Genomic DNA, 57,671 nt, shown 5'->3' with positions numbered 1-57,671 from the left:
ATTAGGCAGGAATGGTAAAATAAAAAGTAGTGCCTTTTCCTTCAACCGATTCTAACCAAATACGGCCACCATGAGCCTCTACAATTTTTTTGCAGTGAGCTAAACCAATTCCTGTACCTTCATATTCTTCTCTGGAGTGCAGTCTCTGGAAAATGGAAAAAATACGCTCTTTATGTTTTTCTGGAATACCAATGCCATTATCTTTAATTGAGAATTGCCAGTACTCGCCCAAATTTTTATCTGTTGTTTCATTACAATCTATCGTTATAACAGGTTTAGTTTCTTTTTTTGTGAATTTTATACCGTTGCTAATAAGGTTTTGGAACAATAACCTTAGTTCTAAAGCTGCACCGCTAACTACAGGTAGAGAATTAACAATAATTTTAGTATTGGTTCTATCTATAACGTGTTTTAAATCGTGTTGTAAGGTATCTATAATTGTATTGCAGTTTACCGCTTCAATATTTTTACTTTTCCCTAGTCGCGAATATTGAAGAATGGCATCTATTAATTTTTGCATTCTATTACTGGACTCCTGAATGTAACTTAAAGTCGTTTTCCCTTCCTCATCAAACGTTTTTTCGTACTCTTCAACAAGTAATTCAATAAGACTTGAGATGGTAATTAATGGCTCTTTTAAATCGTGGCTTGCGATATATGCAAATTGCTCCAATTCATTATTCTTGGCCTCTAAGGTTACCGCCTGAAGTTGCATAGCAGTATTGGTGTTTTTTAAACTTTTACTTAATTTTTTCTTTTGTATATAACTTAAGTATAGGAATAGCGCTCCTAATACAATAAGACTAATTAAACTAATTAATAAAATATTTACCGTTCTTTGGGTTGATAACTGAGATTTTTTTTCGTCGAGGATAGATTGCTTTTTCTCAATTTCTATGTTTTGATTTTTAATGAAGTTTTGCTGTCTTTCAATTTCAACCTTACTTAAAATTATTTTGTTTTCCTGAGATTTTATAAAGTCAATTTGTTGTTGGATGTTTTCTTCTAAGGCGCGTTCAATTCTAACTTTATCCTCAAATTTCTGCTCTTGTATTTTTGTTTTATCCGATAATTTTTTTATCCAATCATCCTTTATTAACACCGAATTTAAAACCGTATCAAGTGTTTTTTTAGTGCTGCTTATTGCTTTTTTTTGAGATGAAATGAGCGTATCTCTATCTTTAATTTTTAATTGCTGCAGGATTTCATTTTCTTTAGATTTGTTCAAAGACGCTTCTGCAGTTTTGTAAAGGTTTTTCCACTTTTCTGAAGAACTTATGGCATATTGCTTTAACGAGTTGGCAACTATGAAATTTTCTTTTTCAATAATTTTAGTGTTAATCTCATATTTAAAAGAGTCGCCAACATTAACGATGTTAATCATCGACGTATTAAAATTATAGTCTTCTGAAACTAACAGAATATTTTTTCCTTCAATTTTATTTAATATATAATCGATGTCGAAATTGTAATTTTTATTAACATAAAGTAAGTGTATATCCCTAATGTCTTTTACAGCATTAAATTGCACTACTGCAACGGGTTTGTTATTAATCTTACGCTTTTGAGATAAAGCTTTAAAATCTATAACTGCACGATCTGGACCTAAAACGCCTATTTTAAATTCGGTAGTATTGTCTTGATTTTGCCAACCAATTTGTTGTGCAAAATTATATACAAAAATAGCACGTTGTAACCGTTTTACTTGTTCGTTACCGCTATTTTGAGAAAAAATAAATAAGCTCCAAAAAAATAACACCAAGCTAATTGTTATCGTTCTGGAGATACCATTAAAGATTAATTTATTGTTGAAATTCATTTATAACTTTAAAAAGGCTCTTAAATAATAATTGGCACCATTAACTCCAAATTGTTGTACACGTCTGCTATATTTAAAATTGCCATCGTTTATATTGGCAGAATGAGTGTGTTTATCTGGATAAACATTAAAAATATTATTTCCGCCAATTGTAAATTCCAAATGCTTATTTAATTTGTAAGATATTGCCAAATCGGTTAGCAATTTAGGAGAAAATTTTTGATCTCTCGTTTCTACGTTGCCTGATAATTCGTTTAGTACCCAATTCTCTGGATTCCCATCCTCTGGATGAATAAACGATACATCTCCAAAAAAGGTGTTTCCCAGATGGAATTTGTAGTCACTAAACTCATAAGACAGTAAATTATTTATTTTATAATTAGGTTGGGCTTCCTCAACTCTTGCAATTTCTTCTCTGTTAAATAACACATTTTCCTGCCCGATTAAAGATTCGGAAACCTTAATATCTCCAACTACTTTTGTATTGTTAATATTAGCTGCAACAGAGGCATTAAATTTACCATTTCCTAATGTGGTTTTATACTGCACAGCAGCATCCATACCAAATGTTTTAGAGTCTATTGCATTTGTAAAAAACTGTGCCGCACCCACGTTAAAAGGTTCCAGAATGCTTTCGTAGCTTTCTGCAAAACGACCAGAAAGCACTATACGATCCTTAATTTTAATATAATAATAGTCTATTGCAAAAGAGAAATTATTTTTTAATTTACCATTTAAACCAATACTAAAATGATTGGATAATTCTGGTTTTAAAGAGCCTATTTTAAATGCTTCATTGGCAATAGCACTTTCATTATTAAAAGTTCCTACTTGTATAATTTCACCATTTATAAATTGAGAACTAATATTTTGAAAATAAACTTGGTGTAGAGATGGCGCTCTAAATCCAGTAGAATAGGCACTTCTAATTCCAATAGCATCGTTTACGCGATATCTTGTAGACAATTTCCAGATTAGTTGCCCACCAAAATCATTGTACGCTTCGTATCGCACAGCTGTTTTAACTAATAGTTTTTCAGATATGTTTGTTTCAATATCCAAATAGCCCGAGCTATTGGTTCTAAAACGGCTTAATTCGTTTTCTGGTTGAAAGCCAGGAAACACTTGTGCGCCAGGAATACGTGGTTGTTCGTCTCCAAATTCATCAATATAAGTGCTTCCTCCGTTTACGTACGAGGCTTCTTCTCCTGCAATAATCTCATAATTTTCTACTCTAAGTTCTGCACCAAATGCCACATTAACACCGCTTAACCAGTTATAACGTCGCGATATATCCAGATTTGTAGTGCTTTGCTGGTACAAAAAGCCACCAGAGTAAAATGTTTTTGGAGAGGCAATTCCTAAGGAAGCGTTATTAGAATTATTAACTGTATAATCCAGTGTGTTTTTACCAATGGAGTAGCTAAAATCTATGTCCCAATTATTTTTAATTCCTTTAATGCCAGCAGTAATAGCATCATCTTGTATATCGGTTAAAATTTGAGGAGAAAAACCATTGGGAAACAACTCTAAAACAACACGATCCTCGTCTTTAGGTAATCTAAAAAAACCTTTTGCTTTTCCTTCTCTGTAATTTCTACCACCATTAAAATAAAAAGAACTGTTTTTAGTAAAAGGAAGTTCGCCATTAAATGAGACTGCTAAATTTTGAGTTTGTGCACTACCAATTTCCATTATTCTTTTATCTGAATAGCCCGTAGTATTATAAAAATTATTTTCATTTATTAAAATAGCATCTTCGTCTGGGTCGTTAGAATATACAGTGCCTGTGTAATTTCCAGCTCTATTGGTTGCTTCTCTGTTTCTATATTCTCCCGTGATATTAATAAAGCCGTTTTCACCTATGTTAAATCCAAAATTGGCGCTAAAATATTTGGTTTCACCATCACCTTCTTTATTTATTCCAACTCTGCCGTGTATATCTATAACCTCTATTTGCTTTTTTAAAATAATATTAACAACACCAGCTATAGCGTCAGATCCGTATTGCGAAGTTGCACCATCTCGTAGTATTTCTATACGTTCAACCGAAGCCACAGGTATAGCGTTAAAATCTGTTCCTACGGTACCTCTGCCCACAGTACCATTCACATTTAATAAAGCGCTGTTATGTCGCCTTTTACCATTAACTAATACTAATAATTGATCCGGACCTAAACCTCTTAAAGTGGCTGGATCTATATGGTCTGTTCCATCAGCTATTGTCTGGTTTGTAGAATTAAACGATGGTACTAAATAATGTAGGATATGACTTAATTCGATTTGTGTAGAGTTGGTAAGTTCTTGCGGTGAAATAATATCTACTGGAGCAGTAGTCTTTAAGGATGATATAGGCTCTGCTCTCGATCCTAAGGAAACAGGCTCATCGATGGAAAAACCAGTTTCAAGAATAAAATCTAAAGAGGCGGTTTCTCCAACTTTAACGCTAACCGTTTTTGAAACAGAATTATACATTACAAAACTTGCCGTTATAATGTATTCGCCTTCTTCTAATTTAAAAGTGTAAATACCATCTACATTAGTAGTCGAAGTAAAATTAGTACCTTCAATTGCGACTTCTGCGCCAGGTAAATTTCCAAACTGGTCTGATACTTTACCAGTTATTGTAGCTCTTTCTTGGGCAAAAGCATTAAAATACAAGAATGAAATAACAAAGAAAGAGAGATAATGTTTTAAGGGAATTGCCATTGTGTTTTAGCTTTTTACAGATGATTAATCTGTTAAAAATTTTAGGGAAAAGTATTTGAAATTAAACTTATTAAAATAAAATAAGTTCGTGTTCTGCTTATTTATGTTTAATGGTGTAGTGACTGTTTAATAAATTGGTTAACAACTCCACAGAAAGCGGTTTATTAATAAAATCATCTATTGCTATAATTGCCTTCGAACGGTCATGATCCTCTGGATTATTTGATGTTGTTAGCATAACCAATTTAATATCTTGTGTAAATGCGCTATCCAATTTATTATATTCAGCAACAAACTCCCAACCATTCATGGCAGGCATATTAATATCTAAAAAAATAAGGTTAGGTTTTATAAGCAAGCCCTTCATGGCCTCCTGTAAATATTCTAAAGCCTTTTTGCCACTGGTAACGGCCACTACATCTTTAAAGTTAAGATGTCTGTTAATAATTTTAGTGTTGTAAAAATTGGTAACTTTATCATCATCAATTAATAGCACACATTGAATGTCGTTCTTCATAATGCCGAAATATAAAAATTCCTTTTTTAACGGTATAAAATACCTCAATATAAATGCAGAAACAAGATGAAGTGCAATTAAAAACGACGTAATACATAATCGATCATATTTTGAACAGTAAATTTGAGATTAACAGTAACCTAATATTGCATATATTATTCAAGCAATCACTGTATAAAGTTGCGCTTTAGTTAATTCTATAATTTTATCTTTGTAAAAATCATAAAAATGGAAGAGGAATTAAAACAGCATTACGGTTATTTATTCGAAGAAGAACTTCTTTGCGAGCTTAATTCTGTAGGTGTTTATAAAGAAATTTCAGAAGGATTTAAGCTAATTGAAATTGGAGATTACATCAAGAATATGCCATTATTAGTAAGTGGTGCAATAAAAATATTAAGAGAAGACGAGGATGGAGATGAACTCATACTATATTTCATCGAGCAAGGAGATACTTGTGCCATGTCGTTATCGTGCTGTTTAGGAAACACTAAAAGTGAAATTAGAGCCATAGCTGAAACCGATACTAAACTTATAATGGTACCTGTAGAAAAAATGGAAATTTGGCTTTCTAAATATAAAAGTTGGCGAAATTTTGTGCTTCAAAGTTACCATAATCGTATGTCGGAGTTGCTTGAAGCAGTAGACACCATTGCTTTTTTAAAAATGGACGAACGCTTATTCAAGTATTTAAAAGACAAAGCGATGGTTAATCGTAATGATATTATATATGTTACGCATCAACAAATTGCTAACGATTTACATACTTCTCGAGTAGTCATTTCCAGACTATTAAAAACATTGGAAATGGATGGAAAGATAGAATTGCATAGAAGTTATATTACAGTTTTGGATTTATAGATCTCTAAGTAACCTTTGTTACCAAAGGAAATAGAATCTTATTTTACTTTTGTAGTATATTTAAATTAAAATATGGATTTTTATACAATACTTGGTTACTTAGGTGCGCTTATTATAGGAGTTGTTTTAGGGCTCATTGGTGGTGGCGGATCAATATTAACAGTGCCAATTCTGGTGTATTTAATGTTTATAAATCCAGTAACTGCAACGGCTTATTCTTTGTTTGTTGTTGGAACTTCTGCTTTAGTTGGTGCTATTAGAAATATTCAAAAAGGTTTAGTTGACTTTAAAACTGCAATAGTCTTTGCTATCCCGGCTTTTATTGCTGTATATACAACTCGAAAATTTATAGTTCCTGCAATACCAGACACGTTGTTTTCTGTTGGTAGTTTTTTAGTAACAAAAAACATAGCAATAATGTTGTTTTTTGCAATTGTCATGCTTGTTGCTTCACTTTCCATGATTAAAAACAATAGAAAAGAATCTGTAGAAGTCACGTCAATAATTTATAATTATCCATTAATAATTATAGAAGGTTTTGTTGTTGGAGTATTAACAGGAATTGTTGGTGCTGGAGGTGGTTTTTTAATTATTCCGGCATTGGTTTTACTAGCAAAACTACCAATGAAAAAAGCAGTAGCAACTTCTTTATTAATTATAGCAATTAAGTCCTTAATTGGATTTATTGGAGACGTTCAAAATTTAGAAATTGATTGGATATTTCTATTAAGCTTTACTGCACTCTCAGTAATTGGTATATTTGTAGGGGTATATTTATCTAATTTTATAACAGGCAAAAAACTTAAAAAAGGTTTTGGTTGGTTTGTTTTAATAATGGGTATTTATATTATTTTCAAAGAGTTAACAAAATGATAAATGTAACTTTTGTTACGCCAAAAAATAATTATTAAAACTATTTTTGAATAGTCAATTGCGATACAATTAATAGAAAAGAGCTTAAAGGCTTACATTTCACATAAATTAAAAAATAGATACTATGAAAATCGAACAAATTTACACTGGTTGTTTAGCACAAGCAGCCTATTATATAGAAAGTAATGGAGAAGCAGCAATTATAGATCCATTAAGAGAAGTACAACCTTATATTAATAGAGCAAAATTAGATGATGCCAAAGTGAAATACATTTTCGAAACGCATTTTCATGCCGATTTCGTTTCAGGCCATTTAGATTTACAAAAGAAAACAGGAGCTCAAATTGTTTTTGGACCAACAGCAAAACCTTCTTATGATGCCTTAATAGCAGAAGATGGTCAGGTATTTGAAATTGGAGACTACAAGATAAAAGTAATACACACTCCAGGTCACACCATGGAAAGTACAACGTATTTGTTAATAGACGAAAACGGAAAAGAGCATGGTATCGTAACAGGTGACACTTTGTTTATCGGAGACGTTGGGCGTCCAGATTTAGCTCAAAAAGTCGCTTCAGATTTAACTCAAGAAAAACTGGCAGGTTATCTTTTCGATTCGCTTAGAAATAAAATAATGACATTACCAGATAGCGTTATTGTGTATCCAGCACATGGAGCAGGTTCTGCTTGTGGAAAAAATATGAGCAAGGAAACTACAGATACCTTAGGTCATCAAAAAGAAGTTAATTACGCTTTGCGTGCAGACATGACTAAAGAAGAATTTATAGCTGAACTTTTAGATGGTCTGGGAGAACCACCAGCATATTTTCCACAAAACGTCAAGATGAATATTGAAGGTTATGAAAGTTTTGATAAAGTAATGACAAAATCCCAAAAACCATTATCACCAAAGGCTTTTGAAGCTGCAGCAAATGAAACTGAAGCCATTGTTTTAGATGTACGTCACCAATCGGAATTTGTAAAAGGCCACATACCACGTTCTATATTTATTGGTATTGATGGTGGTTTTGCACCATGGGTTGGTGCTTTAATTGCCGATGTTAGTCAGCCAATATTATTAGTCGCTCCAGAAGACAGAGAGGAAGAAGTAATTACACGTTTATCGCGTGTTGGTTTCGATAATGTTATTGGTTATTTAGAAGGTGGTTTTAGTGCATGGAAAAAGGACGGAAAAGAATATGATACGTTAGCATCTATTTCTTCAGAAGAATTTGAAAAGCAATATCCGGAAAATAAAGATGTAGTTTTTGATGTAAGAAAAGATGGAGAATTTCAGTCTGAACACATCGTAGATGCAAAGCATACTGCTTTAGATTCTATTAATAGTCATTTAAACGAATTTCCAGATAATAAACCATTTTACGTGCATTGTGCAGGTGGTTACAGATCTGTAATTGCTGGATCAATTTTAAAAAGCAGAGGTATACATAATTTAATAAATGTTGAAGGTGGTTATGGTGCAATTAAAAACACCTCTATACCAAGAACAGACTATGTTTGCCCTTCTACATTATAAGTTTATTATTTGTAGAAAAGAGTTGATAGCGTGTATTCCATCTCTGTAATGCACGCTTATTTTATATAACAGGTTACTGGTAGATTAGCTACTTTTTTTTGTCAGTGGTGCAACTGGCAAGTTTATAATAAAAAAACTAAAATTAATAATGAGTAAATTTTCAGAAATCATAAATAAAGACACACCAGTTTTAGTAGATTTTTATGCTACCTGGTGCGGACCCTGTAAAACTTTAGGTCCAATTTTAAAGGAAGTAAAAGAAATGTTAGGAGATAATGTCTCTATTATTAAAATAGATGTGGATAAAAATCAACCTTTGGCAACCAAATATCAAGTTAGAGGTGTGCCAACAATGCTATTATTTAAAAACGGACAGCAGGTGTGGAGACAGTCTGGTGTGCTTCAAAAGGAAGAATTAGTAAAAATTATTGAGTTGCATAGGTAATGGATTTAAGCTCAGGTTATTGGGATAATAGATATAAGGATAAGGATATTGGCTGGGATTTAGGCGAAATTTCTCCGCCCTTAAAAGCCTATTTCGATCAATTACAAAATAAACATATTAAAATTTTAATTCCTGGAGGAGGTAATAGTTACGAAGCTGAATATCTTTTTAATAATGGCTTTAAAAATGTGTATGTTGTAGATTTATCTAAAACAGCACTTAGTAACATTAAAAAAAGAGTCTCAGCATTTCCTTCAACACATCTTATTGAAAAAGACTTTTTTAAATTAGAAATGGCTTTCGATTTAATTATAGAGCAAACCTTCTTTTGTGCTATCCATCCAAGATTAAGGCTTGCCTATGCAGAAAAAGCATTCAAATTATTGAAAACTAATGGGAAAGTGGCAGGTTTATTATTCAATGTGCCATTAAACCAAACACATCCACCTTTTGGAGGAAACAAAACAGAATATATGGAATACTTTAAGCCATATTTTAAAATTAAAATAATAGAGGAAGCTTACAATTCTATTAAACCAAGACAATATAGGGAGTTGTTTTTTATCATTCAAAAAAAGGTCGTAAAGTAAGGCTCCTATTAATAAATTATTATTTCTATCGATAAATAATATTATCTTAATATTAATACAGTCAATGGGTTTTTTAGGGAGCTTTTCATTGGCGTTAATTAACTTCCAATGATGTTATGTATTACTTCCATCGGTTGATTGCTTTTTCTTATAAAGTACATCATAAGAACTTAAACTAAATGAAATATTAAATGTATTAATCGCTATGTCACTATTGTTACATTTAATACTTTTTTAAAAAACTATATTTGCATCAAAACAGCTAGAATAATGAGTATTATTTATCAAACTTGGCCTTGGTATGTATCAGGGTTTTTAATAGCATGTATTATGTTATTTTTATTGTTAATGGGAAAAAAATTTGGCATGTCTTCCAACTTAAGAACATTTTGTGCGGCTTGTGGAGCAGGTAAAGCCAGCGATTTTTTTAAGTTTGATTGGAAGTCAAGCAGATGGAATTTATTAGTGGTTTTGGGTGCCATGTTAGGTGGTTTTATAGCCTCTCATTATTTATCTAATTCCGAAATTCCTGCAATTAGCGAAGCTACAAAAGCGTCATTATCTAATTTAAATATCTCAACAGAAAACGGGTATTTACCTGTAGAGTTATTTTCAATGGAAGCGTTAAGCGATATTAAAGCAATAGTAATATTAATTGTTGGTGGTTTATTAATTGGTTTTGGTGCGCGTTATGCTGGTGGTTGTACTTCTGGACACGCCATTTCTGGGTTAAGTAACTTACAATTACCATCATTAATTGCAGTTATTGGTTTTTTTATAGGAGGACTAGTTATGGTTCACTTTTTATTCCCTTTTATATTTTAGAATTTTATGAAACAGTTATTATATATTTTTATTGGTTTATTATTCGGGATTATTATGTACAAATCTGAAGCAGCATCATGGTTTCGTATTTACGAGATGTTTCGTTTCGAATCCTTTCACATGTACGGCATTATTGGTACAGCTTTAGCTTTTGGTGTGTTGTTTGTGTTTTTAATAAAACGCTTCAATATTAAATCTTTTGATGGCAAACCAATTATAATACAGCCTAAAGAAAAATCATTTGCACGATATATCTTTGGAGGAATTATTTTTGGGTTAGGTTGGGCTTTGGCAGGAGCGTGTCCAGGACCAATATTTGTTCTTGTTGGAGCTGGCTACCTGCCAATATTAATTGTTTTAGTTAGTGCTACGCTTGGAACATTTTTATACGGTTTGGTTAAAAATAAACTCCCGCATTAATAATTTAACATTTTCATTTGTAACAATTTAGTAATCTTTAAGTCTTATTAGTATCAATCAATCACGCTGAAAATTTTTCAGCATCTAAATCAAAAGACTATGAAAGAAGACAGACAATTATTAGTAATTACTCATTTAAGTCAGTTATTAACAGCAATTACAGGTTGTGGAGGATTAATAGTACCATTAGTAATCTGGTTTACAAAAAAAGATGAGAATTATCAAATAGACGAGCAAGGCAAGAAAATTATTAATTTTCAATTAAGTTTAATTGTAAACTGTATTATTTGTATTCCATTAATTCTATTATTTGGATTAGGAATTATAGGATTTATAGTATTAGGAATTGTTTCCGTATTATTCCCAATTATTAATGCAATAAAGGCCAGCAACGGTGAAAACCCAACGTATCCATTATCTTATAATTTTATTAGTTAGTTAAATTAAATTAAAGATAAGTAAAAACGCAACCTTTTCAGGTTGCGTTTTTTTATTAGATTGATTGGGTTGCACACTTTATTGTTTAATAAATTCTAAATCTGTTAAATCGCTTAAAATTAAGTTTCCATCACTTGTAAAATGGTATTCTGTAATAACGTCCTGATGCTCTTCAAACTTAAAGATGGTAAGGCTATCAGCCGAGATTTCCCAGTTATAAGAAGTGGCACTCGACAGCTCTTGGTCTTTTTCTAATTTCACCCAAGTGGTTTTTAGCACTTCGTTGTTAGTATTAAATGTAAGCTTGTATTTAAAACTATCATTAACATCGCTTCGTAGCCATTCGCCAACCAAAGCATTTTCACCTTTGTCATTATTATTACAGGACAATTGTGCTACTGTAAATAGTGCTAAGAAGATAATTTTAATTACTTTTTTCATTGTTTTGGATTAATTTTGTCGTCTTAAAAATCAGGATACTTATTGAGGGAATTAATTTGTATCCATTTTTAAAGAGGGCACAAAGTAATAAAATTACTACAAAAAAAGAACTGTAGAGAAGAGATTAGATATAATAAAAAACGCAACCAGACAGATTGCGTTTTTTTATTGATAGTAATTAGTTTATACCGTAATCTCTAAAAACGTGTTTTGTACGTCGAGATTTTTGTTTTTCCGTTTATTAGTTAGCTGTTTAACATCACAGGCATTACCAACATGGTAACGTGCTCACCTTCGTCTAATCCATCAACTGGAGTTAAAATTCCGGCTCTGTTAGGCATACTCATTTCTAATTGAACATCTGTTGCATTGAGATTGTTTAACATTTCGGTTAAAAAACGAGAATTAAAACCAATTTGCATATCGTCTCCTTGATAATCACAGGTTAAACGTTCTTCAGCTTTGTTACTATAATCTATATCTTCTGCCGAAATATTTAATTCTGCACCAGCAATTTTTAAACGAATTTGGTGCGTTGTTTTGTTAGAGAAAATACTAACACGTTTTACCGAATTTAAAAACTGAGTACGATCAATACTTAATTTATTCGGGTTTTCTTTTGGTATTACTGCTTCGTAATTAGGGTATTTACCATCGATTAAACGACAAATTAATACTGTGTTTTCAAAAGTAAATTTTGCATTAGAATCGTTATACTCAATCGTTACATCTTCATCACTTGAGGCTAAAATACCTTTTAACAATGTCAACGGTTTTTTAGGCATAATAAATTCTGCAACTTGAGAAGCAGATACATCGTCTCTTGTATATTTTACCAGTTTGTGAGCATCTGTCGCTACAAAGGTTAAATTATCTGTAGAAAATTGAAAAAACACACCACTCATTACTGGTCTTAAATCATCGTTACCAGCAGCAAAAATGGTTTTGCTAATTGCAGTTGCTAAAATATCTCCTGAAATTGTTGTAGAACTTGGATCCTCTAGCGTTACAGCTTTTGGAAACTCTGCACCATCTGCATAGGCTAACGCATATTTACCGTGATTAGAACTAATTTCTATAGTATTGTTTTCTTCAACAGTAAACGTTAATGGTTGCTCTGGAAACGTTTTTAAAGTATCTAATAACAAACGCGCAGGAATGGCAACGCTACCTTTACTATCACTTTCAATATCTAAAGTAGAAGACATTGTCGTTTCTAAATCACTCGCAGAAACAGTTAATGAGTTATTATCGATATCGAAAAGGAAATTATCTAAAATTGGTAAGGTATTTGAGCTATTTATAACTCCGCCTAAAACTTGCAATTGTTTAAGTAAATAAGTACTTGATACTATAAATTTCATTTGATTTTTTTATTTTTTTCCGACGGAAAAATGGAGCATTCATTTAAAGATTATTGTAGAATAAGCTAAAACTAAGAATGCTTCATAATATATAATAGTCGTTTTAATCTTGAATAATTAATTACTACAAATATATTGTTTAACAGTTTAAAACTGAAACAAACTTATTAACAAGTTTTTTCTTGTAAAACGATAAATTTTCTATGCTTTTTTACTGTATTTACGTTTTCTGATTGCATTAAAAATAAAACCAAATACGCCTAAAATCAACAAAGGCAATAGGATGTTAATAATCTGCCATTTCGTTTTCTCTTTCGCAATTTTTGCTTGATCTAAAAAAGCGACTTTTACTTCTTTGCTTCTAATGTTTATAAGTCCGTCATCGTCTAAGAGATAATTAACAGCATTGAGTAGAAATTCTTTGTTGCCGTAAGTTTCTTTAGTCCATTTATCGAACCCTAAGGTTGTTGGTCTGCCTTTTTCTATATCATTTTTAATAACATCGCCATCAGCAATTATAATCATTTTAGTGGCTTCACTTTTGGTTTTATCATTATCGAGCTTAACTGGTTTTACACGATTGTTGTAAACCGAAGTAAATTCGCCTTCCAATAATACCGCCAGATTTTGCCTGCCTTTTGTGAATAATTCTGAAGCTGGTTCTTTTAGTGCAAAACTTAAACTAATCTCCTTTGGAGTACCTTCTAAACGACTTGGTTTATCACTCTTTAGGAGAATTGTCTTTTTAATATCGTTCTTTAATGTATCGATTTGGTTGGCAAAATCGAACTTAATAAAGTTTAAATTATTAGTTATAGGATGGTTAACATCGCTTAAAGCCAAAGGCGAGTATGGCCATAAAAAATGCTGGAGTTTCAAGCTTTCATCTTGACCAGTTTCTAAAGTAATCCTGCCAATATTCTGACTTTTAACACTGGTAAGCAATGGGTTTATTCTGGCTCCATATTTAAAAAAGAAATCGGTTAAATTTAAATCTCGAGGTACAGCAATATTTTTACCTTCGGCATTAAATAGGCTGTCTTTCTCCATAATAATTTTATCAATGAGCCACAGGCTTTTTCCGCCATTCATGGTGTATTGATCCAGTACGTATTTCTCTGCTTCAGAAAAGGCTTCAGTTGGTTTTGCTGCAATAACTAAGTCGTATGTGTTTAAAGATTTTGATGTTTTTTGTGCATTTGTTGCTACACTATCTAACGTAAAAGGAGCAATGTAATAATACTGACCGAGCGTTTTTAAAAAGTCGGCAATCTTAATATCTGGTAGTTCATTATTCCCTTTTAAAATGGCTATTTTTCTACGTTTAGGATTTACTAACTTGCTTAAACCATCAGCAAAAGCATATTCTAAATGCTGCACAGAATTAGAAACCAGTTCCTGCTGGTTGGCATTAACTTTATACTTGACCAAAGGAATTTCTACCGTTTGATTTTTGTAGCTTGCCAAAGCCCAAGGAATAATAACACGCTGCGATTGCTTTCCATTCTCCTGAACGCTCAATTGCATAGGTGTTAAGCCTCGTTCATTAAGTTGTGCAATGTTGCTATCGCGGGAACTTTCATCTTCTATAGGGTTTATAAAACTGAATTTTATATTGCTGTTATATGCCGAAAACTCCTCTAATAGCTGTTTGGTTTCGGTTTGTAATCTTCTAAACTCCGAAGGAAAATCGTCACCTTCTAAAAAAACATCAATAACAATAGGTGAATTAACATCTTTTACAACATTTAAAGACGCTTGATTAAGTGTGTAACGACCATCTGTAGTTAAATCGAAACGTTGATATAATGAGGAACTTAAAACGTTCAAAATTATTAAACCTATAGGTAAAATAGCAATTAATAGCCATTTGGTAGATTTTGAGCCTTCAGCATTTACACGTTTAACGGTAAGAAAAATAAATAGGGCTGTTACACTTAAAAAATAAAAAACATCTCGTGTGTCTAAAACGCCACGACTCATGCTTTTATAGTGTGAAGCCATACCTAATTGTTCTGTAAAACTACTGTTTAGAAACTCAGCCAGTCCTTCAAAACCAACATAAAAGAGGAAGCATAAAAAAACAGCAGTAATAAACGCCACAATTTGATTATCGCTTAAAGTAGAAGAAAAAATACCAATTGCAGTATAAGCTGCTACTAAAAACATCAAGCCAAAATACGAGCCTAACGTGCTGCCAACATCTAAATTACCAATTGGATTTCCCAATTGATTTACTGTGTAAACATAAAGTAATGTTGGTATAAGCGCTAAGATAATAAGTATAAAAGCACCAAGATATTTACCTAAAACAATGCGTAAATGCGAAATGGGCTTTGTTAATAAAAGTTCTAAAGTGCCTTGTTTTTTCTCATCGCTAAAACTACGCATGGTTACTGCAGGAATTAGAAAAATAAGAATCCATGGAGCCAATAGAAAAAATGATGATAAATCTACAAAACCGTAATCTAAAATATTAAATTCACCTTTAAACAGCCATAAAAACAAACCGTTTAAGAGTAGAAATATCGCTATCACCAAATAACCAATTGGTGACGCAAAGAATGAATTTATTTCTTTTTTTAGAATGGCAAACATATATTTTAGTTGAAAGTATTTAGAGTGTTATGTTAATGCGAATATAATAATGTTATTTGTCATTATGAGGCGCTTTTTTAGCGACGTAATAATCTGTTTATTTTTTATTTCAATTTTGAAGGTTCTCACCCTTTGCTCTCAATGCGATTTTTATTTTAATGACACAACTTTATCCACACTCCAGGCTTCAGGCTTTGCATTAAACATGGGTTTGGTTTGTGACCAAACACTTTTAAATAATTCAGAATGTCTGTAGTTATTTAAATCGGTTTCAGTAGTCCAATAGCTATACGTAAAAAAAATGTTTGTATTGTGTTTGTCTCTATATAATTCTAAAAACTGGCAGCCTTGAAAGTCACGAATTTTTTGTTTTACAATTTCGAAGTTAGCAAGAAACTGCTCTATATTTTCTTCGGCAAAACTCATTTTTACAATTCTAACAAACATAATTCAAGTTATTTATTTTGGTTTTAAACAGTGTAAACAACTATATATTAAGGACTACCAATTGTTGACTTAACAAAATTAATAGTTACGGTATCTCTCAATTTCAATCCCATTAACGAACTCGCGCCGCCAACATTTCCAGTATTACCTTTGTAAATTGCAATTTCCAAATAATTAGAAGAATTAAAAACCACCAGTCCTCGGCCTTCGTCGTTACGGTTTTCTTCTGGGATTGTAAAATTTATAATATCGCTGTATTTTGAGTGTATCTTTCTAAATTTATGACTTCGTGCAGATATTTCGTAATGACGACCTTTACATAAATTATCGAAAAAAGCTTTTTTTATATTCGTTACAACATTTTCGTAATTATCGATATAGATAACACTGCCAATAATTTGTGTTTGCTCATCATTTACATATGGCTCTAAATTTTTTATAGGCTTAATTTCTCCAATAGTTTTTCCAATAACTCCTAATGTGCCACCACGAGCAATGTGGCAAGCCACTTTTACAAATACATCTAAAACAGGGAAACTGGTTTCAATTTTATCATGAATATTAATCTCCACTATTTGTTTTGGTGCAATTTCTGCACAAATCATACTCATGATGCCATTATTGGCACATACAAAATAATGACCATCTAATTCTAAGGCGATGTGCTTGTTTTCTTTGTTAATTTCAGAATCTATTCCAATAATATGTATCGTTCCTTTTGGGAAACTATTGTAAGCATTTTGAATAATATATGCAGCCTCTGGCGTATTAAATGGTGAAACCGAATGAGAGATATCAACAATTCTAACCTCAGGCATTTCGCTGTAAATAGCGCCTTTTATCGCACCAGCAAAGTGATCTTTCTCACCAAAGTCTGTTGTTAATGTGATAATTGCCATTTAGTATTTGTTGATATTTATTTTTATTTAAGCGAATAAAAGTTCTATAACTTCCTTAAGTTTATAACGCAGAACAAAACTAATAAATTAGAATAGAATTACTCAATTAAAATGAACCGCTTTTGAACGAAATAATTATTCAACTTGAAGAAATCACTCCAAAAGAATTTTTTGGTGCTGGAAACGAAAACATTAAACTTTTAAAAAAGTATTTTCCTAAATTAAAAATTGTAGCAAGAGGCAATGAAATAAAGGCCTATGGCGAAGAAGACCTTTTAGAGGAATTCGATAGACGACTCAACATGCTCCTTAAGCATTTTGCTAAATACAATAAACTCGACGAAAATGTTATAGAACGAGTACTAACCAGCCAAAGTAGCGACGATTATGCAACCAGCGAAAAAAGTGGAGAAACTATTGTTCATGGTGTTAATGGTAAATTAATTAAAGCTCAAACGGCAAACCAACGTAAATTGGTAGAACTCATGCGTAATAATGATATGGTTTTTGCTATTGGTCCAGCAGGAACGGGTAAAACCTACACAGGAGTAGCATTAGCAGTACAGGCTTTAAAAAACAAGGAGGTTAAGCGTATTATTTTAACACGTCCAGCCGTAGAAGCAGGAGAAAATTTAGGGTTTTTACCTGGTGATTTAAAAGAAAAACTCGATCCTTATATGCAACCACTATACGATGCGCTTCGAGACATGATTGCTGCAGAGAAGCTTGCGCAATATATTGAAAACGGCACCATACAAATTGCACCTTTGGCATTTATGCGTGGTCGTACACTGGATAATGCTTTTGTAATTTTGGACGAAGGACAGAATACAACACATGCCCAAATGAAAATGTTTTTAACACGTATGGGTAAAAATGCCAAGTTTCTGCTAACTGGAGATCCTGGACAGGTAGATTTACCGAGACGTACCATTTCCGGATTAAAAGAAGCTCTATTGGTGCTAAAAGATATAGAAGGTATAGGTATGGTTTTTCTTGATGATAAAGATGTTATTCGTCATAAACTGGTGAAAAAGGTAATTGCAGCCTATAGAAATATAGAGAATGCAGAGGCTTAATTTTTTAGTAATAATTCCAAAGTAAATTTTTAGTTTTGTCATTTCGCACTTCATGCGAAATACATAGAATTTAATTTTATTAAAAGTGGCGAAAAGCAACACAATTACAGATTCAAATTTCAACTTTACAGGACAAAAAAGTGTCTATAAAGGAAAAGTAAGAGCAGTTTATAATATTAATGACGAAGAATTAGTCATGGTAGCAACAGACAGGTTAAGCGCTTTCGATGTGGTCATGCCTAAAGGGATACCTTACAAAGGGCAGATATTAAACCAGATTGCAACCAAATTTATGGCTCAAACCGAGGATATTGTTCCAAATTGGTTAACAGCAACACCAGATCCTAATGTGGCAGTTGGGCATTTATGCGAACCATTTAAAGTAGAAATGGTTATTCGTGGTTACCTTTCTGGGCATGCCGCCAGAGAATACAACGCAGGTAAACGCATACTTTGCGGTGTAAGTATGCCAGATGGCATGAAGGAGAACGATAAATTTCCCACGCCAATTATTACACCAGCAACTAAAGCCGAAATGGGAGATCATGATGAGGATATTTCGCGCGAAGAGATAATAAGTAAAGGTATAGTTAGTGAATCAGATTATCTTGTTTTAGAAGATTATACACGAAAATTGTTTCAACGTGGAACAGAAATAGCCGCATCTCGTGGATTAATTTTAGTCGATACTAAATACGAATTCGGTAAAACAAAAGAAGGGAAAATTGTATTAATTGATGAAATTCATACGCCGGATTCTTCTCGCTATTTCTATTCAGATGGCTACCAGGAACGCCAAGATAGAGATGAAGCGCAAAAGCAACTGTCTAAAGAGTTTGTTCGCCAATGGCTTATTGCTAATAATTTTCAAGGCTTAGAAGGACAAACAGTGCCTTACATGAGCGATGAATACATTGAAACTGTTTCAGAAAGATATATTGAGTTATACGAAAACATTATGGGAGAACAGTTTGTAAAGGCAGATGTTTCTAATATTCATGACCGTATTGAAAAGAATGTAGAAGCTTATTTAGCGAAATAGTTTCTTTTTCAACTTTTTAACAAAGACCTCGCATGTTTCAAAAAACAAGTGAGGTCTTTTTGTTTAGTATTAATTCAATACATTTATATAAATTATTTTTTTTTTGGATACACTCGACCAACTCATTTCAGACTTTTCCTCCTTTGTTTGGGGATTACCATTGCTAATTATATTAATAGGAGGCGGATTATTTCTTCTTATTTATTCTAAATTTTTACCATTTCGCTATTTAGGTCATGCTGTACAAGTCTTGCGTGGTAAATATGATAATCCAGACGATCCTGGAGAAATTAGTCATTTTCAAGCGCTATCTACTGCTTTATCTTCAACCATTGGCATGGGTAATATTGCAGGTGTGGCTTTAGCCATTTCAATTGGTGGACCAGGTGCTATGTTTTGGATGTGGATTAGCGCAATAGTTGGGATGTCTACTAAATTCTTTACATCCACATTAGCAGTAATGTTTCGAGGCAAGGATAGTAGCGGACAATTACAAGGCGGACCAATGTATTTTATAACCGAAGGATTAGGAAAACACTGGAAATGGTTAGCCGTTTTATTTAGTGTTTTTGGTATGTTTGGAGCTTTACCAGTTGTTAATGTAAATCAGTTAACACAAGCAATTAACGACATTATTTTAATTCCTAATGGTGTAGAGGTGGGTTTAAAAAGTAATTTATTAATTGCTTTAATGTTAGTTGTTGTAACTTCAATAGTCATTTTTGGTGGTTTAAATAGAATTAGTAAAACGGCCTCTAAATTAGTGCCATCAATGGTATTTCTTTACTTTGCATTAGTGCTCTTTATTTTAGTCATGAATTACCAGGAAGTTCCCAAGTACTTTTTAATGATTTTTACAGATGCTTTTGGCGCTAATTTTTATAAAGGAGATTCTTTTTTAGGTGGTGTTTTAGGAGCGCTTATACTCTTGGGTATTCGCAGAGGAGCATTTTCTAACGAAGCAGGAATTGGTACAGCACCAATGGCTCATGGTGCAGCAAAAACTAACGAACCTGTACGAGAAGGTTTGGTAGCTATGCTAGGGCCAGTAATAGATACTTTAATTGTCTGTACGCTAACTGCCTTGGCGATTTTAGTCACTGGTGTATGGGAAACAACATCAGATAATGGTGTGAGTTTAACTGCAGCTGCCTTTAAGGCTACTATGCCAGTTATAGGAGATTATTTGTTAATGATTTGCATATTTGTGTTTAGTATTTCGTCTTTATTCTCCTATTCTTATTATGGCTCTAAATGTTTATCATTTTTAATTGGTGCAGATAAAAAACATTATTACAATTATTTTTATATTTTTAGTATTGTACTGGCAGCTACCACACCCTTTGCAATGATGATTAATTTTATCGATGGTGTTTTTGCGCTAATGGCAATTCCAACAATGGTTGGTACTTTGTTACTTGCACCTAAGGCAATGACCGAAATTAAAGCATACATTAAAAGACGAAATAATACCCGTTAACCATGAGTAATTATCACATTAAGCACCTTGAAGAATACTTTCAAGTCTATAGAAAGTCTGTAAGAGAACCCGAAAATTTTTGGGAAGAAATAGCCGAAGAACATTTTCTATGGCGAAAAAAATGGGATCATGTGCTAAACTGGGATTTTACCAAACCAGAAGTAAAATGGTTTGAAGGTGCACAATTAAACATTACCGAAAATTGTATTGACAGGCATTTAGCGACAAGAGGAGATAAAACAGCTATACTATTCGAACCTAACAATCCAGACGAAGCATCAGAGCATATAACTTACAGGCAATTATACCATCGCGTCAATAAATTTGCCAATGTTTTAAAAGCGCAAGGTGTAAAAAAAGGAGATCGGGTTTGTATTTATGTGCCAATGATACCAGAACTGGCAATTTCAGTTTTGGCATGTGCGAGAATTGGAGCCATTCATTCTGTAGTATTTGCGGGCTTTTCAGCTACAGCCTTATCTACAAGAATTAATGATAGCGATTGTAAAATGGTTATCACTGCAGACGGCTCTTATCGTGGAGCTAAAACAATCGATTTAAAAGGTATCGTGGACGAGGCGTTAGCATCTTGTCCTGATGTTGAAACGGTTTTAGTTGCCAAGAGGATTCACTCAGATATAAACATGAAAGACGGTCGTGATTTGTGGTTACAGCCATTATTAGACGAAGCTTCAAACCAATGTAAAGCTGAAGTGATGCAGGCCGAAGATCCGCTTTTTATTTTATACACTTCAGGCTCTACAGGAAAACCAAAAGGCATGGTGCATACCATAGCTGGTTATATGGTTTACACAGCTTATACCTTTAAAAACGCCTTTCAATACACCGAAAACGATGTCTATTGGTGTACTGCAGATATTGGTTGGATAACCGGACACAGTTATATTGTTTATGGCCCTTTATGTAATGGCGCCACAACAGTATTATTTGAAGGCGTACCAAGCTATCCAGATTTTGGTCGTTTTTGGGACATTGTAGATAAACATAAAGTCAATCAATTTTATACTGCACCAACAGCTATTCGCGCATTAGCAAAACAAGGCGTTGAGTTGGTGGAAAAATACGATTTATCATCACTTAAAGTTTTAGGAAGCGTTGGCGAACCCATAAACGAAGAAGCCTGGCATTGGTATAATGAGAATGTAGGAAAAGGACAGAGTCCGATTATAGATTCGTGGTGGCAAACCGAAACAGGAGGGATCATGATAACGCCAATACCTTACGTAACACCAACAAAACCAACATACGCTACCTTACCTTTTATAGGTATACAACCGTGTTTAATGGATGAGAATGGAGAAGAACTAAAAGGTAAACAGGTGGAAGGCCGTTTATGCATTAAATTTCCATGGCCAAGCATTGCAAGAACCATTTGGGGAAACCACCAACGGTATAAAGACACTTATTTTTCAACTTTTAATAATATGTATTTTACTGGAGATGGCGCATTAAGAGATGAGGTAGGATATTATAGAATAACTGGTCGTGTGGATGACGTTATTATTGTTTCAGGCCATAATTTAGGCACAGCACCAATAGAGGATGCTATTAATGAGCACCCAGCAGTTTCAGAAAGTGCTATAGTTGGATTTCCTCATGATGTAAAAGGCAGTGCTTTGTATGGCTATATTACTTTAAAAGATGCTGGAGAGAGCAGGAATCATGATAATTTGCGTAACGAAATTAATCAACTTATATCAGACCGAATAGGCCCTATTGCAAAACTAAATAAAATTCAATTTACAGAAGGTTTACCAAAAACGCGTAGCGGTAAAATTATGCGACGCATATTACGTAAAATAGCAGAAAAAGACACAGATAATCTTGGCGACATTAGTACACTTTTAAATCCAGAATGTGTTCAAGAGATTATGGATAATGCGTTATAATGTAACATTTTTTTAATTTAAGAGTCTAATAAACATATCATCAATCTAAAAAAACAATTTCTCATGAAAAAATTCCTTCTTTTTATAAGCTTACTTACAGTAAGCATAGCTACTTATGCCCAACAGCATAAAATTTCCAATGAAGTAAAAGAATACATTCAATCCAGAGTAGATAATCAAATGAATGCTGGTATTGTGGTTGGTTATATAGAAGGTGATGACGTAGCGTATTATAGCTTTGGAAAAACCGCTTTAAATAAGGGAACTGCTGTTAATGAAGAGACAGTTTTCGAAATCGGTTCAATTTCAAAAACATTTACAACAACACTTTTAGCTCTAAAAGTAAATAGTGGAGAAATGAGTTTAGATGACCCTATTTCAAAATATTTGCCAAAAGGTGTTAAGACACCTACACGTAATGGTAAGGAAATCACCTTAAAAAATCTGGCAACGCATACTTCTGGTTTACCTAAATTACCAGATAATTTGTTACAAACAGATCCCAAAAATCCTTATGTAGATTATACCTATGAACAATTATATAGTTTTATTTCTAATTACGAATTAACTGTTGATATTGGGTCTGTTACAGAGTACTCGAATGTAGGTATGGGATTACTTGGGCATATTCTTGAACTGCAAAGCGGAAAAACCTACGAGCAATTAGTAATCGAGAACATTGCAAATCCATTAAAGATGGATGACACAAGATTAGTTTTTACAGAAGCTATGAAACAACGATTAGCTAAAGGACACGATGGACTTAGTGAAACTCCTAACTGGGATATTATTACACTTGGAGGAGCAGGAGGGATACGTTCTACAGTTAGTGATATGGTTAAGTATGTTCAAGCTAATATTAATAGCGATAATGTGGATTCTAAATTACACAATGCTATGGCTTTAGCACATAAATCGGCTTACAAAAATCCAGATCAAAGAGCAGAAATGGCTTTAGGGTGGTTTATAGAAGGTGGCAAGTTTTTAATGCATAATGGTGCTACGGGAGGCTACAGCGCAATGATAGCATTAGATAAAGAAGCTAAAAAGGGAGTTGTTGTTTTAACAAATAGCAATGAGAATGTAGATGCCATAGCCATAAAATTAATGGTGCCATCTTACCCACTTAAAAAAATTGCGCCATCAATTAATCTGTTTTTAGAAAAAGAAATTACTAATAATGGCATTGAAAAGGCTATAGCAAGTTATAAAAATGAAAAAACAAATAATGCAGAGGCCTATAATTTTGATGTAGAGCAATTAAATACACTGGGTTATAAATATATGCAAAATGGAAAATTGGCAATAGCACTAGAGTTATTTAAACTCAATGTTGAAATGTTCCCAGAAGAATCAAATCCTTACGATTCTTTGGGTGAAGCTTATTTAGAAAACGGAAACGAAAAGTTAGCAATTATAAATTACAAAAAGTCGTTAGAACTTAATCCAGCTAATGATAATGCACGTGACGTGTTAAAAGGGTTAGATGAAGAGGTGAAAGCAGTAGTTGTTCCCCAAGACTTGTTAGAAAGTTATAGAGGAAAGTACGAATTAACACCTACATTTCATATTTTAATCACTTTAAACGATGGACACCTCTTTGCTCAAGCCACAGGGCAACCTAAATTTGAAATATTTCCATCGGCTTACAACACCTTTTTCTTGAAAGTGGTAGAAGCAAAAGTAGTGTTTAATGCCAATAATAAAGGTAAAATAGAGAGCTTGACATTGTTTCAAAATGGACAGGAATTAGAGGGGAAAAGAGTTGATTAACATTAATTAACAAACTGATTAAGAATAATTTATGATTTTTGAAGCAAAAAGGAACTTTTAAGTTGGTTTAGAGATAACTTAATTGATTTTATGTGCTTAACTTTAATTTAGTTAATAACCTTAAAAATCAAACATTATGAACAAAGATCAATTTCAAGGAAAGTGGAAGCAAATTAAAGGCGACTTTAAAAAGAAGTACGGAAAGCTTACAGATAATGAGTACAAGGAAGCAGAAGGAGACTTTGATAAGTTAGCTGGAAGAATGCAAGAAAGATATGGTAAAACCAAAGAAGAGCTTAAAGATGAGATCGATAACTGGTAGAAACCATTAATATTAAAATGAAAGACGCTTTTTTAAAGCGTCTTTTTTTGTTTATAGTAAGCTTGGGCAATATAACTTAACCTGAATTTCGGTTAATATCATAGCATGGTTAATTAAAGCATCTATCTGCTCATCTTTCAAAGCTATAAGGTTGGTGCTCACGCGTCTTGCAATATTTAATTCCGACGTGCTATTAGCGGTTTTTATAATTTCAGAATAATTAATGTTTCTTTTTAATTGGTTGGTAATCTCATCCCATTGTTTCAATTTTATAGATTCTTTACTAATGTTGTGATGAACTAAAACATGTGGCAAAATGGTTTTGTCTTTAATTCCATCTATAAATTTGGGAATAGAGTCTTCAATATCCCAACCAAGCGATTGGTAAGCAATTTCTCTTTTACCCGATTTATGGTTTTCGTATAAATACTGTACCATTTGTAAATTTTTAATGCGGTTCATAAACACGTCGCTTGTTCTTATTAACAGCGTTAAAGTGTTTGTATAGGTATTTTTAAAGGGCATGGTATTACCAGCATCGCTAATTATAACAATGCGACAGCCATAAGCACTTTTCGTTTGAGTAAGTTTATGAGCTCCTTGATTATCGTAAATGCCACCATCAACCAATCGAGGTTTAACACGACTGTAATCCTCTGGATTTTCAAAAAATTGCTTATCAATTTTTACAGGCGAAAATACAAAAGGTACAGACGTCGAAGCGGCTACAGCACGTGCTATCGGAAAATTTTCAGCTTTAAAATGGATGGGTTCACTTTTATCTTCATCATCTGGATAACTGTAAACCGAATCTCCCATACTAGTATTAGAAAACGTAAACAACCTGCCTGTCTCCAAGTTTGTGGCATTAATACCAAACCTTATTTTGGGCGACAATGCCGATAGATTTTTTTCTTTAAAAAAGAACTTGTTGTACATGCGCTCATTAAGCTTGCTAATAGGAAGTATGTAAAACTGAAATGATAAGAATACAATTATTAGTAGCACTAATAAACTCAAAGCAATCCAACCATTATTGCGATATATGAGATAGATTATGCCAATTAACCAACCTAAAAAAGCAAATAGGGAGAGTAAAATGCGCCAGGAGGTAAGGACACCTTTAATTACGCTGCGTTTTACACCTTTTCTTATAGTATCTTCAAAAGTCTCAAAATCATCTGCATGTAAACCATAAGTGGCTCCAGTAATAGAACCACCGGAATTTGTAGAGATAACATCTATATGCTCTAATAGATTTAATTCTTTTAGTTTCTTTAAAGTGCCCAAATGGTAAATAGTAGCACGATAACCACCACCAGAAAGACTCAGTCCTATTTTTTTATTGTTTTTCATGAGATTTTTATTCTTAAAGAAATTACATCATCTATTCTATATGGGAAAGAGGTTAAAAATCTAAGTTACCAAAAATCTGCATATGCTCCTAACAGCCTATTTATAAGTAAAACATGGATTAAGAATAATTGTAAAAAATAGCAATGTCTTTTTTAATTTAAAAGAAGAAATATTAAGCATTTAATAGCGCCAAATAAAAATAATTGTCACTAATAAAATTAGTTATATAAAATAAACAACCTATGCTCCTTTTTACTACATTTAACTATAACTTTAAAGAGTAATCTTAATACATTAATATCATGGCAAAATCGCAGGATGCAAAGAAGCAAGTAAAAAAAGAGCCTACTAAAACGGCAAAAGAAAAAAAAGCAGATAAAATGGCTAAAAAAGCAAGCCGAAAGTAATAGTTTTTATTTATAGAAAAATAAAACCACTCTAATTTGAGTGGTTTTTTGCTATAAAGCAATTACCTTTAAAGATTATAAAGATTAAAAACCAACAAAAGTGACAGATATTAAATTAGCAGTACTTATAGATGGCGATAACATACCATCTGCATATATAAAAGAAATGATGGAAGAGATTGCTAAATATGGCAACCCAACAATTAAACGTATTTATGGCGATTGGACCAAACCACATTTAAATAAATGGAAAACGCTCTTGTTAGAAAATGCCATAACACCAATACAGCAATACGGTTATACTACAGGAAAAAATGCTACCGATTCTGCCATGATTATCGATGCTATGGATATTTTATATTCAGAAAAAGTAAATGGGTTTTGTTTGGTTTCCAGCGATAGCGATTTTACGCGTTTAGCAACACGATTGCGTGAAGCTGGTATGCAGGTTTATGGTATTGGCGAAAAGAAAACACCAAGTCCATTTATAGTGGCTTGTGATAAGTTTATATATATTGAGATATTAAAAAACCAAGATGTAAAAGATGAATTGGAAACTTCAGAATCAACAACAGATTCCAAGAGTAGTATCGATAAAATAACCCAAAAGGAAATTAAATTTATAGCATCTACTATCGACGATGTTGCCGATGATGATGGTTGGGCATTTTTAGGCGATGTTGGTGGGTTGCTACAAAAAAAACAACCTAATTTCGATTCCCGAAACTATGGTTTTCAAAAATTAACCCCTTTAATTAAATCGATTCCAAACTTCGAAATCGAACGACGTGAAGATGCAAGAGGTCGCATGAAACTTATTTATGTAAAAATTAAAGAGAAAAAAGCAAAAGGAAAAAAAAGAAGTAACACCAAGGTGTAGTTCCTGTTGGACTGCATCCCTCATGGCAATGGCTTTGGTGCTTTTTTTTCCTAACTTTATAATCTAATTTGTAGTACTATGAAAGCTAAAATCTTAATTTTAAGTTTAATTATTTCAATTTGTTTAAGCTGTAAAACAGAAACTTCAAACGACATAAAAGTTGAAGAAACAACTTCTGCTGAAAAATACTTACAACCACAAGAGCAGGACCAATTTCTTGGTGGTATAAAAATGATACCTGTAAAAACACCAAAAGGAAAGTTTAAAGTATGGACCAAACGTGTGGGTAATAATCCAAAAATGAAAGTATTGTTATTACATGGAGGACCAGGCATGACACATGAGATTTATGAGTGTTTCGATGGGTACTTTCCGCAGGAAAATATAGAATATTACTACTACGACCAGTTAGGCTCGTATTACAGCGACCAACCAGACGATTTAAGCCTTTGGGATTTAGATCGTTTTGTAGAAGAAGTAGAGCAGGTACGTGTTGCTTTAGGCTTAAATAAAGATAATTTTTATCTCTACGGACAAAGTTGGGGAGGTATTTTAGGCATGCAATATGCTTTAAAATATCAGAAAAATTTAAAAGGGCTAATTATTTCTAACATGGTGGCTTCTATTCCAGAATACCAAAAATATAGTGATGAGGTTTTGGCTCCAAAAATGAAACCAGAAATACTTAAAGAAATTATGAGCTATGAAGACAAAGAAGATTATAGTAACCCAAGATATATGGAGCTTATAGTAAATAATTATTATACAGAACATGTTATTAGAATGCCTGTTGATAAATGGCCAGAGCCAATAAACAGAGCCTTTAAACATTTAAATCCAGACGTTTATGTAACCATGCAAGGTCCAAGTGAATTTGGTATAAAAGGAGATGCAAGGTTAAAAAATTGGGATGTTAAAGACAGACTTAAAGAAATTACTGTACCTACATTAACCATTGGTGCCAAGCATGACACTATGGATCCTGAACATATGGAGTGGATAAGCACAGAGGTTAAAAACGGCGATTTTTTATTATGCCCAAATGGAAGTCATTTATCGCAATTCGACGACCAGAAAGTGTTTTTTAAAGGTCTGATCAATTTTATTAAAAGCGTAGATGAAGGCACGTTTAATACAAAAACATATTAAATAGTTACACGTTAGCAATTTGAGAGGCTGAGCGTCGCTCACGTTTCATATAAACAAAAATGGAAAGTGACAACAGTCCAAACACAGCAAAGCCTAAAAATAAAGGCAAAGCAGTAGTTGTTACAAAACTCCCTATAAAGTTAGCAATAGGTACTGCCATTAAGGTAGAGACAAAGCCTGTAATAGCAGCACCAATACCTGCAACATGTCCTATAGGTTCCATGGCAATGGCTCTAATATTTCCAAAAATAAAACCAATAGTAAAAAACTGAATGGCCATAAAAACCAGCAGTATAGGTAAAGTTGGGTTTGGTATATTCCAAAATAACCATACATACAATAGTGCATTAGCACTAAATACAATAATGGCAATAAAAGAAAGGCGCCACATCCCTAAACGCATCACTAAATTACCATTTAAAAAAGTAGCTAAGCCAACACCAATGGCTAATCCTGCAAAAATATAAGGAAACTCATCTATTAACCCATATTGGTTTTCGAAAATAACTTGCGAAGCACTTAAATACACTATAAATGCACCAGAAATAAAACCAGAAATAATTGTAAAACCAATAGTGATTTTATGTTTTAGGAGCTCTTTTAAACCATCGATAAAAACATATCTTGTAAATTTTATTTTATACTCTGGTTTTAACGTTTCAGGCTGTTGTTTCCAAAACCAGATACCCACTAAAATGGCAATAATAAGTTGTACATAAAAAATGCCAGTCCAATTATAATGATTCAAAACAAACTTACCCATAACAGGTGCAACTACAGGAACGAGAATAAAAATAGTGGTGACAAAAGACATAATTTTAGCCATAAAATCACCTTTGTAAGTATCTCTAACTATGGTAATGGCTATGGTTCTTGGAGCAGCTAAACCAATACCTTGTAAAATCCTCCCAAAAATCATTAATTCCATAGATGGTGACACTACACAGACAATACTGGCAATTACAAAAATTAAAAAACCGATGTATACAATAGGTTTTCTTCCAAAACTGTCTGAAAGCGGACCAAAAACTAACTGTCCTAATCCTAAACCTAAAAAAATCATGGTTATTAATAGCTTATTGTCATTAACATCTACACTATTAAGATCTGCAGCAATTGTAGAAATAGCAGGCAGCAACGCATCAATGGCTAATGCCACAATTGCCATTAAAGAAGCCATTAACGCTACAAATTCTATTTTTACAGGTTGGTTATCTTGCATCGCGCAAAAATACGTTAAAAGTAGAGAGTAATTATTGTTCTAATTTCAATTAACAAAACATTAATTTATTAGTAGAAAACTAAAAGCTTTCAACCGTATCTTTGCAAAATAACTTTTAAAGATGCGCAATTTAAAAACTACAGATACAAAAGATACTACAAAATCGAAAGTCACAATGGCTCAGGCTTTTAAAACCATAATCTGGCCAAGACGTAAGTTGGTATTTATAGGTTTAATTTTAATAGTTATTAAAAGTCTGTCTGGTTTGGTTTTACCATGGCAAAGTAAAGTATTGCTTGATGATGTGGTACCAAGTGGCGATGCCAATAAACTATGGGTTTTAATCGCAATTGTTATTGCTGCTATCACTGTGCAGGCAGTTACTTCATTTTTACTAACCAAAATTTTGAGTGTACAGGCACAGTATTTAATTAGCGAATTGCGTGCTCAAGTACAAAAGAAAGTACTGTCTTTACCTATTCGTTTTTTCGATAACACAAAATCTGGTGCTTTAGTTTCACGAATAATGACAGACGTAGAAGGTGTAAGAAACCTTATAGGTACGGGTTTAGTACAGTTGGTTGGTGGTACTTTTACAGCGGTTATATCTTTAATTCTGCTAATAAGAATTAATCCTTGGATGACACTTTTTGTTTTTATTCCATTATCCATTTTTGGAATAATAGCACTTAAAGCATTTAAATATATTCGACCAATTTTTAGAATTAGAGGAAAAATTAATGCTGAGGTAACAGGTCGTTTAACCGAAACTTTAGCTGGCGTACGTGTTATAAAAGCATTTAATGCAGAAGATCAAGAGAATATAACGTTCGAAAAAGGAGTAGATAGATTGTACCAAAATGTAAAAAAGAGTTTAACCGCTACGGCTTTAATGACAAGTGCTTCAACCTTTTTAATTGGTTTAGCAACGACAGGAATCATGGGAATAGGAGGATATTACATGATTATTGGAGAAATGACCACTGGAGATTTTCTGTTTTTTACCTTACTTCTAGGGTTTATGATTGCGCCCATAATACAAATGAGCAATATTGGTAGTCAGTTAACCGAAGCCTTAGCAGGATTAGACAGAACCGAAGAACTCATGAATATGCCTGCCGAAGAAGATGACGAAAACCGAACGATAGAACTTCAAAATTTTAAAGGAGAAATAGAATTTAAAGATGTTTCTTTTGAATATGAAGAAAACAAACCAGTATTACACGGTATCGATTTTAAAGCACCATCGGGTTCTGTAATTGCTTTAGTAGGAAGTAGTGGTTCAGGGAAATCGACTATTGCAGGCTTATCGGCAACGTTTTTAAATCCTAAATCTGGACAAATAACTATTGATGGTGAAGATTTGACAAAAGTAAAACTGAATAGCTTTAGAAAGCATTTAGGAGTCGTGCTGCAGGACGAATTTTTGTTCGAAGGCACCATTCGTGAGAACATTTTGTTTCCAAGACCAAATGCCACCGAAGCACAACTACAAGCCGCTGTAAAAGCAGCCTATGTTAACGAGTTTACAGACCGTTTTGATAAAGGTTTAGAGACTTTAATTGGAGAAAGAGGTGTCAAGCTCTCAGGAGGACAACGACAGCGTATCGCCATTGCGAGAGCGATTTTAGCCGACCCAAAAATTATTATTTTAGATGAAGCAACCTCGAATTTAGATACCGAAAGTGAAGCGTTAATTCAAAAAAGTTTAGCCGAATTAACTAAAAACAGAACCACTATTGTGATTGCCCACAGACTGAGCACCATTCGTAAAGCAGATCAAATTCTGGTAATTGAAGCAGGTAAAATTGCGGAGCGTGGTAATCATGACGATTTGATTGCTTCAAAAGGGAGGTATTTCGATTTATATACTTATCAGGCTAAGATATAAAAGTAATAAGAATTATTTTATACCTTATCTATTTTTTAATAGAACGTTATTTTTGCAACTTATTTTATTAATACGTGTTCATGACTAAATGTATTTCTACATTTTTATTTTTTTTAATAATAACTACTTTCAGCGCAAGTACTTTAGCAGCACAGTCTGTAAAAAGTGAGTATTTAAAATATTTAGATTCTGCTGACCGTGTTTTTGAAGAATTTCCAAAACGTGCAATTCAATATTTAGATTCTATACCAGAACCAGTTGAGGAGTCTATAAAAGGTCATGTTGCCGAATATTACCAATTAAAAGGTTTTATAAGTGATAGGTCTAATAATACCGCTGAGGTTTTTCAAAATTTCTTGATGGCTCTTAAGTATGCAAAAACCGAAAATAATTATGACATCGCAGGAATGGCTTCAATTGAGTTATTCTATAATAGTTATTTCATTAAAAAGGACTCGACGGCTTTTAATTATCTTAATGATGCTGAAACATATTACAAAAAGGCTAATAACAGTAACGGTCTTGCAGAAGCGCAACAGATGTATGCTTATGTAGAACTTTTTAAGAAAAACTATGGCAAAAGTAACACCTTAATTTTACAATATCTTCCAGAGTATCAAGCCATAAAAGACGATAGTTATTATTACATGTACGCCTTATTTATGTTGAGTTCTAATTATATTCATCAAGGAGACGCAAGCAATTCACATAAATATTTTAACCGTCTAAAAGCTTTAAAAAGTGATACTACAATTTCTAAGCGCCTTCATGATGTACACAAAGTGTCAATAAATACCTGTATTGCAGAACATCATTTTGATAAAAAAACAATGGATTCAACCTTGTATTATCTCAAAAAGGCAGGAGAATTAAGGTATGCAATGAATAATAGCGATATCAAGCTTTATTTTAAACTCTATGCAGATTATTATAATCATTATAACGACTTGGAAGGTAAAGCAAGATATTTAGATTCTCTTTCTCATTTTCAAAATAACTTATTAGAAAAAAATATAACAGCAAGCTTAAAAATTAATGAATCTCTGGAAAAATCTGAGGATTTATTAGAGGCCGAAACTAATAAAAAACACTTCAATAGAAATTTAATAATAGTACTAAGTATACTTATTTTCATTCTCTGCTTTGTAGTCATCATTCGTTATAAAACGATTAAACAAAAAATAAAAGAATTTACAAAGCGCGATAACGAATTTACATTTTTAAAAACGAACCACGAAAAATTAAAAGTTAAGGTTCGTGGTTTAGAGGATTATATTAGTGAGGTTAAAAAGGAGGTAAAAACAATTTCCTTAATAGATAGTGAAATAGAACAACGATTTAGAATTAAGGAGTTGTATAAAAACATCCATCACAATTCCTCTACATTATTGAAAAAAGGAGAAAGCCATTTAGATCTTATAAATGAATTAAATGTCGATTTCTTTTCACAAATTGAAGAAAAACATCCGCAACTAAATCATTCAGAGATTATAGTTTGTTACTATATCTTTATTGGATTTAAAAACAAAGAAATTGCTACATTTTTAAATACTTCCTATCGAGCAGTAGAAAGCAAGCGTTATCGCATACGTAAAAAGTTAAATTTTGTAAAGGAAGAAGCACAATTGTTAGAATACCTTTACGAGAATTTTAAGTAGACTAATTCTTCATTTCGTTGATTTTATGCGCTTTTTATTGTTGTGCGTGGTAAGTGCGTGGTAAAATATTGGTCTTATTTTAAAAGGTTATAGATATTTGATTAATAATTCAAATCAAATTTATAACAATGAAAAAAATCTACACTTTACTATTTTTAGTCTTTACGATTGTTACTTATTCTCAATCTTCAGATTACAAAACGGCTGCTACAAAAAAAGGAAGTAATTACTTCGATATTGTAAATCAAACACGTCAAGAATTTAAGAAATTAAAAGAATCAAATCAATTTGAAAAAGCACAACAAAAAGCACAAAAGCATTTTGAGCGCTGGGCATTTTATTGGAGAGATAGAGTAGATGCTGCTGGTAATTTTCCAAGCGAGCTTCAAGGTTATTATAATGCAGGAATTATAGATTCTAAAGGAAAACTAAAAACAGCAGAAGATATTAGCGCTAATAAATCTGGTGTTACAAATCAACAATGGACAAATATTGGTCCGCAAACAGTTCCAGATGCTAATGGATATCCTAACAATCCACAAATGGGACGTTTAACCAATTTTTTAAGGTATGAACATGCTACAGATGCAAATCAAAATGTCCTTTTTGTAAGTGCACCAGTTGGAGGCGTTTGGAAATCTACAGACAACGGAGTTACTTGGACGCCAAAACTTGATTTTATAGCAGGTATTGGTGTTACAGATATAAAAAGTAGTGCTACAGATATAAACAATCCAGGAACAATTTACGTTTCGACTGGCGATTATGATGCTGCACATATTAAATCTATTGGTGTTTTAAAATCTACAGATTTTGGAGAGACCTATCAATCTACAGGTTTAACTTTTAGTTTAGAGGATCAAGAATCGCTTTCAAACTTAATTGTAATCGATGCCAATACTGTTATTGTTGGAACTAATAAATTTATAAAAAAAACCACTGATGGTGGAGCCACTTGGAATAATGTATTTGCGCACAATTACAATGATGCAGTTATTGGTAAGTTTCATAGAAATGGAACAAATATTATGGCTTGTGATAGTTGGGGTGGTTTATTATTTTCTTCTAATAATGGTACAACTTGGACACAATTAATACCAGAAGGAACTAATCCAGAAAGGCATGCTTCAACCAGTAACCAAGCAGGTGTTTTTTATATTCAAAATAAGGCAGGACAAGTATTCACTTACAATCCAAGTGCTACAACACCTACCTTAACTGCTATAGGTATACCAACTACCAACTATAAACCTCAAGGTGAATACAATCAAGCTATTGCTGTAAAAAACGGTTTAATTATTAGTGGTGGTGTAGATGCTATTAATTCTGAAGATAATGGAGCAGTTTGGTACACAACATTAAATAATGCTTGGGAATCTAATTCAGATGAAGGCTCTTATGGTCATGCAGACATTCATGAAATGGGCACTTTAGATGCTGGTTACTCATTTTGGACAGTAAATGATGGAGGCTTGACCTTTGTTACCTACCCATCAATTTCAACCGAAAAACCTACTGTAGACTATAAATCAAGTGGAGTTTTAGTAACGCAATTATATTCTGTTGCTATCTCTCCACAAAGTGAAGATCATATTATTATGGGTAACCAAGATAACGATGGTTATAGTCAAGAAACTGTAAATGGCACATTAAAATGGGTGTCTGGTAGAGTTGGTGATGGTACGTGTACAGCAATAGATTACAACGACTCTGGTGTGCGCTATCTTGGTGCACAAAACGGTGGACTTATAAGAGTAGATAATGGTTTTGCAGGTAACTTAGATGGTACACCGGTTTTAGATGCCGATTCTGGACCAGCAGCAGGAGCTCCATTTGTATGGACGCTAAAAATGAACTCTACAATTCCTAACACCTTATATGCAGGATTAGCCGATGTTTATAAAACTTCAAATAAAGGGACGTCTTGGACTAACTTAAATTCTGGCGCAGGACAAATTGAATATATTGAAACTTTTGGTAGTAATTTATTGGTTATAGGTACAAATTCAATACAAAAATCTAATAATGATGGTGTTACTTGGGCTCCAATAACACAACCAGATGCTACAGCAAAAATGAACTCTATATCGTTAGATCAAAATAACACTAACACTGTTTATGCTACTGTAAGAGGTTATAATGATGGTTCTAAGGTATATAAATCTATAAATGGAGGTGTTAACTGGACAAATATTTCATCTGGTTTACCTAATATTAAAATGACACAAGTGGTTTTAAAACAAAACCAAGGTGAGGAAATTCTTTTTGCTGGAACAGAAATTGGGGTTTATTATAAAGTAGGAACCGAGGCTTGGGCAAAACTTGGCGAAGGCTTGCCAAATGTAAACGTAAGTGATATTGAAATTAATTATACTGCAGATAAACTCGTCGCAGGTACTTTTGGAAGAGGGTTATGGAATATTAGTATAGATAATAATACTCTTGGAATAAACGAAGTTCCTACTATAGCAAATCAAGCACCTTATATTTATCCTAACCCCATTACAGATGGTAATTTAAATATTAAATTATCGAAATCAAATAGTGAATTTAATTATGTAATATATAATGTAATCGGAGGGTTAATTAGAAAAGGAAAATTAATGATAGGAAACAATACCATTGATGTAAATAATGTAGCAGCAGGTATTTATATAATTAGAATGACAGATGGTAAGACAGTATCTTCTCAAAAGATCATTATTAAATAACTTAACTAACTAACTATTTAAATATAATTCCAAAACATGAAAGAGCCTTAAAATGGGGCTCTTTTTTATTCAAATAAAATAAACTATAGAATTTAGGTGCAGAGTAACTTAACTTATTATATTTGCAGTCCAAATCCATTTCCCTCATTTTGAACGTATTTACTAAATATAATTCATTATGAAATTAAAATTACTCTCTATACTTTTTATCGTTTTTCAATTTAGTTTTTCCCAAAACTTAGGCCAAGGTTACATTGCAAACGACCTCGTACAACATCCAATGCAGCCATTGGCAAAACCTGGTTATTTGGCTTCGGTTCAGGATCCCTCATTTCCCAGTACGCAAATCAGGCGTATTACACAGGCAACACCTGGAAATTTTATCGTGCCAATGTACAACACTATTCAATCCTGGAATGCGGATGAAAGCTTAATGATTGTGTATGGTGGAGGTGTCCATAAATTGTTAAACGGACAAACGTACGCGTTTATAAGAGATATGACAGATATAAATCCTGATGATTTAGAAGCCATTTTCTGGTCGTTTACAGATCCCGATGTTCTGTTTTATATGGATAACAATAACGATAATTTGTATAGCTATAATGTACAAACACAGGTTAAAACGGTTATTGTAAATATAAGAACCATAAGTGGCTGTACTGAGGCATTATCCGGTGGAAACGATATACAAATGATGTCTTGGGATAACGATGTTTTTTCTTTTAGATGCGGTAATACATCAGCTTACTATTATAGAATTTCTACAAATACGTTAACGAGTTTTAATATAGCAAATCTTTCATTTAATGCTCCAATGCCTTTCCCGAGTGGAAACTTATTTCTTCATCGTGGAAATGTGTATGATGCTAATGGAGACTTTGTACGTAGTTTAAATCTGGATAATGTTGCAGAACATAAATGTATTGGCAAGTTAAGTAATGGAGATGATGCTGTATTTGCTATTGCTTTCGAGCAAGGTCCAAGTGGTGGTTGTCAAGGTACTTTGGTTGCACATAATGCAACAACAGGACATTGTTTTTCCGTAACACCAACAGGTGACTATGGGTATCCAAAATCTGGAACGCACTTGTCTGCATTAGCACATAAAAATACCGAAGGTGGTTGGGTTGCCGTGTCTTCATTAGGATTTCAACAAGATGGTGTTCAAATTTTAGATCAGGAATTATTTATTGCAAAAGTAAATGAGTTAGATGCCGATGTGTACCGAGTTGCACACCATAGAAGCGATGAAGATGATATTGATTATTGGGGAGAACCACACGTAACTATTAGTCCTTCAGGTACTCGTTTACTTTTTGGAAGCGACTGGAGTGGGACAGAAGATGGTATCTCGGTAGATAGTTACGTAGCAGAATTAAACAGTTTTACACTGTCCACACTTGAAAACACAATAGCTAATACTGAAATTAAAATTGTTACAGATTCCAATCATGAAAGATTATCTGTATTTATGGATCATGAAGGAGCAGTGAATTTTACCATTTATAATATTTCTGGACAGGCGGCTTTACAGTCTAAACTTAATGCTGATAAAACCATTAATATTTCAACATTATCCAACGGTTTGTATTTTATTAATTTATCTTTTAATGGGCAGTCTCAAACCTTGAAATTTATTAAGTAATAATATCTTTAAAATAAGAATTTTCCTGGTGTTTTTTAATGGCTTTACGAGAGAGAATAATGCCAATAATAAGCGATACAAAAGCACCAAGCCAAATTCCAGGAATAAAGTCTATAAATAGGAAAAAATCGTAGGCACCATGAAAAAGGATGGCTAAGCCCAGACCTGTAAGATTACACAATATTCTATTCTCAGCAAATTTGGCTTTTCCCATAAAATAACCCATTAAAATTCCAAAGGTTGCGTGTGCAGGAATTGCTGTAAAAGCCCTGAGTAATGCTGTAGATGGTCCGCTGTCCAGTACATAAAAAATATTTTCGGTAGCAGCAAAACCCATAGAAACCATTACAGCGTAAACAATGCCATCAAAAGGTTCGTTAAAGGCTTTAAGGCGTTGTGCAAAAAGGAAAACAATGATGTATTTACTTAATTCTTCAGAAAAACCAACTACAAAAAAGGCCTGAATAAACTGGTCGAAGACACTTAAATCATCGACTATCGGCAAGACCGAATTAAAAACCATGTAGAAAATGGTTGTTATTATAATACTCACAACTGCTCCCAGTAAAAAAGAAACGATAAGCAAGCGAATAGGCTCTTTTTCATATTTATCCATTAAATAAATGTAAAAAATAACAATAGCTACAGGAGCGAGTGCGTAAAGAATTAAATCCATAGAACGAAAGTAGAAAATAATGTTTTAATTGTATGGCTTCTTGTTACAATTTCGATAGAATAAATAGAAATCACTTGAAGTGACATTAATAATATTATGATTATAAAGTGTGTCAGTTAGAGAGAAATGCTTTTTAGCATTTTTATCGAGAACTATGCACTATAAGTTGAATTTTTTGCTAATGCTTTCAAGAACAAACTCATAATACTTTTTATTACTTTCTACAAAGTGTTTATTGGTTTTGGAGTATTTTAAAAGCTGTTTAAAATTTTCAGGTGTAACTGTTTTTAAAGCTTCAACTTCTTCTTTTTGGGGTATTAATGCTGAAAGCGATACATGTAATTCGGCTATAAATGTATGATGAAATTCATTATCAATAATTCCGTTAGGATAAGACTGAAAACATTTGAAAACACCAATTTTTTCTAATTTATTTTCAGAAATCTCTAAACCAATTTCTTCTTTAATTTCCCGAACTGCACCAGAAGTTAAAGTCTCGCCAGCATCAATATGTCCAGCGACGCTAACATCCCAAAGTAACGGGCAAATTATTTTTGAAGCTGCGCGTTGTTGTAAAAGTATTTCGCCATTTGTAGTATAAAACCAGATATGTACAGTATTATGGTAATACCCTTTTGCGTGAATCTCGCTCTTTAAAGCCGATGTTCCAGTTGGTTTCCCACCTTGGGTTACAATGTCTATGCGTTCTTCTTTCATACTAAAAAAAGCCTCAAAAAAAGAGGCTTGATATTGATTATAATTTGTCGTTTAACAATTATTTAAAATACGAAAACGTTTCACCATCTTCAATTTTTAATAATGTTTCGTAAATTAATTTAATCACATTTTCCACGTCATCTTTATGTACCGTTTCAACAGTAGTGTGCATATAACGCAACGGTAAAGATATTAGAGCAGATGCCACACCACCATTACTGTAAGCAAAAGCATCGGTATCTGTACCTGTGGCACGAGAGCAAGCAGCACGTTGAAACGGAATTTTCTTTGCCTCTGCAGTATCTGTAATTAAATCGCGTAATTTTTGCTGTACAGCAGGCGCGTAAGCAATTACTGGTCCTTTTCCATTTTCCACATGACCTTGTTTCTTTTTATCGATCATTGGTGTGGTGGTATCATGCGTTACATCGGTAACAATAGCTACGTTTGGATTAATTCTGTCGGTAATCATTTGTGCACCACGTAAACCAATTTCTTCCTGTACAGAGTTGGTAATGTACAATCCAAACGGTAGTTTTTTCTTATTCTCTTTAAGTAATCGTGCTACTTCGGCAATCATAAAACCACCCATTCTATTATCTAAAGCACGACATACAAAATTCTTTTTATTTAGAATATGAAATTCGTCTGGATAGGTAATTACACAGCCCACGTGTACACCAAGTTTTTCTACTTCTTCTTTAGTTGTGCAACCACAATCTATAAAAATGTTGTCTGGCTTTGGTGGCTCTTCTTTAGATTTATTACGTGTATGTATGGCTGGCCAACCAAAAACGCCTTTTACAATGCCTTTTTTGGTGTGAATGTTTACAATTTTACTTGGAGCAATCTGGTGATCGCTACCGCCATTTCTAATCACGTAAATTAATCCGTTATCGCTTATATAGTTAACATACCAAGAAATTTCGTCTGCATGACCTTCTATCACCACTTTGTATTTTGCCTTTGGGTTTATAACACCAACTGCAGTACCATAGGTATCTGTAATAAATTCATCTACATACGGTTTTAGGTAGTCCATCCATATTTTTTGTCCATCCCATTCGTAGCCTGTTGGGGCAGCGTTGTTTAAATAGTTCTCTAAAAAAGTCATCGACTTTTTATTAAGTATGCTTTGTTTTGCCATTGTATAAATTTTTCACTAAAATAACAATATTCAGTATTAATTAACAGTTAGCAACCGTATAATTATTAATTTTGTGATAGAATTATAAAACTTTTGGAACGGTTTTAGCGTAACTCTTTATATGAAACACATTGTATTACTTTTATTAGTGTTTCCGATGTTAATTTTCGGACAATCACCAGAGGTTGAACAAGATTCAACAGAGGTGGAGTACATGATAATTGAAGGTGATTCTATTCCACGTGAAGCTATAAACCTTGAAGAAGTCATGCTTTTGCATAAGCTGAAGTTTGATAGTAAAGAAAACAGAAGACGCTATTATATTTTAAGACGAAAAACCATTAAAGTTTATCCTTATGCCAAATTAGCAGCCGAACGTTTAACCGCTTTAAACGAACGTTTGGAGACATTAGATTCTAAGCGAAAGAAAAAGCGCTATGCTAAAACAGTACAAAAATATATAGAAAATGAGTTTTCTGCCGAATTAAAAAAAATGACCAGAACCGAAGGGCAAATTCTTATAAAACTCATTCACAGACAAACAGGGAAAACCACTTTTACGCTTATTAAAGAACTTAGAAATGGCTGGCGTGCCTTTTGGTTTAACAATACAGCGAGCCTCTTCGATATTTCGTTAAAACGCGAATTTGACCCTGAAAACGTTAAAGAAGATTATTTAATTGAAGATATATTGCAACGCATGTTTCAGCAAGGATTGCTGGTAGAGCAGAAGCCAGCTGTAGAATTCGATTTTTTTGAATTAACCGACAAATGGTTAAACGAGGATGACAACGACGAAGCCACCCAAGAAAAATCTAAATCTTAATGCGCATACAAACCCAACAGGAAGAACTTTGGAATGCAATAACTCACGGCCTTGGCGCACTTTTAGGCGTTATTGGTTTAATACTTTTAATACTCAAAGATTCCCAAAAAACCGAATACAGTTTATTTAGTGTAGTTATTTATGGCGCTTCTATAATTGTACTCTTTACAGCCTCTACAGCATATCATTCTATTAAAAACGAAAGACGCAAACATACCTTTAGAATTATAGACCACATTAGTATTTACCTGTTAATAGCAGGAACCTATACGCCAGTTTTACTCATTACCTTAGAGCAAAGTTTGGGCTGGACTTTATTTGCAGTTGTTTGGGGCATTGCCGCTTTTGGTGTTGTGCTAAAACTCTTTTTTACTGGCAGATTTAATGTGTTTTCTACACTTTTATACTTAGTAATGGGTTGGCTAATAATTTTCGATTTTGCCGAACTTAAAACCTTAATGCCACAAGAAGGCATTACTTTACTCATGCTTGGTGGTGCAGCCTACACGATTGGGATCATTTTTTATGCTCTGGAAAAAAAACGTTTTTACCATGTTATTTGGCATTTGTTTGTACTGGCTGGAGCTGTGTTTCACTTTTTAATGGTGTACTGGTTTGTGGTTTAGGGTTTGGGAAGTTTGGTATTAAATGACTTAGTTTTTTACCTTCGCAGCCTCTATACGAATAAATTCTGGCAAATAACTTGGAACACAATTTTTCGCTACCATTTCATCTTTGTAAAGTCCTGTTTTTTCTCCAATAGCAATACATCTATCACGGTACTTTTCTTGCCATTTCCCTATTTGTCCGGCTGTATAATTCATTGCCCATTGCACTTCAGGTGCTTCTTTCATTAGGTTGTTTTCAATTAAATCGAGCAATTCTTTTGTGTTAGTTTGGTTAGTGTTTCCCATCCATCTTAATCGTGCTTGATAATACCAAAATACTCTCCTTTGTAATTTAGACGAACTGTCTATCCAAGATTCTATAAGGGAAATTAACTTTTTGTCTTTAGTTAATTGATTAGCCATTAACCAATCGATTAAATGGTTTTGCTCATCGAATTCGTGTTGCTGGATATCGTTATCCAATTGGTTAATTACTTCTTGATTCAAGAACTTTTTATCCATTATTAAAATTGCTAATTGACGAGGCAGAAAGTCTCTTGTAGACCAAAGTTCCATCGCTAAATCGTGATCTTTTTTTATTGATTTTGCAATTTTTCTTAAATCTCCCAATTTGGTTGTCTCCTTATTGATTTGACTTCGAATTTTATTTGCTTTTAAAGATAGTTTCATGTTGTTAATTATATTGGTGCTATTAAGTTTTTAAATAAAAAACATTTCAATGTTTTTAGGGCAGTAAACGAAAATAACACATTTCGTTTACTCTATCAAGTTAGATAAAACTCCATTTACATCTAAAAAAGGGTATACAATTTATAGATTTACAACTTTTGTTCTAATTTTTTAGTAAAAACAAGTATTTATACTCTATTTTACTGATGTACAGTTGTTTAAATTTGATTTAAGTATTAAAACACTTTAAAATATTAAACATTATTAATAGAAATTAAACAACTAAATTATTTTATTATGAAAACTAAAACTTTTATACTCACGTTTGTTTCTTTATTTTTTTTAACAGGAATGTTTGCTCAAGATTTACATTTGAAATTTAAAATTGTAAATAATTCGGGAGTTACTCTCAATGGTGTTTATGTGTCTGAAACTGTAAAGGAAGAATGGGGAGAGGATATTATTCCTGAAAATTATTTTCCTAATAATTCAACTGTCGAAGTTTCGATACCTATAACAGATAAAACCCTTTGCATATACGATATAAAAATAACCGATCGTGATGATGAAGGCCGAGTTTTCCCGGAAATTGATTTTTGCGAAGTAAGCATGATTACATTTTTTACAGGTGAAGATGGTGACGTTTATTACAAAACAGAATAAGTGTTACTTGAGATGCAAGGAGAGGTAATTATTCTTTAATTTGCGAAGATTGCTTTAATGAGCTTTACAATATTTCTTTAACGAAATATGGCTATTTATCTCAAAGCTTAAAATTACTGCAAAAAGTCAATACCATAATAAACCGCTTCGAAAGTTATTAAAGCCAATGCCCATTTGTAGTCGTCACTGTCTTTATCCAATTCGTGATACAATTTCGCCAGTTTTGTTAGTTTCGTGGCTTCCTCGTTGTCAATAAACGCATCGACTTCTAAGGCATTGCTTGGACGGAAATCGTAAAACGGGTTACGCAAAAAGGTTCTTCGGTCTGTGTTTTTAACTACATAGGCGAGTTGGTCGTCGTGTAAGGTTATTAAGTAGTAATCCTTGTTATCTTGGTTTCTGCTTACTGTTCCTATTGGTTTTTCGGCAGTATTTAATAACGTGCTATGGTTTATCATTTTACCTAAATAGGTACTATTAAAATAAATCTTCATCTCGTTGTCTTTAAGATCGTAGAAAATTTCAAAATTGCTACCTGCAACAAAAATTCTTGAAGTTACCTTAAATTGTCCTCTGTCTAAACGCCTGAAAGCAATAATTTTATCGCCATTTAATGTTTGTATTACGCCATTAAACCGTCTTGTAAACGATTTACTGTAATTAAAATCTATAGTATTAGAAATCTCTTCTATAAATTCGGGTTTCCATGGTGTAAGGCTGCTTTTTTTAGAGCGTACTTTGGCAATAAGTTGGTTTTTCTCCTTTTCTAAAACAGCAGGTGGCTGGTCGGCTTTAGATTTTTTTATCACCCAGCGAATTAAGAGTATAAAACCAGTTAACGGAATAACCACAAAAAGAATGGTGAGAATAAGTAAAAGTGTTTTCATGTGCAATCAGGCTTTTAAAAAATCTTCATATTCGTAAAAAAAGGCTTCAAAAGCACTCATTTTTTCGTTAAAGAATACCATAACTTCCTGCCAGTTATTTTTATTATGGATGGATACTTTGTAACCCAGTGGGACATAAATTCTTGAAATTTCTTTACCATTTTCTAAGTAATATTCTTCTTCAAAAATGGCATCAGGAAGAAATTCGGTTTTTAATATGGTTTTTAACTGGTTGAGTTTTTCCCAGTAGTTAATGCGGTTCTCCAAATCGTCTTCTAAATCTAAACTCACATGAGCACTTTTGTTATCGAAATGAAATTTAAAGCTAAACCCTTTTATTTTGGTATTATATAAAATCCATTTTGTAGGGAAAGATTTCCCGAAACTGGTCCAGAATAACTGTTTTAATTGTTTTGATTCTTCTTTTGAAAACACTTTTTTTAGCTAAAAGTTAAAATATATTAGTTAGAGATTTATTCATTTTTGTAAATCTTGTCAGTTCGAGTGAAATTGATTTTCAGCAATTTTGTATCGAGAACGATTAATAAATGTAATTATTCTCTATACAAATGGTGTCATGCTGCAACAAATGACTGTAACGGACAACTAAATAAAATACGCAATTACAATTGCTGTAATAATAGTTAATAATTTGGTGATATTAAATTTATGGCCTTCGTTACTTTCAAATAAAATGGTGGTGGAAATATGTAAAAAGATACCAATAACGATGGCAGAGATTTGAATACTATACGTGTTGAAAAAATTAAAATTAGCAGATAAATAAACACCTAAAGGCGTCATTAATGCAAATAATAATAAAAATGCTATGGCTTTGCTTTTAGCCATTTTAGAGGCTAAAAAGAACGTAGATAAAATAATGGCTACAGGTAATTTATGTATAATAATACCGTAAATTAAATTGGTATGCCCATCCATAGGAATACCCTCTAAAATACTATGAATACTTAAACTTATAAATAACAGCCATGGAAACGCGGTGGCATTCTTACTAATATGTACATGACCGTGTTCTGCTCCTTTAGAGAAAAACTCTAAAATAATTTGCAATAAAATACCAGCCATTATAAACAAGCCAATGCTTTTATAATCGCTATTATAAACTTCTGGTAAAAAATGAAAAACTGTAATAGACAGTAAAAAAGCACCACTAAAGGCTAATAACAATTTTAAGTGTTTTGGTTGATTTGGCTTTAATAAAAATACAACTAAAAAACCTAAAACAACCGAAACTATAGGAAGGATAATGTTTAAAAGCATGCGCTATTTAAAAATAAGGATTAAACGTTCAGAATTATTTTTATGGTATTTATTTAACTTATAATCGCCAAAAACATCTAGTAAATGCACGCCAGCATTATCGAACAATACTTCAAAATCTTCTAAAGTAAAAGCACGTACGCGCTCTTGAAATTTAAATTCTTGATTTTCGGCTGTAAAAGAAATGTCTTTAATAATATAACCGTTTTCCACATAACGTTTCTGGTTAAATGCAATACCTTCAACTACTTTGGTGTTTTCGGTTACCAAATTATCGATAATATAATTGCTATTTAAAAAATCTATAACACCAAAACCTGTGTCATTTAAATCGGCTTTTATAGCTTTAATGGTATTAAGATTATCTTCTTCGTTTGTAAAATACCCAAAACTTGTAAAGAGGTTAAACACAGCATCAAATTGTTCGTGGTACGGTTTACACATGTCATGTACCTCGAATTTTAGTGTCTCATTTTCAAATTGTTTGGCATAAGCAATACTGTTTTCAGACAAATCTACGCCAGTTACATTATAACCCATTTTGTTAAGATAAATAGCATGACGACCTTTACCACAGGCGAGATCGAGGATTTTTCCGTTTTCAGGAATATTTAAGTAATTGGTAAGATTTTGCATAAAGCTTTCAGCTTCGGCATAATCTCTGTCTTTATATAAAATATGGTAAAATGGCGTGTTAAACCATGAAGCATACCAAGTAGTGTTGTCTTTAATCATATTAATTTCTCATGAAAATGAGAATCTGGTTTTAGTTTATTACGTGTTCGAACAAAAATAGAGTATTTTTGCCTTGTATTAGACGAAAATAATGGAAGATAATTTCAAAATGGTAGCCAAAACTTTATTTGGTTTTGAAGACATATTAGCAAAAGAACTCACGCAACTTGGTGCACAAAATGTAAAACAAGGTGTGCGAAACGTTAGTTTTGTTGGCGACAAAGGGTTTATGTACAAGGCTAATTTAGGCATTAGAACAGCCATAAAAATTTTAAAGCCCATACAAACGTTTCGTGTGAATAATGAAAAGGATTTGTACACCAATGTGTATAAAATGAAGTGGGATAAATACATGAAATCTTCTGGAACACTGGCAATAGATGCTACAGTGCATTCTAAGGCTTTTACCCATTCGCAATACACAGCATTGAAGGTTAAAGATGCAATTGTCGATAAATTTCGAGATGACACTGGCGAAAGACCCAACGTCGATTTACGTTTTCCAGATTTAAAAATTAATGTACATATAGACCGGTCGGTTTGTACTATTTCTCTGGATACGTCGGGAGAATCGTTACACAAACGTGGTTACAAATCTGCTACTAATATTGCGCCAATTAACGAGGTTTTAGCAGCGGGTTTAATTATGCTTTCTGGTTGGGATGGCCAAACAGATTTTATGGACCCAATGTGTGGTAGTGGGACTATTTTAGCCGAAGCAGCCATGATAGCCTGTAATATTCCACCAAATTTAATGCGTAAAGAATTTGCGTTTGAGCGCTGGAACGATTGGGATGTAGAATTGTTTGAAAAAATTGAAGAATCCCTTTTAAAGAAAACCAGAGATTTTCACCATAAAATTATTGGTTATGATAAGTCACCAAGTGCAGTTGCTAAAGCAAAAGACAATGTCAAAAATGCACATTTAGACGAGTTTATTACTATAAAGCATGAAGATTTTTTTAAGACGCAAAAAGCAGGAGAGAATAAGCTACACATGGTATTTAATCCACCTTATGGCGAGCGCTTAGATATAGAAATGGAAAGTTTTTATAAAAATATTGGCGATACCTTAAAACAAAATTATCCAAATACAGACGCCTGGTTTATTACCTCGAACTTAGAGGCTTTAAAACATGTAGGCTTACGTCCTTCGCGTAAAATTAAATTAATGAATGCCAAGTTAGAATCGCGTTTGGTGAAATACGTTATGTACGAAGGGAGTAAAAAAGGTAAGTATATGAACAATTAACTTATTGTGATTAAAGACTTAAGAACAAATCTAAAACCTATATCTCGTTTAACTCTGTTTTTGAGTTTACCATGGTTGTTGGTAATCGTTTTAGGTTGGTTTGTTATGCCATACACGCGAGGCTATTTAAAAGAAATTATAGCTTTTGGTTTTTTAACGCTTATCTGTCTTGCACTCGCGTTACTATTTAACAATAGAAATAAAGTACAGTGGTTTTTGTGGTTTCTATTATCGGTATTAGCCTTTATAAAGTTAAGTTTTTACATTAATTATGGTGTTAAATTGAGTGCTTCGGCCTTATTCGTGATTTTTGAAACAAATGCAACCGAAGCTTCAGATTTTGTTACAAATTATTTTAATATCAAGATTATTGGTTTACTCTTATTATTTACCGTTGTACTTATTATTTCTGTTTTTTATAGTAGAAAAACTCAAATTTCAAATTTTACCATTTCTAAGTCTTTAAAGTACTTATGTATTGGTACAATATTCATTTCAGCTTTTTGTATTTATTATAAATTATCCAGAGAAAATTTAGTTTTAAATAGCTTAATTTCTTATCAAGATTATAAAACAGCAAAAGCTAATTTAAAAGAAACTTTAGCGAAAGAAGACACAAACGCATTACAAAGAGTTACTACTTTAAACGAGCAGCAAACCTATGTTGTGGTTATTGGTGAGTCTATTTCCAACTGGCATATGCAGTTGTATGGTTATGAGCGGGAAACGAATCCTAAATTAACTGAGATAAAAAACGAACTACTCATTTTCGATAGCGTTATCACTCCAAATGTGCACACCATCGTGGCTTTAGATAAAATTTTAACGCTGTCAGATTACAACAATCCTAACAAGAAAGAAAACGCTTCGATTGTACAGTTGGCAAACAAAGCTGGTTTCGAGACGTTTTGGATTTCCAATCAAAAACCTGTTGGATTACACGAAAGCATACCAACCTTAATTGGTAGTGCCGCAAAACACAAAAATTTTATTGCTACAGACCATTCGGGTTACGATATATATGATGAAAAGCTACTACCATATTTACAGAAGGCATTAAATAATAAGGCAAATAAAAAAATGATTTTCTTACATTTAATAGGCAATCATTCACGGTATTTAAGGCGTTACCCAAAAGCTTATCAGGTTTTTAACACAGAAAGGGAAGCAAGCCCATTTAAACACAAACGTGCCATTACATTAATAAACGAGTACGATAATGCTACACTGTACAACGATTTTGTGCTACGTGAAATAATAGAGGAGGTGAGACGTAAAGACGAAAACAGCTATGTTTTGTATTTATCAGACCATGGTGATGATGTGTTCGATACATTCGATTTTGTAGGGCATAACGAATATCACGCGACACCACCAATGTACGAAGTACCTTTTATTGTCTGGTTTTCTAAAGACTATAAACTAAAGAATCCAGAATTGATTAAAAGTGATAGCTTAGTTAGGCGACCATACGTTTTAGATGATTTTATACATTCTTTTTCCGAAATTAGTAATATTTCTTTTGATGAGTTTAATGCTGAAAAAAGTATATTTAGTTCTTATTTTAAGAAAAAACCAAGATTAATTAAGCAAGGAGAAGACTATGACAAAAGGTAGGAAAATATTCATCTTCGCACTGTTCTGCTTGCTAATTATAGGATTTTTATATAAATACAGTCCAAGACGCATAGAGTTTTTAGGACATTATGACAAAGTTTTTCCACACAAAGTAAACAGCCTTCAAAAGCAAAAAGAAGCTTTAAAATATTTTAATGGTGTTGAATTAGACTTAGTCTATCATGCCAAAGAAGATTTTCTGGAAGTTAACCATCCTCCAGACAAAACTATTGGATTAACGTTTAAAAGCTATTTAGAACAAATAGAAGCTAACACGTTTCCGTTTTTATGGTTAGACATTAAAAAGTTAGACACGACAAATGCAGAAGCTATTCTTTTTAAGCTGAATGCTTTATTCGATAAAAAAAATTACCCGAAAAATAAGATACTAATTGAAACACAACAACCCGAAACGCTTGTAGATTTCGTAACTTTTGGATACAAAACCAGTTATTATTTAAAACCAGGATTAATTAATTATGCTGCCAAAGATTTAAAAACCGAAATTGCTTATATCGATTCAATTCTAAAAGCCCAACCGGAAATAGGAATATCTTCCAGCTTTGAAGATTATAATGTTTTAAGAAACAATTTTCCAGAAAAAACTAAATACATTTGGGCAATTACAAGTGCTTATAAACCTCGTTTTAAAACGGTAAATACAATTTTAAAAGATACTACTGTAGCTATTGTACTTTCACAGTTTAATAGCTTCGGTGGTAACCGTTAATACTTTTCTTCCAATGTGTTTGTGTGATGTTGCACATGGTATGCCGTCCACATTACGAGTTCCCTTACAGGCATTTTTCCCATAAGCGGATGCGGTAAAATGTAACTATTTAAGTCGTTATCGCTCCATTTTTTCGTTTTGTATTGAAGCTTTTTGTTTTCGGCTTTAATTCGGTCTAACAAATAATTTTTATCCTTCAATGATGGGATTTTCATGTTTTTCGATGGTCCAAACGTTTTACCAGAAACCTCTGCCAAACGCTCATTATATCTATTGGTAACCGTATTATAATTGCGAACAGGTCTGTTGGCTTTTCCAAACTTAAACTTCAATATAAACTTTGGTAAACTTAAAGCATCATTTAAAGCTTTAATGCTTTGTAATAAATGTAAGGTATGCTGTCCAGTCGTCCATTTTCCTTCTGGTGCATATTGCCATTTTTCAGGATCTTGAGATTCCAGAAATTGATAAAGTTTGTTGTGGGTATCTTCTAATAAATCGGCAATGGCTTCCTTATCCATTATTTGTTTTTCTTAAATATAGGAATAAAATAAGAAATTGTATAACCATATCCAACACCAAAATTACCACTATCGTAAGTTTTATTAAAACCAGGAATGTATAGATTTTCAAAGTTTCCTGGATTCTTTTCAGAAAGCGTACCTTTTAATTGCGCATTAATACCCACAAAGAGATTGTTTAAGACTTCGGCTTTAATACCAATAATAAGTTCTAACCAAGAAGCGGAGAGTCCGCCAAATTCAACACTTTCAGTATTTGTAAATTGTGGTTGCCAAAATTGATTTTGGTTATAAATAGTATAACTGTTTCTGGTTTGAGAAAAGGTGCTAAAACCAACTCTAAAGCCACTGTAAATCATATTATTCATGTTTAACCAATTATTAAACATATTGTAATCTACACCAGCTTTAATGTAGCTACCATTGGCTGTAACGTCTAAAAAATCTGTAGCTGTTGTTTTTTCTTCGGTGCCCAATTCTGCAGCGAGGTATAGTTTTTTTGTAAGCCTAAAGTCACCGTTAATTTCAAAACCTTTGTATTCGTCATCAACAGCAGTACGAATAAGTTTACCAACATCTGCACCAACACGCAGCCCATATTTTTGGCTGTATTTTACAGAATCGACTACTTTTGTTTCTTCTTCCTGCGCACTTACAAGCACGCTAAAAAGTATTACAAGAGTACTAATGGCGTATTGTATAGTGTATTTCATCTTCATTTATTACAGATTGATTGTCGTTTTCTGGAGCAGCAAAATCCATCCAGTTGTCTGCATCGGGTTCTATTGTAATTATTACGTTTCTATAAACTGTTTTATAACCACATGCGCGCGATACGTAAAGATCTTCACGTGTATAAGTTATTGTTATCACATCAGGATTCCCTTCAATGGTACCATCGTCCGCTACATTATAATCTTCATATACACGATATTGCGTAGTGTCTGCATCGGTTTTTAGAGGAAGAATAATCTGGTTTACACTTGTGCCGTTGTAACCTGTTAAAACACGAGTACTATCGATAGCATCTTCAACGCGTATTCCTGTAACAACTTTTATGTTTTCGTTTAAAACAAGATCTCTAAATTCAACAACCATGCGAGGCGTAGTAAGTGTTTCTTCGCTACACAAATCGTCTCGCTCGCAACTAAAAGCAAGGGCTAAAAAGAGAAGGATGGCTATTTTTTTCATTAAACTATGTATAAATCATTCTTTACAAACACGTAATTAATTAACGCTTTTCAAGTAACACAATATTTTCAACATGGTGCGTTTGTGGGAACATATCTACAGCCTGTGTTTTAGTCACTTTATAAACAGTATCCATTAATTGCAAATCTCTGGCTTGTGTTGCACTATTGCAACTTACATAAACTACTTTTTCTGGAGCAATGTTTAGTATTTGTTTAACAACGTCTTTATGCATGCCATCTCTTGGAGGGTCTGTAATAATAACATCTGGTTTTCCATGAGTATTTATAAACTGCTCGTTAAAGACATTTTTCATATCACCAACATAAAATTCAACGTTATTAATACCATTAAATTGTGCATTCTCTTTGGCAGCAGTAATAGCGTCTGGTACAGCCTCTACACCAATTACTTTTTTTGCTTTCTTGGCAATAAACTGAGCAATGGTTCCTGTTCCAGTGTATAAATCGTAAACAAGTTCTTCGCCTTTTAATCCAGCAAATTCACGGGTTAATTTATATAGCTCGTAAGCTTGTGCAGAATTAGTTTGGTAAAAAGATTTAGCGTTTATTTTAAATTTTAGGCCTTCCATTTCCTCAAAGATATGGTCTTCGCCTTTGTAGCAAATCACTTCCTGATCGTAAATGGTATCGTTAGCTTTTTCGTTAATTACGTATTGTAAAGAGGTGATCTGCGGAAAAGCCTCTGCAACGTAATCTAACAGTAACTCACGTTTTTGTTTATCGTCTTTAAAAAACTGAACTAAAACCATAATATCGCCAGTCGAAGAGGTCCTAATCATTAATGTTCGTAATAAACCTGTTTGATTTCTGGTATTAAAAAACTCCAAACCATTATCTATAGCAAAAGTTTTAATGCTGTTTCTAATAGCGTTTGAAGGGTCTTCTTGTAAATGACACTTTTTAATATCTAAAATTTTGTCCCACATACCAGGAATATGAAAACCTAAAGCATTTCTATCTCCCAAATCTGCGTCACTTTGTATTTCTTCGAGCGTTAGCCAGCGACTATCGCTAAAAGAGAATTCCATTTTATTTCTATAGAAATAGTGTTCGGCCGAGCCTTTAATAGGTGTGACTTCCGGTAATTCAATATGTCCTATTCGCGTTAAGTTATTGGTAACTTCTTTTTGCTTATAAAATAATTGATGCTCATAGGCCATATCCTGCCATTTGCAACCACCACAAACGCCAAAGTGCTGGCATTCAGGCGTCGTTCTCTTATCACTTAATGTATGAAAAACTGTGGCTTTACCCTCGTAATAGGCTTTACGTTTTTTAAATGTTTGCACATCTACTACATCTCCAGGCACTGCGTTAGGTAGAAAAATTACTTTTCCGTCTGGTGCTTTAGCAACCGTCTTTCCTTTTGCAGCCGCGTCTATAACTTCGACGTTAGTAAAAACTTGCTTTCTATTTTTTTTTCTTGCCATAGGTGCAAAAGTAGGTTCTTTTTTAGTAGTAAAAAACACTTCGTAAAAATTTTAATTAGCTGGTATTATTTAGTAATTTGCAACTCTTAGGGATGATTTCTTTCCCACGCTGAATTTTCGACACTTCGAAAGGAAAAAGGTAGATAAGGAATGGCTTTTTTTTAACAATTAAACACATTTAAAATGGCTGTTTTAGAACAATTAACATCGCAAGAAGCGATGGATTTAGAGAACCAGTATGGCGCACACAATTATCATCCGCTGCCAGTAGTATTAAGTAGAGGGGAAGGTGTACATGTTTGGGACGTAGAAGGCAAACAGTATTACGATTTTCTTTCGGCGTATTCTGCAGTAAACCAAGGACATTGTCACCCAAAAATTGTTGGCGCAATGACCAAACAATCACAAACACTAACACTTACATCACGAGCATTTTACAACGATATGCTTGGTAAGTTTGAAAAGTACGCAACAGAAACGTTTAACTACGATAAATTGTTACCAATGAATACTGGTGCCGAGGCTGTGGAAACCGCTTTAAAGCTATGTAGAAAATGGGCTTACGAAGTAAAAGGTATCGATGAAAATAAAGCCGAAATAATAGTTTGCGAAAACAACTTCCACGGAAGAACAACAACCATCATTTCCTTTTCTAATGATCCCGTAGCGCGTAAAAATTTTGGACCTTACACCAAAGGATTTATAAAAATTGAATACGATAATTTACAGGCATTGGAAGAAGCACTAAACCAAAACAAAAATGTTGCAGGATTTTTAGTAGAGCCAATTCAAGGCGAAGCTGGCGTTTATGTGCCAAGTGAAGGGTATTTAGCTAAAGCAAAAGCCTTATGCGAAAAACATAACGTTTTATTTATTGCAGACGAAGTACAGACAGGTATTGCAAGAACTGGGCGTTTATTAGCTACTTGCGGTAATTGTACCTGTGCAGATAAACATTGCTCTGGCACTCCAGAAGTAAAAGCCGATATCTTAATTTTAGGTAAAGCCTTATCTGGTGGTGCCTATCCTGTTTCTGCAGTTTTAGCAAACGATGCTGTGATGAACGTTATCAAACCAGGAAACCATGGGAGTACGTTTGGCGGAAATCCAGTGGCAGCAGCAGTTGGTATGGCAGCTTTAGAGGTTATTAAAGATGAAAATTTAGCCGAAAACGCTCAGGTTTTAGGGGAAGTATTTAGAGCAGAGATGGCTAAATACATAGAGACATCAACGATTGTCAATGGAGTAAGAGGAAAAGGTTTGTTAAATGCCATCTTAATTAACGATACCGAAGAAAGTGATACAGCGTGGAACATATGTATAGCATTAAGAGATAATGGATTGTTAGCAAAACCAACACATGGTAATATTATTCGTTTTGCACCACCTTTAGTGATGACCAAAGAGCAATTAATGGATTGTGTATCAATAATCACAAACACTTTAAAAGCGTTCGAGAAGTAATATTATAGTTATCATAATTTAAAAAGCCTTTCAAAATTAATTTTTGAAAGGCTTTTATGTTAATTATAATTAGTTTTATTGAGAAGATTGGGTTTCGTATTGCTCCATTATTTGTCTTGACTGTTCCATCATTTCATCCCAACCAACAGTTGATATTTGATAAATAGTGTACGCTAAATAAAGGATATTAATAATGGTAACTACCATAGCAATAATTTTTGCTGTTTCCATAGCTTTTATATCACCTTCATAAGCTTCAGGATTAAGTTGTGCCGCTTTAATTTTGCTTCCAGCCATGAAATAAGCTGGACCAGATAATAACACCCCTAAACCACCGAAACAGCAGCATAAGAAGCCTAAAATTGATAATACGTAAATTAAAGTTGGATTGAGTTTTTTCTTCATGAGTGAGTTGGTTTAAATTAATTTCTTGACTATAAAACTAATAATAATTATTAAAACTGAAACTATAGCAAGTGTATTAATAATTTTATTAATGTACTTAAACTTGTAAAAAAAAGAAGTTACAATAAGAAGTGCTAAAGGAATAAGAGCATAAATAGCAGGATACATTTTAAAAGCCGCTAAAAACTCGCCTTGTAACAAGAAACTAATACTACGTTGCAAGCCACAGCCCATGCACTCAAAACCAAAAAGTTTTTTGTTTAAACAAGGTAGCATATATTGTTCTTGTAGTATATCCATAGATGACAAATGTAAAAATAATATAAAAAAAAGGAGCTATTTAAGGCGGCAGCTTTATTTGTATTTTATTAAATTATAATTATTCTCTAAATATAAAAGTAACCAGATGTATATATATAAATTTTGCCTGTTAGTTAGACCGTTAATTCTTAATTTTTCAGCATAGTAATTTAAAACCTTACAGTTGCACTCTTAAAAAACCTTTTTCTCTAAAGGACCAAGGCTTTCGAGGTTTTTATATGAATAGAAATCTATATCTTAGCGTTTTTTAAATTAGAATCATGACATTAAAAAGTATAATAAGTTACTGTTTAATCCTTCTTGGAGGAGGTATTGCTATTTATGCTAATGCTGAAGAAAAACAAAATACCTTACTCTTAGTATTAGGTATCATTTCGCTCATGGGTGGTGTTTTTATGATTAATTTAAATTTAACAAGTAAGCCTCCAAAAAACGACTATGTAATTAAAGATGAGGAAGAATGAACTTTAAAATAGGAGATTTTGTGTATGTTTTAGATGAAGCGCTATCTGGTGAAATTATTGATATTTCGGGTAGCGTTATAACTATAGAAGATACTGATGGTTTCGAGTTATCCTTCAACGCTTCCGAAATTGTAAAAAAAGAGGATAATACGCTTAAAACAGAAGTGTTTAAAAGTAAGAGCTTAAGCGAGGTTCTTTCTGAAAAAAAATCTGACAAGCGAAAAGCTATTCCGAAGGTAAAACCAAAAGAGCGTTTTCAACCTACCATGGAAGTCGATTTACATATTCATCAATTAGTAAAATCTGAAAAAGGATTAACCAGCCATGATAAAAAACTTATTCAGCTTGATACGGCTAAGCATAAGTTAGAATTTGCAATGCAAAAGAAAATACAAAAAATTGTATTTATTCATGGAGTTGGCGAAGGGACATTAAAACTGGAGCTGGAATATTTATTTAATCGCTATAATAATGTAAAATTCTACGAAGCCGACTACAAAAAATACGGACAAGGCGCAACAGAAGTCTATATCTACCAAAATGTTAAGCCTTAAAACGGCTTTATGCTGTTACTAAAATGTTGGCGTTACAGTTCTTGAGCTTGTTGTTTCGCTTGCGTTTAAAAAACCAAATTCTAATATGTCCTGAGTTAATATCGAGATATTAACATTTGTTAATTGAAGGTATACTTGAAACTCTTGAGTAATTGTATGCGATCTATAAGCTGTTGCAGGCACGTTATTAACAACATCTGCATTTAAATAATCTGCGCCAACAGTATTATCGGTAATATCGTCTGCAGGATTTTGGTTTGGAGTGCTTACACCTTCTTCATTAATTGTTGGTACGCCATCATTATCATCGTCTGTATCAAGATAATTAGGTATACCATCACCATCTGTATCTAAAGCTTGTGTAAGCTGAAATTCTACAGAGTAGTTAGGCATTTCAACACTTGTGTTTACATTATCGCCATCGTCGTCTGCATCCAGATAATTTGGTAAACCATCGCCATCTGTATCGTCATTATCTAAATCGCCATCACCATTTATATCTTCCAGCTCTGCAGGAATACCATCGTTATCGTCTTCTGTAAGTTCGATAGTAAAAACAGCACCTACATCTGAGCTGTAATCGTTAGTGATGCTTAAATCTGAAGGTGGAACCGCACTACAAAACGCATTACCTGTTACAGTATTATTGTAGGTTCTGTAATTAAATTGGTTACCAGAGCCAGTAAGAAACGTAGGATTATTGTTAACCAAAGTAATTAACAATGGATTGTCTGCATCTTCTTCGGTTTCAAGTAATGTTTCAATAGTTGTATTTATTACAACCGATAGCGATTCGCTCGGCTCTGTTTTAATTTTATAGCACACCAATTCGCCGCAAATACTAAAAGTATCATCGAAATCTAATTCTGCAGTAATTATGTCACCATCATCACAACTGGTAAAAAGAAAAGCTAAAGCTATAAAAGAGAAAATTAATCGCATATATCGTAGATTATTGAACAAAAATAACAGAATTGTCTAAATGACAACGCAGCTTATGGTAATTAATTTTATTTGGCTTATTTTTGGCAGCGCTTAATGGCTCCATTTTCTTTTTAATTAAGCCTTTACAGTAGATTGATAGCAAATATTAAAGTTTTCCCAAAATAATGAAACAAGTATATTTTGATAGCGCAGCAACAACGCAATTAAGGTCAGAAGTAGTAGATACAATGACCACTGTAATGCTCGAATGTTATGGCAATGCATCTTCGACGCATAGTTTTGGACGTTCTTCAAAATCGATTATTGAAAATGCCAGAAAAACAATTGCAAAACAGCTTAACTGTTCTGCTTCCGAAATAATTTTTACATCAGGTGGTACAGAGTCAGATAATTTAGCTCTACGAAGTGCAGTTAGAGATTTAGGTGTTGAAACTATTATTACTTCACGTATCGAGCATCATGCCGTTTTATACACTGTTAACCAGTTAGAACGCGAATATGGTATTACCGTAATGTATATAGACTTAGACGATAAAGGAAACATCGATTTTTCACATTTAGAAACATTACTACAATCTCCAAAGAAAAAATTAGTGAGTTTAATGCACGTTAATAATGAGATTGGAAATATTTTAGATATCAAGCGTGTAGGTGCGTTGTGTAAGGCTGATAATACGTTGTTTCATACCGATGCTGTGCAGTCTGTAGGGCATTACGAGCTTGATTTACAGGAGGTACAAGTGGACTTTCTTGCTGCAAGTGCGCATAAATTTCACGGACCAAAAGGTGCTGGGTTTGCCTATATAAGAAAGAACACAGGTATAAAGCCTTTAATTTTTGGAGGCGAGCAGGAGCGAGGTTCTCGTGCAGGGACAGAGGCTGTGCATAATATTGTAGGTATGGAAGAAGCACTAAAACTGTCTTATGAAAATTTAGTTGAAGAACGTGCCTATATTACTACCTTAAAGCAATATTTTATACAATCTATAACCAATGCTTTTCCAGAAGCAACTTTTAATGGTGCATCTGCCGACTTGCAAAATAGTACATACACAGTTGTTAATGTTTGTTTGCCAATAGCACCAGAAAAAGCCCCAATATTATTATTTCAATTAGATTTAAAAGGCATTGCTTGTTCAAAAGGAAGTGCTTGCCAGAGTGGAAGTACAAAGGGCTCTCATGTGTTGTCACAAATTTTGTGTTATGAGGATAT

At 33.1% G+C, this 57,671-nt stretch carries 55 protein-coding genes (1 of these 55 cut by a window edge); 30 read left to right on the top strand and 25 right to left on the bottom strand.

Annotated features, from left to right (window positions below):
- Position 1: 1 nt before the first annotated feature.
- From ACVC43_RS12150 to ACVC43_RS12140, 3 genes are all read right to left on the bottom strand, one after another.
- On the bottom strand, positions 2-1,819 hold the full coding sequence (locus tag ACVC43_RS12150) for a YfiR/HmsC family protein (RefSeq protein WP_452224798.1): 1,818 nt from the start codon (positions 1,817-1,819) through the stop codon (positions 2-4).
- Complete coding sequence (locus ACVC43_RS12145; RefSeq protein ID WP_452224797.1) at positions 1,820-4,528, bottom strand: TonB-dependent receptor; 2,709 nt, start codon at positions 4,526-4,528, stop codon at positions 1,820-1,822. It lies immediately after the preceding gene.
- Between the two features lie 97 nt (positions 4,529-4,625).
- Positions 4,626-5,045, bottom strand: a complete 420-nt coding sequence (locus ACVC43_RS12140; protein WP_452224796.1) for a response regulator — start codon at positions 5,043-5,045, stop codon at positions 4,626-4,628.
- Between the two features lie 228 nt (positions 5,046-5,273).
- Between ACVC43_RS12140 and ACVC43_RS12135 the strand changes: the two genes are divergently transcribed.
- From ACVC43_RS12135 to ACVC43_RS12100, 8 genes are all read left to right on the top strand, one after another.
- Positions 5,274-5,906 carry a Crp/Fnr family transcriptional regulator gene (locus tag ACVC43_RS12135; RefSeq protein WP_452224795.1) on the top strand — a complete coding sequence of 211 codons (633 nt, stop codon included), beginning with the start codon at positions 5,274-5,276 and terminating at the stop codon, positions 5,904-5,906.
- 72 nt (positions 5,907-5,978) lie between these two features.
- Entirely contained in the window at positions 5,979-6,779 is an 801-nt protein-coding gene (locus ACVC43_RS12130; RefSeq protein WP_452224794.1) for a sulfite exporter TauE/SafE family protein, read from the top strand.
- 124 nt (positions 6,780-6,903) lie between these two features.
- A complete protein-coding gene (locus ACVC43_RS12125; protein ID WP_452224793.1) occupies positions 6,904-8,316 on the top strand; it encodes an MBL fold metallo-hydrolase in 1,413 nt (470 codons plus the stop codon).
- 148 nt (positions 8,317-8,464) lie between these two features.
- A complete protein-coding gene (gene trxA / locus ACVC43_RS12120; protein WP_452224792.1) occupies positions 8,465-8,761 on the top strand; it encodes a thioredoxin in 297 nt (98 codons plus the stop codon).
- Positions 8,761-9,351: a methyltransferase domain-containing protein gene (locus tag ACVC43_RS12115; RefSeq protein WP_452224791.1), complete on the top strand. Its 591-nt coding sequence runs from the start codon at positions 8,761-8,763 to the stop codon at positions 9,349-9,351. The genes trxA and ACVC43_RS12115 overlap by 1 nt, the downstream gene beginning before the upstream one ends.
- A 270-nt stretch (positions 9,352-9,621) precedes the next feature.
- A complete protein-coding gene (locus ACVC43_RS12110) occupies positions 9,622-10,176 on the top strand; it encodes a YeeE/YedE family protein (RefSeq protein ID WP_452224790.1) in 555 nt (184 codons plus the stop codon).
- Positions 10,177-10,182: 6 nt separating this feature from the next.
- Positions 10,183-10,596: a DUF6691 family protein gene (locus tag ACVC43_RS12105; protein WP_452224789.1), complete on the top strand. Its 414-nt coding sequence runs from the start codon at positions 10,183-10,185 to the stop codon at positions 10,594-10,596.
- A 99-nt stretch (positions 10,597-10,695) separates the two neighbouring features.
- On the top strand, positions 10,696-11,034 hold the full coding sequence (locus ACVC43_RS12100; protein WP_452224788.1) for a DUF4870 domain-containing protein: 339 nt from the start codon (positions 10,696-10,698) through the stop codon (positions 11,032-11,034).
- Positions 11,035-11,112: 78 nt separating this feature from the next.
- Here the strand turns inward: ACVC43_RS12100 and ACVC43_RS12095 are convergent, their stop codons facing one another.
- The 5 genes from ACVC43_RS12095 to ACVC43_RS12075 form a co-directional block, all read right to left on the bottom strand.
- Positions 11,113-11,475, bottom strand: coding sequence for a hypothetical protein (locus ACVC43_RS12095; protein ID WP_452224787.1), 363 nt, complete (start codon positions 11,473-11,475; stop codon positions 11,113-11,115).
- Positions 11,476-11,720: 245 nt separating this feature from the next.
- Positions 11,721-12,839 (bottom strand): DNA polymerase III subunit beta, encoded by a 1,119-nt coding sequence (gene dnaN / locus ACVC43_RS12090; RefSeq protein ID WP_452224786.1) that lies wholly within the window; start codon positions 12,837-12,839, stop codon positions 11,721-11,723.
- Positions 12,840-13,040: 201 nt separating this feature from the next.
- Entirely contained in the window at positions 13,041-15,437 is a 2,397-nt protein-coding gene (gldG, locus tag ACVC43_RS12085) for a gliding motility-associated ABC transporter substrate-binding protein GldG (RefSeq protein WP_452224785.1), read from the bottom strand.
- Between the two features lie 150 nt (positions 15,438-15,587).
- Positions 15,588-15,884: a putative quinol monooxygenase gene (locus tag ACVC43_RS12080; protein WP_452224784.1), complete on the bottom strand. Its 297-nt coding sequence runs from the start codon at positions 15,882-15,884 to the stop codon at positions 15,588-15,590.
- Between the two features lie 47 nt (positions 15,885-15,931).
- Positions 15,932-16,783 carry an SAM hydrolase/SAM-dependent halogenase family protein gene (locus tag ACVC43_RS12075; RefSeq protein WP_452224783.1) on the bottom strand — a complete coding sequence of 284 codons (852 nt, stop codon included), beginning with the start codon at positions 16,781-16,783 and terminating at the stop codon, positions 15,932-15,934.
- A gap of 122 nt (positions 16,784-16,905) precedes the next feature.
- Between ACVC43_RS12075 and ACVC43_RS12070 the strand changes: the two genes are divergently transcribed.
- From ACVC43_RS12070 to ACVC43_RS12045, 6 genes are all read left to right on the top strand, one after another.
- A complete protein-coding gene (locus tag ACVC43_RS12070; protein ID WP_452224782.1) occupies positions 16,906-17,862 on the top strand; it encodes a PhoH family protein in 957 nt (318 codons plus the stop codon).
- 85 nt (positions 17,863-17,947) lie between these two features.
- The gene (locus ACVC43_RS12065; protein WP_452224781.1) at positions 17,948-18,904 is read left to right on the top strand and encodes a phosphoribosylaminoimidazolesuccinocarboxamide synthase; all 957 of its coding nucleotides are present in this window, start codon (positions 17,948-17,950) and stop codon (positions 18,902-18,904) included.
- A gap of 103 nt (positions 18,905-19,007) precedes the next feature.
- On the top strand, positions 19,008-20,384 hold the full coding sequence (locus ACVC43_RS12060; protein ID WP_452224780.1) for an alanine/glycine:cation symporter family protein: 1,377 nt from the start codon (positions 19,008-19,010) through the stop codon (positions 20,382-20,384).
- A 2-nt stretch (positions 20,385-20,386) separates the two neighbouring features.
- Complete coding sequence (gene acs, locus ACVC43_RS12055; protein ID WP_452224779.1) at positions 20,387-22,294, top strand: acetate--CoA ligase; 1,908 nt, start codon at positions 20,387-20,389, stop codon at positions 22,292-22,294.
- Positions 22,295-22,357: 63 nt separating this feature from the next.
- Positions 22,358-24,067: a serine hydrolase gene (locus ACVC43_RS12050; protein ID WP_452224778.1), complete on the top strand. Its 1,710-nt coding sequence runs from the start codon at positions 22,358-22,360 to the stop codon at positions 24,065-24,067.
- Between the two features lie 136 nt (positions 24,068-24,203).
- On the top strand, positions 24,204-24,389 hold the full coding sequence (locus tag ACVC43_RS12045; RefSeq protein WP_452224777.1) for a CsbD family protein: 186 nt from the start codon (positions 24,204-24,206) through the stop codon (positions 24,387-24,389).
- Between the two features lie 51 nt (positions 24,390-24,440).
- On the opposite strand, the gene ACVC43_RS12040 is transcribed toward ACVC43_RS12045, so the two are convergent.
- Positions 24,441-25,745, bottom strand: a complete 1,305-nt coding sequence (locus ACVC43_RS12040) for a patatin-like phospholipase family protein (RefSeq protein ID WP_452224776.1) — start codon at positions 25,743-25,745, stop codon at positions 24,441-24,443.
- A 507-nt stretch (positions 25,746-26,252) separates the two neighbouring features.
- Between ACVC43_RS12040 and ACVC43_RS12035 the strand changes: the two genes are divergently transcribed.
- Both ACVC43_RS12035 and ACVC43_RS12030 read left to right on the top strand, forming a co-directional pair.
- Positions 26,253-27,032, top strand: a complete 780-nt coding sequence (locus tag ACVC43_RS12035; RefSeq protein ID WP_452224775.1) for an NYN domain-containing protein — start codon at positions 26,253-26,255, stop codon at positions 27,030-27,032.
- Between the two features lie 78 nt (positions 27,033-27,110).
- Entirely contained in the window at positions 27,111-28,181 is a 1,071-nt protein-coding gene (locus tag ACVC43_RS12030; protein ID WP_452224774.1) for a proline iminopeptidase-family hydrolase, read from the top strand.
- A gap of 4 nt (positions 28,182-28,185) precedes the next feature.
- Here ACVC43_RS12030 and ACVC43_RS12025 read toward each other — a convergent pair whose 3' ends face one another.
- A complete protein-coding gene (locus tag ACVC43_RS12025; protein ID WP_452224773.1) occupies positions 28,186-29,403 on the bottom strand; it encodes a multidrug effflux MFS transporter in 1,218 nt (405 codons plus the stop codon).
- 121 nt (positions 29,404-29,524) lie between these two features.
- Here ACVC43_RS12025 and ACVC43_RS12020 point away from each other — a divergent pair, with 121 nt between their 5' ends.
- The 4 genes from ACVC43_RS12020 (at position 29,525) to ACVC43_RS12005 (ending at position 37,311) form a co-directional block, all read left to right on the top strand.
- Entirely contained in the window at positions 29,525-31,294 is a 1,770-nt protein-coding gene (locus ACVC43_RS12020; RefSeq protein ID WP_452224772.1) for an ABC transporter ATP-binding protein, read from the top strand.
- An 80-nt stretch (positions 31,295-31,374) separates the two neighbouring features.
- Positions 31,375-32,952, top strand: coding sequence for a helix-turn-helix transcriptional regulator (locus ACVC43_RS12015; protein ID WP_452224771.1), 1,578 nt, complete (start codon positions 31,375-31,377; stop codon positions 32,950-32,952).
- 128 nt (positions 32,953-33,080) lie between these two features.
- The gene (locus tag ACVC43_RS12010) at positions 33,081-35,663 is read left to right on the top strand and encodes a T9SS type A sorting domain-containing protein (RefSeq protein WP_452224770.1); all 2,583 of its coding nucleotides are present in this window, start codon (positions 33,081-33,083) and stop codon (positions 35,661-35,663) included.
- 178 nt (positions 35,664-35,841) lie between these two features.
- On the top strand, positions 35,842-37,311 hold the full coding sequence (locus tag ACVC43_RS12005; protein ID WP_452224769.1) for a T9SS type A sorting domain-containing protein: 1,470 nt from the start codon (positions 35,842-35,844) through the stop codon (positions 37,309-37,311).
- On the opposite strand, the gene ACVC43_RS12000 is transcribed toward ACVC43_RS12005, so the two are convergent.
- The 3 genes from ACVC43_RS12000 to ACVC43_RS11990 form a co-directional block, all read right to left on the bottom strand.
- Positions 37,304-37,987, bottom strand: a complete 684-nt coding sequence (locus tag ACVC43_RS12000; protein ID WP_452224768.1) for a PrsW family intramembrane metalloprotease — start codon at positions 37,985-37,987, stop codon at positions 37,304-37,306. The genes ACVC43_RS12005 and ACVC43_RS12000 overlap by 8 nt on opposite strands.
- Before the next feature lie 159 nt (positions 37,988-38,146).
- Positions 38,147-38,704 carry an NUDIX hydrolase gene (locus ACVC43_RS11995; protein ID WP_452224767.1) on the bottom strand — a complete coding sequence of 186 codons (558 nt, stop codon included), beginning with the start codon at positions 38,702-38,704 and terminating at the stop codon, positions 38,147-38,149.
- Between the two features lie 58 nt (positions 38,705-38,762).
- Positions 38,763-39,851 (bottom strand): M42 family metallopeptidase, encoded by a 1,089-nt coding sequence (locus ACVC43_RS11990; RefSeq protein WP_452224766.1) that lies wholly within the window; start codon positions 39,849-39,851, stop codon positions 38,763-38,765.
- Between the two features lie 121 nt (positions 39,852-39,972).
- On the opposite strand from ACVC43_RS11990, the gene ACVC43_RS11985 reads away from it, so the two are divergent.
- Both ACVC43_RS11985 and trhA read left to right on the top strand, forming a co-directional pair.
- On the top strand, positions 39,973-40,677 hold the full coding sequence (locus tag ACVC43_RS11985) for a DUF4294 domain-containing protein (RefSeq protein WP_452224765.1): 705 nt from the start codon (positions 39,973-39,975) through the stop codon (positions 40,675-40,677).
- The gene (gene trhA / locus ACVC43_RS11980) at positions 40,677-41,303 is read left to right on the top strand and encodes a PAQR family membrane homeostasis protein TrhA (RefSeq protein ID WP_452224764.1); all 627 of its coding nucleotides are present in this window, start codon (positions 40,677-40,679) and stop codon (positions 41,301-41,303) included. The genes ACVC43_RS11985 and trhA overlap by 1 nt, the downstream gene beginning before the upstream one ends.
- 27 nt (positions 41,304-41,330) lie before the next feature.
- On the opposite strand, the gene ACVC43_RS11975 is transcribed toward trhA, so the two are convergent.
- Complete coding sequence (locus ACVC43_RS11975; protein ID WP_452224763.1) at positions 41,331-41,975, bottom strand: DNA alkylation repair protein; 645 nt, start codon at positions 41,973-41,975, stop codon at positions 41,331-41,333.
- 297 nt (positions 41,976-42,272) lie between these two features.
- On the opposite strand from ACVC43_RS11975, the gene ACVC43_RS11970 reads away from it, so the two are divergent.
- Complete coding sequence (locus tag ACVC43_RS11970) at positions 42,273-42,638, top strand: hypothetical protein (protein WP_452224762.1); 366 nt, start codon at positions 42,273-42,275, stop codon at positions 42,636-42,638.
- 113 nt (positions 42,639-42,751) lie between these two features.
- On the opposite strand, the gene ACVC43_RS11965 is transcribed toward ACVC43_RS11970, so the two are convergent.
- From ACVC43_RS11965 to ACVC43_RS11950, 4 genes are all read right to left on the bottom strand, one after another.
- On the bottom strand, positions 42,752-43,525 hold the full coding sequence (locus ACVC43_RS11965) for a hypothetical protein (RefSeq protein ID WP_452224761.1): 774 nt from the start codon (positions 43,523-43,525) through the stop codon (positions 42,752-42,754).
- A 6-nt stretch (positions 43,526-43,531) separates the two neighbouring features.
- The gene (locus ACVC43_RS11960; RefSeq protein ID WP_452224760.1) at positions 43,532-43,960 is read right to left on the bottom strand and encodes a DUF4268 domain-containing protein; all 429 of its coding nucleotides are present in this window, start codon (positions 43,958-43,960) and stop codon (positions 43,532-43,534) included.
- 171 nt (positions 43,961-44,131) lie between these two features.
- Entirely contained in the window at positions 44,132-44,806 is a 675-nt protein-coding gene (locus ACVC43_RS11955) for a ZIP family metal transporter (protein WP_452224759.1), read from the bottom strand.
- A 3-nt stretch (positions 44,807-44,809) separates the two neighbouring features.
- On the bottom strand, positions 44,810-45,541 hold the full coding sequence (locus tag ACVC43_RS11950) for a class I SAM-dependent methyltransferase (RefSeq protein WP_452224758.1): 732 nt from the start codon (positions 45,539-45,541) through the stop codon (positions 44,810-44,812).
- Positions 45,542-45,632: 91 nt separating this feature from the next.
- Here ACVC43_RS11950 and ACVC43_RS11945 point away from each other — a divergent pair, with 91 nt between their 5' ends.
- The 3 genes from ACVC43_RS11945 to ACVC43_RS11935 are packed head-to-tail and all read left to right on the top strand — an operon-like array spanning position 45,633 to position 49,140.
- Complete coding sequence (locus ACVC43_RS11945; protein WP_452224757.1) at positions 45,633-46,793, top strand: THUMP domain-containing class I SAM-dependent RNA methyltransferase; 1,161 nt, start codon at positions 45,633-45,635, stop codon at positions 46,791-46,793.
- Positions 46,794-46,799: 6 nt separating this feature from the next.
- The gene (locus tag ACVC43_RS11940) at positions 46,800-48,410 is read left to right on the top strand and encodes a sulfatase-like hydrolase/transferase (protein WP_452224756.1); all 1,611 of its coding nucleotides are present in this window, start codon (positions 46,800-46,802) and stop codon (positions 48,408-48,410) included.
- Positions 48,397-49,140, top strand: coding sequence for a hypothetical protein (locus ACVC43_RS11935; RefSeq protein ID WP_452224755.1), 744 nt, complete (start codon positions 48,397-48,399; stop codon positions 49,138-49,140). Before ACVC43_RS11940 ends, ACVC43_RS11935 begins: the two co-directional genes overlap by 14 nt.
- On the opposite strand, the gene ACVC43_RS11930 is transcribed toward ACVC43_RS11935, so the two are convergent.
- The 4 genes from ACVC43_RS11930 to rlmD are packed head-to-tail and all read right to left on the bottom strand — an operon-like array spanning position 49,137 to position 52,305.
- A complete protein-coding gene (locus ACVC43_RS11930; protein ID WP_452224754.1) occupies positions 49,137-49,661 on the bottom strand; it encodes a DinB family protein in 525 nt (174 codons plus the stop codon). The genes ACVC43_RS11935 and ACVC43_RS11930 overlap by 4 nt on opposite strands.
- A complete protein-coding gene (locus ACVC43_RS11925; RefSeq protein ID WP_452224753.1) occupies positions 49,661-50,374 on the bottom strand; it encodes a DUF6048 family protein in 714 nt (237 codons plus the stop codon). Before ACVC43_RS11925 ends, ACVC43_RS11930 begins: the two co-directional genes overlap by 1 nt.
- Positions 50,346-50,852: a DUF6452 family protein gene (locus ACVC43_RS11920; protein ID WP_452224752.1), complete on the bottom strand. Its 507-nt coding sequence runs from the start codon at positions 50,850-50,852 to the stop codon at positions 50,346-50,348. Before ACVC43_RS11920 ends, ACVC43_RS11925 begins: the two co-directional genes overlap by 29 nt.
- Positions 50,853-50,892: 40 nt before the next feature.
- Positions 50,893-52,305: a 23S rRNA (uracil(1939)-C(5))-methyltransferase RlmD gene (gene rlmD, locus ACVC43_RS11915; protein ID WP_452224751.1), complete on the bottom strand. Its 1,413-nt coding sequence runs from the start codon at positions 52,303-52,305 to the stop codon at positions 50,893-50,895.
- Between the two features lie 183 nt (positions 52,306-52,488).
- On the opposite strand from rlmD, the gene rocD reads away from it, so the two are divergent.
- Positions 52,489-53,769 carry an ornithine--oxo-acid transaminase gene (gene rocD / locus ACVC43_RS11910; protein WP_452224750.1) on the top strand — a complete coding sequence of 427 codons (1,281 nt, stop codon included), beginning with the start codon at positions 52,489-52,491 and terminating at the stop codon, positions 53,767-53,769.
- A gap of 75 nt (positions 53,770-53,844) precedes the next feature.
- On the opposite strand, the gene ACVC43_RS11905 is transcribed toward rocD, so the two are convergent.
- On the bottom strand, positions 53,845-54,174 hold the full coding sequence (locus ACVC43_RS11905) for a CCC motif membrane protein (protein WP_452224749.1): 330 nt from the start codon (positions 54,172-54,174) through the stop codon (positions 53,845-53,847).
- A gap of 12 nt (positions 54,175-54,186) precedes the next feature.
- Entirely contained in the window at positions 54,187-54,474 is a 288-nt protein-coding gene (locus ACVC43_RS11900) for a DUF2752 domain-containing protein (protein WP_452224748.1), read from the bottom strand.
- A gap of 281 nt (positions 54,475-54,755) precedes the next feature.
- Here ACVC43_RS11900 and ACVC43_RS11895 point away from each other — a divergent pair, with 281 nt between their 5' ends.
- Positions 54,756-54,959, top strand: a complete 204-nt coding sequence (locus tag ACVC43_RS11895; RefSeq protein ID WP_452224747.1) for a hypothetical protein — start codon at positions 54,756-54,758, stop codon at positions 54,957-54,959.
- Complete coding sequence (locus tag ACVC43_RS11890; RefSeq protein WP_452224746.1) at positions 54,956-55,513, top strand: Smr/MutS family protein; 558 nt, start codon at positions 54,956-54,958, stop codon at positions 55,511-55,513. The genes ACVC43_RS11895 and ACVC43_RS11890 overlap by 4 nt, the downstream gene beginning before the upstream one ends.
- Positions 55,514-55,531: 18 nt before the next feature.
- On the opposite strand, the gene ACVC43_RS11885 is transcribed toward ACVC43_RS11890, so the two are convergent.
- Positions 55,532-56,455, bottom strand: coding sequence for a hypothetical protein (locus ACVC43_RS11885; protein ID WP_452224745.1), 924 nt, complete (start codon positions 56,453-56,455; stop codon positions 55,532-55,534).
- Between the two features lie 167 nt (positions 56,456-56,622).
- On the opposite strand from ACVC43_RS11885, the gene ACVC43_RS11880 reads away from it, so the two are divergent.
- Positions 56,623-57,671: the 5' portion of a cysteine desulfurase family protein gene (locus tag ACVC43_RS11880; protein WP_452224744.1), read on the top strand. Its footprint extends 91 nt past the window's final position; the window shows 1,049 of its 1,140 coding nt (coding positions 1-1,049); its start codon is at positions 56,623-56,625; its stop codon lies beyond the right edge, outside the window.

The organism is Lacinutrix chionoecetis (assembly GCF_053604665.1).
This window is presented reverse-complemented; position numbering and strand designations above follow the sequence as displayed.

Bases quoted from the DNA above. Each gene is read 5' to 3' on its own strand.
- dnaN (WP_452224786.1), bottom strand. From the start codon at position 12,839: ATGAAATTTATAGTATCAAGTACTTATTTACTTAAACAATTGCAAGTT.
- ACVC43_RS11950 (WP_452224758.1), bottom strand. From the start codon at position 45,541: ATGATTAAAGACAACACTACTTGGTATGCTTCATGGTTTAACACGCCA.
- ACVC43_RS11930 (WP_452224754.1), bottom strand. From the start codon at position 49,661: ATGGATAAGGAAGCCATTGCCGATTTATTAGAAGATACCCACAACAAA.
- ACVC43_RS12020 (WP_452224772.1), top strand. From the start codon at position 29,525: ATGCGCAATTTAAAAACTACAGATACAAAAGATACTACAAAATCGAAA.
- ACVC43_RS11970 (WP_452224762.1), top strand. From the start codon at position 42,273: ATGAAAACTAAAACTTTTATACTCACGTTTGTTTCTTTATTTTTTTTA.
- trhA (WP_452224764.1), top strand. From the start codon at position 40,677: ATGCGCATACAAACCCAACAGGAAGAACTTTGGAATGCAATAACTCAC.
- rlmD (WP_452224751.1), bottom strand. From the start codon at position 52,305: ATGGCAAGAAAAAAAAATAGAAAGCAAGTTTTTACTAACGTCGAAGTT.
- ACVC43_RS11990 (WP_452224766.1), bottom strand. From the start codon at position 39,851: ATGGCAAAACAAAGCATACTTAATAAAAAGTCGATGACTTTTTTAGAG.
- ACVC43_RS12095 (WP_452224787.1), bottom strand. From the start codon at position 11,475: ATGAAAAAAGTAATTAAAATTATCTTCTTAGCACTATTTACAGTAGCA.
- ACVC43_RS12150 (WP_452224798.1), bottom strand. From the start codon at position 1,819: ATGAATTTCAACAATAAATTAATCTTTAATGGTATCTCCAGAACGATA.
- ACVC43_RS12000 (WP_452224768.1), bottom strand. From the start codon at position 37,987: ATGGATTTAATTCTTTACGCACTCGCTCCTGTAGCTATTGTTATTTTT.
- ACVC43_RS12125 (WP_452224793.1), top strand. From the start codon at position 6,904: ATGAAAATCGAACAAATTTACACTGGTTGTTTAGCACAAGCAGCCTAT.
- ACVC43_RS12040 (WP_452224776.1), bottom strand. From the start codon at position 25,745: ATGAAAAACAATAAAAAAATAGGACTGAGTCTTTCTGGTGGTGGTTAT.
- ACVC43_RS11905 (WP_452224749.1), bottom strand. From the start codon at position 54,174: ATGAAGAAAAAACTCAATCCAACTTTAATTTACGTATTATCAATTTTA.
- ACVC43_RS11900 (WP_452224748.1), bottom strand. From the start codon at position 54,474: ATGGATATACTACAAGAACAATATATGCTACCTTGTTTAAACAAAAAA.
- ACVC43_RS12045 (WP_452224777.1), top strand. From the start codon at position 24,204: ATGAACAAAGATCAATTTCAAGGAAAGTGGAAGCAAATTAAAGGCGAC.
- ACVC43_RS12115 (WP_452224791.1), top strand. From the start codon at position 8,761: ATGGATTTAAGCTCAGGTTATTGGGATAATAGATATAAGGATAAGGAT.
- ACVC43_RS11945 (WP_452224757.1), top strand. From the start codon at position 45,633: ATGGAAGATAATTTCAAAATGGTAGCCAAAACTTTATTTGGTTTTGAA.
- ACVC43_RS12140 (WP_452224796.1), bottom strand. From the start codon at position 5,045: ATGAAGAACGACATTCAATGTGTGCTATTAATTGATGATGATAAAGTT.
- ACVC43_RS12130 (WP_452224794.1), top strand. From the start codon at position 5,979: ATGGATTTTTATACAATACTTGGTTACTTAGGTGCGCTTATTATAGGA.
- acs (WP_452224779.1), top strand. From the start codon at position 20,387: ATGAGTAATTATCACATTAAGCACCTTGAAGAATACTTTCAAGTCTAT.
- ACVC43_RS11955 (WP_452224759.1), bottom strand. From the start codon at position 44,806: ATGCTTTTAAACATTATCCTTCCTATAGTTTCGGTTGTTTTAGGTTTT.
- ACVC43_RS12145 (WP_452224797.1), bottom strand. From the start codon at position 4,528: ATGGCAATTCCCTTAAAACATTATCTCTCTTTCTTTGTTATTTCATTC.
- trxA (WP_452224792.1), top strand. From the start codon at position 8,465: ATGAGTAAATTTTCAGAAATCATAAATAAAGACACACCAGTTTTAGTA.
- ACVC43_RS12050 (WP_452224778.1), top strand. From the start codon at position 22,358: ATGAAAAAATTCCTTCTTTTTATAAGCTTACTTACAGTAAGCATAGCT.
- ACVC43_RS12010 (WP_452224770.1), top strand. From the start codon at position 33,081: ATGAAAAAAATCTACACTTTACTATTTTTAGTCTTTACGATTGTTACT.
- ACVC43_RS11965 (WP_452224761.1), bottom strand. From the start codon at position 43,525: ATGAAAACACTTTTACTTATTCTCACCATTCTTTTTGTGGTTATTCCG.
- ACVC43_RS12135 (WP_452224795.1), top strand. From the start codon at position 5,274: ATGGAAGAGGAATTAAAACAGCATTACGGTTATTTATTCGAAGAAGAA.
- ACVC43_RS12110 (WP_452224790.1), top strand. From the start codon at position 9,622: ATGAGTATTATTTATCAAACTTGGCCTTGGTATGTATCAGGGTTTTTA.
- ACVC43_RS12030 (WP_452224774.1), top strand. From the start codon at position 27,111: ATGAAAGCTAAAATCTTAATTTTAAGTTTAATTATTTCAATTTGTTTA.
- ACVC43_RS11995 (WP_452224767.1), bottom strand. From the start codon at position 38,704: ATGAAAGAAGAACGCATAGACATTGTAACCCAAGGTGGGAAACCAACT.
- ACVC43_RS11925 (WP_452224753.1), bottom strand. From the start codon at position 50,374: ATGAAATACACTATACAATACGCCATTAGTACTCTTGTAATACTTTTT.
- ACVC43_RS11935 (WP_452224755.1), top strand. From the start codon at position 48,397: ATGACAAAAGGTAGGAAAATATTCATCTTCGCACTGTTCTGCTTGCTA.
- ACVC43_RS11975 (WP_452224763.1), bottom strand. From the start codon at position 41,975: ATGAAACTATCTTTAAAAGCAAATAAAATTCGAAGTCAAATCAATAAG.
- ACVC43_RS12005 (WP_452224769.1), top strand. From the start codon at position 35,842: ATGAAATTAAAATTACTCTCTATACTTTTTATCGTTTTTCAATTTAGT.
- ACVC43_RS12080 (WP_452224784.1), bottom strand. From the start codon at position 15,884: ATGTTTGTTAGAATTGTAAAAATGAGTTTTGCCGAAGAAAATATAGAG.
- ACVC43_RS11890 (WP_452224746.1), top strand. From the start codon at position 54,956: ATGAACTTTAAAATAGGAGATTTTGTGTATGTTTTAGATGAAGCGCTA.
- rocD (WP_452224750.1), top strand. From the start codon at position 52,489: ATGGCTGTTTTAGAACAATTAACATCGCAAGAAGCGATGGATTTAGAG.
- ACVC43_RS12015 (WP_452224771.1), top strand. From the start codon at position 31,375: ATGACTAAATGTATTTCTACATTTTTATTTTTTTTAATAATAACTACT.
- gldG (WP_452224785.1), bottom strand. From the start codon at position 15,437: ATGTTTGCCATTCTAAAAAAAGAAATAAATTCATTCTTTGCGTCACCA.
- ACVC43_RS11985 (WP_452224765.1), top strand. From the start codon at position 39,973: ATGAAACACATTGTATTACTTTTATTAGTGTTTCCGATGTTAATTTTC.
- ACVC43_RS11895 (WP_452224747.1), top strand. From the start codon at position 54,756: ATGACATTAAAAAGTATAATAAGTTACTGTTTAATCCTTCTTGGAGGA.
- ACVC43_RS12100 (WP_452224788.1), top strand. From the start codon at position 10,696: ATGAAAGAAGACAGACAATTATTAGTAATTACTCATTTAAGTCAGTTA.
- ACVC43_RS12025 (WP_452224773.1), bottom strand. From the start codon at position 29,403: ATGCAAGATAACCAACCTGTAAAAATAGAATTTGTAGCGTTAATGGCT.
- ACVC43_RS12075 (WP_452224783.1), bottom strand. From the start codon at position 16,783: ATGGCAATTATCACATTAACAACAGACTTTGGTGAGAAAGATCACTTT.
- ACVC43_RS11920 (WP_452224752.1), bottom strand. From the start codon at position 50,852: ATGAAAAAAATAGCCATCCTTCTCTTTTTAGCCCTTGCTTTTAGTTGC.
- ACVC43_RS12105 (WP_452224789.1), top strand. From the start codon at position 10,183: ATGAAACAGTTATTATATATTTTTATTGGTTTATTATTCGGGATTATT.
- ACVC43_RS11885 (WP_452224745.1), bottom strand. From the start codon at position 56,455: ATGCGATTAATTTTCTCTTTTATAGCTTTAGCTTTTCTTTTTACCAGT.